The organism is Streptomyces sp. NPDC060049, assembly GCF_042736715.1.
GTDB lineage: Bacteria > Actinomycetota > Actinomycetes > Streptomycetales > Streptomycetaceae > Streptomyces.
In genome coordinates this window covers 336,290-393,960 of record NZ_JBHWVV010000007.1, presented here as the reverse complement: position 1 = coordinate 393,960, position 57,671 = coordinate 336,290, and the positions used below count along the sequence as shown (strand labels likewise).

General features: G+C 70.3%; 46 protein-coding genes and 4 pseudogenes (1 of these 50 cut by a window edge). 33 read left to right on the top strand and 17 right to left on the bottom strand.

Going from position 1 to position 57,671, the window contains the following annotated elements:
* Both ACFWBY_RS16290 and ACFWBY_RS16285 read right to left on the bottom strand, forming a co-directional pair.
* Positions 1-620 carry the 5' end (the start) of a helix-turn-helix domain-containing protein gene (locus ACFWBY_RS16290; RefSeq protein WP_385335220.1) on the bottom strand. Its footprint begins 1,321 nt before the window's first position, so the window shows 620 of its 1,941 coding nt (coding positions 1-620); it begins with the start codon at positions 618-620; its stop codon lies beyond the left edge, outside the window.
* Between the two features lie 129 nt (positions 621-749).
* Positions 750-2,138, bottom strand: a complete 1,389-nt coding sequence (locus ACFWBY_RS16285; protein WP_385335221.1) for an MFS transporter — start codon at positions 2,136-2,138, stop codon at positions 750-752.
* A gap of 644 nt (positions 2,139-2,782) precedes the next feature.
* Between ACFWBY_RS16285 and ACFWBY_RS16280 the strand changes: the two are divergent.
* Positions 2,783-2,985, top strand: a pseudogene (locus tag ACFWBY_RS16280) (response regulator transcription factor); the annotation flags it as partial.
* A 57-nt stretch (positions 2,986-3,042) separates the two neighbouring features.
* Here the strand turns inward: ACFWBY_RS16280 and ACFWBY_RS16275 are convergent.
* Positions 3,043-4,062 (bottom strand): LacI family DNA-binding transcriptional regulator, encoded by a 1,020-nt coding sequence (locus tag ACFWBY_RS16275; RefSeq protein WP_385335223.1) that lies wholly within the window; start codon positions 4,060-4,062, stop codon positions 3,043-3,045.
* Between the two features lie 152 nt (positions 4,063-4,214).
* Between ACFWBY_RS16275 and rhaI the strand changes: the two genes are divergently transcribed.
* The 5 genes from rhaI (at position 4,215) to ACFWBY_RS16250 (ending at position 12,947) form a co-directional block, all read left to right on the top strand.
* The gene (rhaI, locus tag ACFWBY_RS16270; RefSeq protein WP_385335225.1) at positions 4,215-5,381 is read left to right on the top strand and encodes an L-rhamnose isomerase; all 1,167 of its coding nucleotides are present in this window, start codon (positions 4,215-4,217) and stop codon (positions 5,379-5,381) included.
* Between the two features lie 115 nt (positions 5,382-5,496).
* On the top strand, positions 5,497-7,536 hold the full coding sequence (locus ACFWBY_RS16265; RefSeq protein WP_385335227.1) for a bifunctional aldolase/short-chain dehydrogenase: 2,040 nt from the start codon (positions 5,497-5,499) through the stop codon (positions 7,534-7,536).
* Between the two features lie 7 nt (positions 7,537-7,543).
* Positions 7,544-9,016 (top strand): rhamnulokinase family protein, encoded by a 1,473-nt coding sequence (locus ACFWBY_RS16260; RefSeq protein WP_385335229.1) that lies wholly within the window; start codon positions 7,544-7,546, stop codon positions 9,014-9,016.
* 380 nt (positions 9,017-9,396) lie between these two features.
* Positions 9,397-12,624 carry a discoidin domain-containing protein gene (locus ACFWBY_RS16255; RefSeq protein ID WP_385335231.1) on the top strand — a complete coding sequence of 1,076 codons (3,228 nt, stop codon included), beginning with the start codon at positions 9,397-9,399 and terminating at the stop codon, positions 12,622-12,624.
* Positions 12,621-12,947, top strand: a complete 327-nt coding sequence (locus ACFWBY_RS16250; protein WP_385335233.1) for an L-rhamnose mutarotase — start codon at positions 12,621-12,623, stop codon at positions 12,945-12,947. The genes ACFWBY_RS16255 and ACFWBY_RS16250 overlap by 4 nt, the downstream gene beginning before the upstream one ends.
* A gap of 77 nt (positions 12,948-13,024) precedes the next feature.
* Here the strand turns inward: ACFWBY_RS16250 and ACFWBY_RS16245 are convergent.
* The 3 genes and pseudogenes from ACFWBY_RS16245 to ACFWBY_RS16235 form a co-directional block, all read right to left on the bottom strand.
* A pseudogene (locus ACFWBY_RS16245) lies at positions 13,025-13,129 on the bottom strand (IS481 family transposase); the annotation flags it as partial.
* 106 nt (positions 13,130-13,235) lie between these two features.
* Complete coding sequence (locus tag ACFWBY_RS16240) at positions 13,236-13,367, bottom strand: hypothetical protein (RefSeq protein ID WP_385335235.1); 132 nt, start codon at positions 13,365-13,367, stop codon at positions 13,236-13,238.
* A gap of 520 nt (positions 13,368-13,887) precedes the next feature.
* Positions 13,888-14,766, bottom strand: coding sequence for a helix-turn-helix domain-containing protein (locus ACFWBY_RS16235; RefSeq protein WP_385335237.1), 879 nt, complete (start codon positions 14,764-14,766; stop codon positions 13,888-13,890).
* 359 nt (positions 14,767-15,125) lie between these two features.
* Here ACFWBY_RS16235 and ACFWBY_RS16230 point away from each other — a divergent pair, with 359 nt between their 5' ends.
* Positions 15,126-15,485: a hypothetical protein gene (locus tag ACFWBY_RS16230; protein WP_385335239.1), complete on the top strand. Its 360-nt coding sequence runs from the start codon at positions 15,126-15,128 to the stop codon at positions 15,483-15,485.
* On the opposite strand, the gene ACFWBY_RS16225 is transcribed toward ACFWBY_RS16230, so the two are convergent.
* From ACFWBY_RS16225 to ACFWBY_RS16215, 3 genes are all read right to left on the bottom strand, one after another.
* Positions 15,482-16,702, bottom strand: coding sequence for an HTTM domain-containing protein (locus tag ACFWBY_RS16225; RefSeq protein ID WP_385335241.1), 1,221 nt, complete (start codon positions 16,700-16,702; stop codon positions 15,482-15,484). The two genes, ACFWBY_RS16230 and ACFWBY_RS16225, sit on opposite strands and share 4 nt — an antisense overlap.
* The gene (locus tag ACFWBY_RS16220) at positions 16,692-17,432 is read right to left on the bottom strand and encodes a DUF5819 family protein (protein WP_385335243.1); all 741 of its coding nucleotides are present in this window, start codon (positions 17,430-17,432) and stop codon (positions 16,692-16,694) included. The genes ACFWBY_RS16225 and ACFWBY_RS16220 overlap by 11 nt, the downstream gene beginning before the upstream one ends.
* 112 nt (positions 17,433-17,544) lie before the next feature.
* Complete coding sequence (locus tag ACFWBY_RS16215) at positions 17,545-18,816, bottom strand: ice-binding family protein (RefSeq protein ID WP_385335245.1); 1,272 nt, start codon at positions 18,814-18,816, stop codon at positions 17,545-17,547.
* A 386-nt stretch (positions 18,817-19,202) separates the two neighbouring features.
* Here ACFWBY_RS16215 and ACFWBY_RS16210 point away from each other — a divergent pair, with 386 nt between their 5' ends.
* Both ACFWBY_RS16210 and ACFWBY_RS16205 read left to right on the top strand, forming a co-directional pair.
* Positions 19,203-19,466 (top strand): hypothetical protein, encoded by a 264-nt coding sequence (locus ACFWBY_RS16210; protein WP_385335247.1) that lies wholly within the window; start codon positions 19,203-19,205, stop codon positions 19,464-19,466.
* A gap of 310 nt (positions 19,467-19,776) precedes the next feature.
* Positions 19,777-20,220, top strand: coding sequence for a hypothetical protein (locus ACFWBY_RS16205; protein ID WP_385335249.1), 444 nt, complete (start codon positions 19,777-19,779; stop codon positions 20,218-20,220).
* Between the two features lie 61 nt (positions 20,221-20,281).
* On the opposite strand, the gene ACFWBY_RS16200 is transcribed toward ACFWBY_RS16205, so the two are convergent.
* Positions 20,282-20,674 (bottom strand): ATP-binding protein, encoded by a 393-nt coding sequence (locus ACFWBY_RS16200; RefSeq protein WP_385335251.1) that lies wholly within the window; start codon positions 20,672-20,674, stop codon positions 20,282-20,284.
* Positions 20,675-20,880: 206 nt separating this feature from the next.
* Here ACFWBY_RS16200 and ACFWBY_RS16195 point away from each other — a divergent pair, with 206 nt between their 5' ends.
* From ACFWBY_RS16195 to ACFWBY_RS16140, 12 genes and pseudogenes are all read left to right on the top strand, one after another.
* Entirely contained in the window at positions 20,881-21,195 is a 315-nt protein-coding gene (locus ACFWBY_RS16195) for a MerR family transcriptional regulator (protein ID WP_385335314.1), read from the top strand.
* Positions 21,171-21,636 (top strand): annotated as a pseudogene (locus ACFWBY_RS16190) (HAD-IC family P-type ATPase); the annotation flags it as partial. The gene ACFWBY_RS16195 and the pseudogene ACFWBY_RS16190, both read left to right, overlap by 25 nt.
* 371 nt (positions 21,637-22,007) lie before the next feature.
* Entirely contained in the window at positions 22,008-22,208 is a 201-nt protein-coding gene (locus ACFWBY_RS16185) for a hypothetical protein (RefSeq protein ID WP_385335253.1), read from the top strand.
* An 865-nt stretch (positions 22,209-23,073) separates the two neighbouring features.
* On the top strand, positions 23,074-23,643 hold the full coding sequence (locus tag ACFWBY_RS16180; RefSeq protein ID WP_385335255.1) for a DUF5994 family protein: 570 nt from the start codon (positions 23,074-23,076) through the stop codon (positions 23,641-23,643).
* Between the two features lie 5 nt (positions 23,644-23,648).
* Positions 23,649-23,837: a hypothetical protein gene (locus ACFWBY_RS16175; RefSeq protein ID WP_385335257.1), complete on the top strand. Its 189-nt coding sequence runs from the start codon at positions 23,649-23,651 to the stop codon at positions 23,835-23,837.
* 97 nt (positions 23,838-23,934) lie between these two features.
* A complete protein-coding gene (locus ACFWBY_RS16170; RefSeq protein WP_385335259.1) occupies positions 23,935-24,201 on the top strand; it encodes a hypothetical protein in 267 nt (88 codons plus the stop codon).
* Positions 24,202-24,249: 48 nt separating this feature from the next.
* Positions 24,250-24,522: a hypothetical protein gene (locus ACFWBY_RS16165; RefSeq protein WP_385335261.1), complete on the top strand. Its 273-nt coding sequence runs from the start codon at positions 24,250-24,252 to the stop codon at positions 24,520-24,522.
* 795 nt (positions 24,523-25,317) lie between these two features.
* Positions 25,318-26,127: a serine/threonine protein kinase gene (locus ACFWBY_RS16160; RefSeq protein ID WP_385335263.1), complete on the top strand. Its 810-nt coding sequence runs from the start codon at positions 25,318-25,320 to the stop codon at positions 26,125-26,127.
* The gene (locus ACFWBY_RS16155; RefSeq protein ID WP_385335265.1) at positions 26,124-27,563 is read left to right on the top strand and encodes a serine/threonine-protein kinase; all 1,440 of its coding nucleotides are present in this window, start codon (positions 26,124-26,126) and stop codon (positions 27,561-27,563) included. Before ACFWBY_RS16160 ends, ACFWBY_RS16155 begins: the two co-directional genes overlap by 4 nt.
* 572 nt (positions 27,564-28,135) lie before the next feature.
* On the top strand, positions 28,136-28,606 hold the full coding sequence (locus ACFWBY_RS16150) for an RICIN domain-containing protein (protein ID WP_385335267.1): 471 nt from the start codon (positions 28,136-28,138) through the stop codon (positions 28,604-28,606).
* Positions 28,607-28,672: 66 nt separating this feature from the next.
* Positions 28,673-29,839, top strand: a complete 1,167-nt coding sequence (locus ACFWBY_RS16145; protein WP_385335269.1) for a serine hydrolase domain-containing protein — start codon at positions 28,673-28,675, stop codon at positions 29,837-29,839.
* Between the two features lie 40 nt (positions 29,840-29,879).
* Complete coding sequence (locus ACFWBY_RS16140) at positions 29,880-30,995, top strand: alpha/beta hydrolase (protein ID WP_385335271.1); 1,116 nt, start codon at positions 29,880-29,882, stop codon at positions 30,993-30,995.
* 237 nt (positions 30,996-31,232) lie between these two features.
* On the opposite strand, the gene ACFWBY_RS16135 is transcribed toward ACFWBY_RS16140, so the two are convergent.
* Entirely contained in the window at positions 31,233-32,672 is a 1,440-nt protein-coding gene (locus ACFWBY_RS16135) for a hypothetical protein (protein ID WP_385335273.1), read from the bottom strand.
* A gap of 559 nt (positions 32,673-33,231) precedes the next feature.
* Between ACFWBY_RS16135 and ACFWBY_RS16130 the strand changes: the two genes are divergently transcribed.
* The 6 genes and pseudogenes from ACFWBY_RS16130 to ACFWBY_RS16105 all read left to right on the top strand — a co-directional run bounded on the left by ACFWBY_RS16130 (position 33,232) and on the right by ACFWBY_RS16105 (position 40,675).
* Positions 33,232-34,218, top strand: coding sequence for an alpha/beta hydrolase (locus tag ACFWBY_RS16130; RefSeq protein WP_385335274.1), 987 nt, complete (start codon positions 33,232-33,234; stop codon positions 34,216-34,218).
* Positions 34,219-34,242: 24 nt separating this feature from the next.
* A pseudogene (locus tag ACFWBY_RS16125) lies at positions 34,243-34,674 on the top strand (M23 family peptidase); the annotation flags it as partial.
* A gap of 11 nt (positions 34,675-34,685) precedes the next feature.
* A complete protein-coding gene (locus ACFWBY_RS16120; protein WP_385335276.1) occupies positions 34,686-36,155 on the top strand; it encodes a hypothetical protein in 1,470 nt (489 codons plus the stop codon).
* A gap of 27 nt (positions 36,156-36,182) precedes the next feature.
* Complete coding sequence (locus ACFWBY_RS16115; protein WP_385335278.1) at positions 36,183-38,210, top strand: family 43 glycosylhydrolase; 2,028 nt, start codon at positions 36,183-36,185, stop codon at positions 38,208-38,210.
* A 255-nt stretch (positions 38,211-38,465) separates the two neighbouring features.
* Complete coding sequence (locus ACFWBY_RS16110; protein WP_385335280.1) at positions 38,466-39,299, top strand: PIG-L family deacetylase; 834 nt, start codon at positions 38,466-38,468, stop codon at positions 39,297-39,299.
* Between the two features lie 809 nt (positions 39,300-40,108).
* A complete protein-coding gene (locus ACFWBY_RS16105; protein WP_385335282.1) occupies positions 40,109-40,675 on the top strand; it encodes an NPCBM/NEW2 domain-containing protein in 567 nt (188 codons plus the stop codon).
* Positions 40,676-40,788: 113 nt separating this feature from the next.
* On the opposite strand, the gene ACFWBY_RS16100 is transcribed toward ACFWBY_RS16105, so the two are convergent.
* The 4 genes from ACFWBY_RS16100 to ACFWBY_RS16085 form a co-directional block, all read right to left on the bottom strand.
* On the bottom strand, positions 40,789-41,238 hold the full coding sequence (locus ACFWBY_RS16100; RefSeq protein ID WP_385335284.1) for a hypothetical protein: 450 nt from the start codon (positions 41,236-41,238) through the stop codon (positions 40,789-40,791).
* 259 nt (positions 41,239-41,497) lie between these two features.
* Positions 41,498-42,178 carry a hypothetical protein gene (locus ACFWBY_RS16095; protein WP_385335286.1) on the bottom strand — a complete coding sequence of 227 codons (681 nt, stop codon included), beginning with the start codon at positions 42,176-42,178 and terminating at the stop codon, positions 41,498-41,500.
* Entirely contained in the window at positions 42,178-43,521 is a 1,344-nt protein-coding gene (locus tag ACFWBY_RS16090; RefSeq protein WP_385335288.1) for a hypothetical protein, read from the bottom strand. The genes ACFWBY_RS16095 and ACFWBY_RS16090 overlap by 1 nt, the downstream gene beginning before the upstream one ends.
* 459 nt (positions 43,522-43,980) lie before the next feature.
* On the bottom strand, positions 43,981-46,275 hold the full coding sequence (locus ACFWBY_RS16085) for a helix-turn-helix domain-containing protein (RefSeq protein WP_385335290.1): 2,295 nt from the start codon (positions 46,273-46,275) through the stop codon (positions 43,981-43,983).
* Between the two features lie 489 nt (positions 46,276-46,764).
* On the opposite strand from ACFWBY_RS16085, the gene ACFWBY_RS16080 reads away from it, so the two are divergent.
* The 6 genes from ACFWBY_RS16080 (at position 46,765) to ACFWBY_RS16055 (ending at position 55,676) form a co-directional block, all read left to right on the top strand.
* Complete coding sequence (locus ACFWBY_RS16080; RefSeq protein WP_385335292.1) at positions 46,765-47,526, top strand: MerR family transcriptional regulator; 762 nt, start codon at positions 46,765-46,767, stop codon at positions 47,524-47,526.
* Positions 47,527-47,748: 222 nt separating this feature from the next.
* Positions 47,749-49,218: a SagB family peptide dehydrogenase gene (locus ACFWBY_RS16075; protein ID WP_385335294.1), complete on the top strand. Its 1,470-nt coding sequence runs from the start codon at positions 47,749-47,751 to the stop codon at positions 49,216-49,218.
* Positions 49,215-50,024 carry an HlyD family efflux transporter periplasmic adaptor subunit gene (locus ACFWBY_RS16070; RefSeq protein WP_385335296.1) on the top strand — a complete coding sequence of 270 codons (810 nt, stop codon included), beginning with the start codon at positions 49,215-49,217 and terminating at the stop codon, positions 50,022-50,024. Before ACFWBY_RS16075 ends, ACFWBY_RS16070 begins: the two co-directional genes overlap by 4 nt.
* A complete protein-coding gene (locus tag ACFWBY_RS16065) occupies positions 50,021-52,213 on the top strand; it encodes an NHLP family bacteriocin export ABC transporter peptidase/permease/ATPase subunit (protein ID WP_385335298.1) in 2,193 nt (730 codons plus the stop codon). The genes ACFWBY_RS16070 and ACFWBY_RS16065 overlap by 4 nt, the downstream gene beginning before the upstream one ends.
* On the top strand, positions 52,210-55,302 hold the full coding sequence (locus ACFWBY_RS16060; protein WP_385335300.1) for an ATP-binding cassette domain-containing protein: 3,093 nt from the start codon (positions 52,210-52,212) through the stop codon (positions 55,300-55,302). The genes ACFWBY_RS16065 and ACFWBY_RS16060 overlap by 4 nt, the downstream gene beginning before the upstream one ends.
* Positions 55,303-55,322: 20 nt before the next feature.
* Positions 55,323-55,676: a hypothetical protein gene (locus ACFWBY_RS16055; RefSeq protein WP_385335302.1), complete on the top strand. Its 354-nt coding sequence runs from the start codon at positions 55,323-55,325 to the stop codon at positions 55,674-55,676.
* Between the two features lie 318 nt (positions 55,677-55,994).
* On the opposite strand, the gene ACFWBY_RS16050 is transcribed toward ACFWBY_RS16055, so the two are convergent.
* Together ACFWBY_RS16050 and ACFWBY_RS16045 are read right to left on the bottom strand one after the other, a co-directional pair.
* A complete protein-coding gene (locus ACFWBY_RS16050; RefSeq protein WP_385345244.1) occupies positions 55,995-56,912 on the bottom strand; it encodes a cupin domain-containing protein in 918 nt (305 codons plus the stop codon).
* Positions 56,913-56,929: 17 nt separating this feature from the next.
* A complete protein-coding gene (locus tag ACFWBY_RS16045) occupies positions 56,930-57,460 on the bottom strand; it encodes a nucleoside 2-deoxyribosyltransferase domain-containing protein (protein WP_385409667.1) in 531 nt (176 codons plus the stop codon).
* Between the last annotated feature and the right edge of the window lie 211 nt (positions 57,461-57,671).

The window sequence follows — 57,671 nt, the reverse complement described above, 5'->3', positions numbered from 1 at the left end:
AGCACCCCGATGACCCGTGAGGCGACCCGCAGCGGGACGCCGAGGATGCCCCGCAGCCCCTCCTCGCGCACCCCGGAGTCGATGGTGCTGGTGTGGCGGAACCGGTCGTCGGCGCGGTAGTCGGCGCTGGCGTACGGGCGGGCCGTCTGGGCGACCAGGCCGCCGAGCCCTTCGCCCATGCCCAGGCGCAGCTGCTGGAAGGCGGCCGACACGGAGCCGTCCGTGACCCGCATGAAGGTGTCGCCCACGACGGGGTCGTTGAGCGTGAGGTAGGCGACGTCCGTGCCCAGCAGTGTCCTGGCCCGCCGCACGATGGCCCGTAGCACCGCGTCGAGGTCGCGCAGCGCCGCGAGGTCGCCGGCCGTGTCGAAGAGGGCGGTCAGCTCCGCCTCGCGGCGCCGGTGCTGGTCGAGGGTGCGGCGGATGCCGAGGGCCACCCCGGTCGCCTCCTCCACGAGGGCCTGCTCGTCCGCCCCGGCCCCGCCGGTACGGGCCAGCGCGCCGGGCCGGGAGAATTCCTCGACGGGCGCGCCCTGGGCGAGCAGGTCCAGGAGCCGGCGCAGCGCGGCCGCCGCCCGGTGCCCGGACACGGGCTCGGTGGATTCGTTCACGGGGGCCATGCTGGCAGCCCTTCGGTGCGGGGGTGGTGAGCGGGTCCGCCCGCCGTACCCGGAACGGACGCGGCGGGCGGACCCGAGGGTGGAATCGAGGGGGTACGGGGCTGAGGGGCCGGTTCTGAGGGTCCGGGGTCAGGTGGTGCGGGCCGGGTCGGAGGCCGGGGCCGCGGACCGGACCGGGTACGCGCTGCCCGCGTCCGCCGTCGCCTTCGGGACCGACAGGTCCCGGCCGCGGGTCTCGCGGGCCAGGGCAACGGTGATGGTGGTGACGACGGCGGCCGCGCAGAGGTAGACCGAGACCGGCACCGAGGAGCCGTAGTCCTTCAGCAGCTCGACGGCGATGATCGGTGCCAGGGCTCCCGCGAAGATCGAGGCGAGCTGGGAACCCATCGAGGCCCCCGAATAGCGGACCTTGGTGTCGAACATCTCGGAGATGAAGGCGGCCTGCGGCCCGTACATGGCGCCGTGCAGGAGCAGCCCGGCGGTGACGGCCGCCGTGATGACGACGAAGGACTTGGAGTCCACCAGCGCGAAGAACGCGAAGGCCCACACGGCCATGCCCGCCGAACCGATCAGCGTCACCGGCCGGCGCCCGATCCGGTCCGACAGCGCGCCCCAGGCGGGAATGGTGACGAAGTGGACGGCCGAACCGATCAGGAGCGCGTTCAGCGCGGTGGTCTTGGCGAGGCCGAGGTGGGTGGTGACGTAGACGAGGAGGAAGGAGGTGAGGACGTAGTACGAGATGTTCTCGCCGAACCGGGTGCCGATGGCGGTCAGGACCTGCCGCCAGTCCTTGCGGAACACCTGGACGACGGGGGCCCGCTCCTCCTCGGCGGAGTTCGCCGCTTCGGCCCGCGCGGCGAGGAAGACGGGCGACTCGGAGACGGACAGGCGGATCCACAGCCCGACCACCACGAGGAGGCCGGAGAGCAGGAAGGGGACGCGCCAGCCCCAGGCCAGGAACGTGGCGTCCGACTGCACGGCGGCGAGCAGCGCGAGCACCCCGGTGGCGAGCAGGTTCCCCCCGGGAGCCCCGGACTGCGGCCAGGAAGCCCAGAACCCGCGGTGCTCGGGCCCGCCGTGCTCGGAGACGATCAGCACGGCCCCGCCCCACTCGCCGCCCAGCGCGAACCCCTGCACCAGGCGCAGCAAGGTCAGCAGGATGGGGGCGCCGATGCCGATGCTCGCGTGGGTGGGCAGGAGCCCCATCGCGAAGGTGGCCCCGCCCATCATGACCAGGCTGAGCACCAGGAGCTTCTTGCGTCCGACCTTGTCCCCGAAGTGCCCGAAGACCACCCCGCCCAGCGGCCGGGCCAGGAACCCGATGGCGTAGGTGAGGAAGGCGATCAGGGTGCCGGTGAGCGGATCGGCGGTGGGGAAGAACAGCTTGTTGAACACCAGGGCCGCGGCGGTCCCGTAGAGGAAGAAGTCGTACCACTCGATGGTGGTTCCGATGAGGCTCGCGGCGACGATGCGTCTGATGCCGGACGAAGCCTTCGGGGCCGTTGCGGTGGAGGCCATGTGCACCACTTCCAGGGTGTCTGCGGGGACGTCGGGTGTGGGCACAACGTAGAAGTCCCCAGGTCAACGGCATATGTGGCCGGTCATCACAATCAACCCCGCATGAGTGTGCCAGACCACCACACGGCCCGAGCCGATCCCCTCGGACCACTCCGGAAGCGGAAGGGAAACCCCTGTCGGAATTGCAGAGTGGGCATGTTTTGGGGGTGCGGTGCTGGTTCCCGTGCTGTTTGGTGCTGGTTCGATGACACCTGAAACCCCACGTCACCACCCCTCGCAACCCGCGCCGTGCTGATTCGGCGCTGGTCACGCAGTGTTGAGCACTACGCGATATCGGCGCTCGCCGGGGGAGCGCTGTGCCCAAGAAGTGCGGTTGCTGTCGCGAGGGGATCTACGGGCCGCACCCTTGTGTGCGGCCGACAAAGCGGTCCTGTCGGCCCTTGGGGAGTGCGAGATTCGTGCGGTCCGGCGGCGAGGTGAACCGCCGCGTCGCCAGACGCGTTCCCGATCGGTGCTTCAAGAGCTCGAAGAGTTCGGCGAAGTGGTGGAGACTCTCACTGCCGACCTGCGTGGGCCAGGTCGTGGCGTCCTGCGTGAGCTGGTGGGCCAGCCCGACGGAACGGATCGATTGGGCCTGTCGGCACAGCGCCCTCGGTACCCTCACCGCCTGCGAACGCGAGGTGCTCGAACTCCTCGCCCGCGGCATGGCAACGCCGAACTCGCCACCCACCTCACCCTCTCCGAAGCCACCGTCAAGACCCACGTCGTCCGCATCCTCGCCGAACTCGGCCTGCGCGAACGCGCCCAAGCCGTCGTCCTCGCCTACGAGACCGGCCTGGTCGCCCCGGCCCCGCCGTCGAGGTGCCGCACTGACGGCAGTCGCGCGGGCACAGCAACGCCACGCTCAGCCGGGCGGCGGCACGACCAGCGTCGAACGCCGCACCACCAGCTCCGGCTCGAACACGACTTGTCGGTGCCGGTGGGCCGCGCCGCCCAGGCCGGTCTCCTCGGCGAGCATCTCGGCCGCCGTCCGCCCCATCGCCTCCGCGGGCTGGCGCACCGAGGTCAGCGGCACCGCGGCCGCCGCGGCGAACTCGATGTCGTCGTAGCCGACGATCGCGAGGTCCTCGGGTACCCGCAGGCCCGCGGCGAACGCGGCCTGCAGCATCCCGAGGGCCAGCAGATCGTTCGCGCAGAACACCGCGGTCGGTCTCGGCAGCATCCCCAGCAGGCGGGCGCCGGCGTCGCGGCCCGCCGCCACGTCCAGCCCGTCCACCTCCAGGTCCAGCAGGACGGCGTCGCGGCCGGCCAGCGCCTGCAGCGCGCCGCTGCGACGGTCGGCGACCTGCTGCAGCCGGTGGCGGCCGCCCGCGAACGCGATCCGTCGGTGGCCGTTCGCCAGCAGGTGCCCGGCCGCCAGGGCGCCGCCCCCGACGTCGTCCACCGACACCGAGCAGGCCTCCAGCCCCGGGGCGAGCCGGTCCACCAGCACGAAGGGCACGCCGCCGCGACGGAGCGCCGCCGCTCCCGACCCCTCCGCGTCGGCCGGGGTCAGCAGCACCCCGCGCACCCGCTGCTCCGCGAAGAGGGCGAGGTAGTCCGCCTCGTCGGCGAGCCGCTGAGCGCTGTTGCAGACCATCACGACCAGGCCCGCCGCGCGCGCCGCCTGCTCGGCCCCGCGCGCCACGGAGACGAAGAACGGGTTGCCCAGGTCGAGGACCAGCAGACCGATGATCCGGCTGCTGCCGGAGCGCAGCTGGCGCGCCGACTCGCTGCGTACGTAGCCGAGCTGGTCGATCGCGGCACGGACCCTGGCCCTGGTCTCCTCGCCGACCGTCTCCGGCCGGTTGATCACGTTGGAGACCGTGCCGACCGACACACCGGCCGCCCGTGCCACGTCCTTGATGCTCGCCGCGCCGCCCATGTCCCACCATTGAAAAGTTTCACCGGCTCCGACGGCCGACCCGGAGATCAGGTTACGACGTCACACCAACAGCTCCCCGCCGGTGCCTTGACGCTTCCCGCGGTCCCACCTACCGTCTGGCTGAAACGATTCAGATCGTGGGAGGTGCTCCGGTGGCCGACCGATCCGCCGTGAAGGACGCCCTTCGGGCCCAGCGCATCGAGACGCCCTCGTGGGGCTACGGGAACTCGGGAACCCGCTTCAAAGTCTTCGCCCAACCCGGCGTGCCGCGCGACCCGTTCGAGAAGCTCGCCGACGCGGCCCAGGTGCACGCCGCCACCGGCGTCGCCCCGAAGGTCTCGCTGCACATTCCCTGGGACCGGGTCGAGGACTACGGCGCGCTGTCCGCCCACGCCCGCGAGCTCGGGCTGGAGATCGGCGCGATCAACGCGAACGTCTTCCAGGACGAGGACTACAAGCTCGGCTCCGTCACCCATCCGGACCCGCGGGTGCGCCGCAAGGCTCTCGACCACCTGCTGGAATGCGTCGACATCATGGACGCCACCGGCTCGCACGACCTCAAACTATGGTTCTCCGACGGCACCAACTACCCCGGCCAGGACGACATTTCGGCCCGCCAACAACGCCTCTCCGACGCCCTGTCAGAGGTGTACGGGCGGCTCGGCGACGACCAGCGGATCCTGCTGGAGTACAAGCTGTTCGAGCCCGCGTTCTACACCACGGACGTCCCGGACTGGGGCACCGCGTACGCGCACTGCCTGCGGCTCGGGCCCAGGGCCGCGGTCGTCGTCGACACCGGCCACCACGCCCCCGGCACCAACATCGAGTTCATCGTCGCGTTCCTGCTGCGCGAGGGGAAGCTCGGCGGTTTCGACTTCAACTCCCGCTTCTACGCGGACGACGACTTGATGGTCGGCGCCGCCGATCCGTTCCAGCTGTTCCGGATCCTGCACGAGGTCACCGGGAACGGCGGCTTCGCCCCCGAGGCCGGCGTCGCGTTCATGCTCGACCAGTGTCACAACATCGAGGCGAAGATCCCTGCGATCATCCGCTCGGTGATGAACGTCCAGGAAGCCACGGCCAAGGCCCTGTTGGTCGACCGCTCGGCCCTGGCGGCCGCTCAGAACGCGGGCGATGTACTCGGCGCCAACGAGGTGCTGATGGACGCCTACGCCACCGACGTCCGTCCGCTGCTGGCCGAGGTCCGCGCCGAGGCCGGGCGGGACCCGAACCCGGTCGCGGCCTACCGGGCCGGCGGCTGGGCCGAGAAGATCGTCGCCGAGCGGGTCGGCGGCGCCCAGGCCGGATGGGGGGCTTGACCCGTCTGCCACGCGGGCCGGCCCGCACCACCTCGTACCCACGGGCCGGCCCGCACCCTCCTCGCGCACCCCCACGAGAGCGCCACCGCCACCAGACAAGGAAGCTGCTCCCGCCATGGCCCAGCACCCCGTCGTCGCCGCCCTCCTCGCCCGCTCCCACCGGCTCGGATCGGATCCGCGCAACACCAACTACGCCGGCGGCAACACCTCTGCCAAGGGCGCAGCCACCGACCCCGTCACCGGGCAGCCCGTCGACCTGATGTGGGTGAAGGGCTCCGGCGGCGACCTCGGCACCCTTGCCGAGGCGGGCCTGGCCGTGCTGCGACTGGACCGCCTGCGGGCCCTCGCCGACACCTACCCGGGCGTGGAACAGGAGGACGAGATGGTCGCCGCGTTCGAGTACTGCCTGCACGGCAATGGCGGCGCGGCTCCGTCCATCGACACCGCCATGCACGGTCTGGTCGACGCCGCGCACGTCGACCACCTGCACCCCGACTCCGGCATCGCGCTCGCCACCGCAGCCGACGGCGAAAGGCTCACCGCCGCCTGCTTCGGCGACGCCGTGCCGTGGCTGCCCTGGCGCCGTCCCGGCTTCCAACTCGGCCTGGACATCGCCGAGATCAATCGGACCCACCCGCAGGCCGTCGGCTGCGTCCTCGGCGGTCACGGCATCACCGCCTGGGGCGCCACCAGCGAGGAGTGCGAGGCCAACGCCCTGCACATCATCCGCACCGCCGAGGCCTTCCTGGCCCGCCACGGCAAGGCCGAGCCGTTCGGCCCGCAGCTTGACGGCTACCAAGCCCTGCCAGAGGCCGAACGCCGCCGGCGCGCGGCCTCGCTCGCCCCCGTCATCCGCGGTCTGGCCTCCACCGACCTCCCGCAGGTCGGCCACTTCACCGACGCCGCGCCCGTGTTGGACTTTCTCGCCCGCGCCGAGCATCCCCGCCTGGCCGCCCTCGGCACCTCCTGCCCCGACCACTTCCTGCGCACCAAGGTCGCCCCGCTGGTCCTCGACCTGCCCGCCACCGCGCCCCTGGACGAGACGATCGCCCGCCTGCGGGAGCTGCACACCGACTATCGGGCCGGCTACCGGGCCTACTACGAGCGGTACGCCACCGCGGACTCGCCCCCCATGCGCGGCGCCGACCCGGCGATCGTCCTGGTCCCGGGCGTCGGCATGTTCTCCTTTGGCAGGGCCAAGCAGACCGCCCGCGTGGCCGGCGAGTTCTACCTCAATGCGATCAACGTGATGCGCGGCGCGGAGGCGGTCTCCGGCTACGCCCCGATCGAGGAGCGCGAGAAGTTCGCCATCGAGTACTGGGCACTGGAAGAGGCGAAGCTGCGGCGGATGTCCGCGCCCAAACCGCTGGACACCCGCGTCGCCCTGGTCACCGGCGCCGGCTCCGGCATCGGCAAGGCCATCGCGCACCGCCTGGCCGCCGAGGGCGCCTGCGTCGTCGTCGCCGACGTCAACACCGCCACCGCCCGGGCCGTCGCCGACGAACTCGGCGGCCCGGACCGGGCCGTGGCCGTCACCGTCGACGTCACCTCCGAGGAGCAGATCGCCGAGGCGTTCCGCACCGCGGTCCTCGCCTTCGGCGGTGTCGACCTGGTGGTCAACAACGCGGGCATCTCCATCTCCAAGCCGCTGCTGGAGACCACCGCCGATGACTGGGACCGGCAGCACGCCATCATGGCCCGCGGCTCCTTCCTCGTCTCCCGGGAGGCCGCCCGCACCATGATCCGGCAGGGCCTGGGCGGCGACCTCGTCTACATCGCCTCGAAGAACGCGGTCTTCGCCGGCCCCAACAACATCGCGTACTCCGCCACCAAGGCCGACCAGGCCCACCAAGTTCGGTTACTCGCCGCCGAGTTGGGCGAACACGGAATCCGCGTCAACGGCGTCAACCCGGACGGCGTGGTCCGCGGCTCGGGCATCTTCGCCAGCGGCTGGGGCGCCCAGCGCGCCGCCACCTACGGCATCGCGGAGGAGCAGCTCGGCGCGTTCTACGCCCAGCGCACCCTCCTCAAGCGCGAGGTGCTGCCCGAGCACGTCGCCGCCGCCGTCTTCGCCCTCACCGGCGGCGACCTCACCCACACCACCGGCCTGCACATCCCCGTCGACGCCGGCGTCGCCGCGGCCTTCCTGCGCTGAGGCGGCCGTGACGCCCCGCACCCCACCCACCCCGGCCGCCTTCGCCGCGGCGGACCTCGGCGCCACCAGCGGACGGGTGCTCGTCGGCCGGGTCGGCCGTGACCGCCTCGACCTGACCGAGACCCACCGCTTCGACAACACTCCCGTCCAACTCCCGGACGGGTTGCACTGGAACGCCCTCGGCCTGTACCAAGGCGTCCTGGAAGGCTTCCGCGAGGCCGCCGCGCGCTGGGACCTCGCCTCCGTCGGCATCGACAGCTGGGCCGTCGACTACGGGCTCCTCGACGCCGACGGCGCGCTCCTCGGCAACCCGTTCCACTACCGCGACCCGCGCGGCGCCGCCGCCGTCCAGGCCGTCTGGTGCCGCCTCCCGGCCCGTGAGCTGTACCGGATCACCGGCCTTCAGCACCTGCCGTTCAACACGATCTTCCAGCTCGCCGCCGAGAAGCACCTCGACCGCGCCCGCACCCTGCTCCTGCTGCCCGACCTGATCACCCACTGGCTCACCGGCACCGTCGGCGCAGAGGTCACCAATGCCTCCACCACGGGCCTGTACGACGCCCGCACCGGCGCCTGGTCCGCCCCGGTCCTCGCCGCGCTCAACCTGGACCCGGCCCTCCTGCCCGCACTGCGCCGCCCCGGCGACCACGCCGGCACCGTCCTTTCGCACGTCGCCGCCGCCACCGGCCTGCGCCCCGACACCCCCGTAGTCGCGGTCGCCTCCCACGACACCGCCTCCGCGGTCGCCGCCGTCCCCGCCGGCACCGAGGACTTCGCCTACATCTCCTGCGGCACCTGGTCGCTCGCCGGCCTCGAACTCGACGCGCCCGTCCTCACCGACGCCTCCCGCGCCGCCAACTTCACCAACGAACTCGGTATCGACGGCACCGTCCGCTACCTGCGCAACGTCATGGGCCTGTGGCTACTCAGCGAGAGCCAGCGCACCTGGCGCGCCCGTGGCGAGGGGCACCACCTGCCCGAGCTGCTCGAACGCGCCGCCGCCGCCCGCCCGTTCGCGGCGCTCGTCGACCCCGGCGCCCCCGAGTTCCTCGCCCCCGGCGACCTGCCGGCCCGCCTCGCCGAGCACTGCGCCCGCACTGGCCAGCACCTGCCCGAGGACCAGGGCGCCGTCGTCCGCTGCATCCTGGAGAGCCTGGCCTTGGCGCACCGTCACACCCTGTTCCAGGCCGTTCATTTGACCGGTCGCGCGATCCGCGCCGTGCATCTCGTCGGCGGCGGCAGCCGCAACGCCCTGCTGTGCCGGCTCACCGCCGACGCCACCGGCCTGCCCGTCATCGCCGGCCCCGCCGAGGCCACCGCCATCGGCAACATCCTCGTCCAGGCCCGCACCCACGGCCTGGTCGAGGACCGCGGCGCCATGCGTCGCCTGGTCGCCCGCACTCAGCGCCTGCGGCGCTACGAGCCCGCCGGAGACATCCGCGCGTGGGACGTCGCCGCCGCCCGTGTGGGGCTCGCCTGACCTGAGCTGCACGGCATGGACGCGGTGTCACCTCCCGTCGTCCAGACTGTGACGGTCGGTCAAATATTGCTCAAGTTCGAATGGTTGTGGATCCTCATTCTGGAAATACTCCATTTACCGAAGGGCAACGTGCTGGCCGTCAGGTGGCCGGGTGCGCATACTCCCGATGCGATCGCGCGACCAGCGGCTGCCCTTCGTGTCATCCCCGACCTCGCTGTCATTGCTGTGAGCTGCCCGTACGCCGTCACCAGGACTCCGAACAGCGAGGCCCTGCGTCGACCGAAAGTCGCGCCGCAAAACAATTGCGGGCGGCCCGAACAGGTTGAGAAAAAAAGCCTGTTCGGCTCTCGAAGCCATTTCTCAGAGTTCGGAGGGTTTCCATGCGCACGCGTCGCCGCAGATCCCTGCGTCTCCTGGTGTGCCTGGCACTGTCACTGTCCGCAGTGCCGCTGGCCGTCCTCGCCGCGCCTCAGGCCGGCGCTGCCGACGGGCCGACCGTGTGGATCCTGGACGCCACCGACCGGCCCTTCACCTCGACCACCCCGCCGGGCTGGGCGCCGACCGGGATCGAGCTGTACGCGGCCCGCAACGCCTACGAGGGGGCGCAGATCCTGGTGCGGTCCGGTTCGGCGCAGACCGGGGTGTCCGTCACCTCCGGGGCGCTGACCGGCCCCGGCGGCGCGTTCATTCCCGCCGCGAACATCACCACGCGCTACGAGTACAACCACCCGAACATCCAGAAGGTCGGCAACGTCCAGAACCCGCCCGACGGTGGGATCGCCTACTACGACGCGCTGATGAACAACAGTCCGCAGTCGGTGGCGGCGAACACCACGTACGCCGCCTACTACCAGGTCTACGTGCCGGCCGGTCAGGCGCCGGGCGTCTACATCGGCAGCGCCAGGGTGAACAGCAGCCTGGGCGCCGTCACGGTGCCGGTGTCGGTGACCGTGTACAGCGCCACGATCCCGCCGACCTCGCAGTCCACGTTCAAGATGAACAACTGGTTCTCCTCGGCGGGCTGGGACTACGCGGGCACTGAGGCGTCGATCCCGAACGAGTACGGCGTGCAGATGTACGACGCCAACTGGTGGACCGTCGAGGCCAACATCGCGGCGAACATGGCGCGGCACCGGAACAACGTGATCTACGCCGACGCGGTGGCCCTGCTGATCCCGGACACCACCGTCGACGCCGCGGGCCACTTCACCTTCGGCTGGTCCACCTTCGACCGGTTCGTCAACCTCTTCGTCAGCGCCGGGGCCATGCAATACCTCTACACCCCGACCCTGCTGGAGCCGCCCGCCTTGGATCCGTACCTCGACACCCTGGTGCCGGCCAACGGCGTCAGCGGCGCGGTCAAGCACGCGCTCTGCCGGCCCAACTCCGCTCCGGCCAATGGCTGCCCGGACACCAACAACTGGTTGAACCAGTTCTTCCCGGCGCTGAAGGCGCACCTGGATGCCAAGGGCTGGACGAACAACTTCTACATGAGCGCCCTGGACGAGCCCACCACCACGCAACAGGCCACGGCTGCCAACTGGCTCTACACCCTCTACGAGCAGTACTTCCCTAACCCGCGTACCAACGAGGCGCAGCTGACCGCCTTCACCGGGGACGCGGCTCACCTGTCGACGCAGACCCCGCTCTCGTCGAACTACGACGCGAACGTCGCGCTCTATCAGAGCTACCGGATCAGCGGGAAGGACCTGTGGCTGTACAGCTGCATCCTCCCGCAGGGCTCGTACATGAACCGCTTCACCAGCAACTACCTCAGCGGGACCAGGCTCCTCCCCTGGCTGACCTGGAAGATCGGCGGCGACGGCTACCTGCACTGGGGCTGGAACTACTGGCACGACGGCTTCAGCGAGCCGTACCCGGCCGCCGACACCTTCAACACCCCGCAGACCGGCGACCACTGGCTGGTCTATCCGAACAAGGCCGCCTACGGCATCTACGACAGCCTCCGCAGCGAAGCTCAGACCGCGGGCCTGCAGGACTTCGAACTCCTGCAGCAGCTGGCCGCGGTCAAGCCGCAGGCGGCACGCACCCTGGCCGAGACGGTGATCACCAACCCGACGGCGTACGACACCTCCGGGTGGAACGTCGAGGGCCGGCACAAGCAGCTCCTCGACGAACTGGCCGCGGCGTCCGGTGACCTGGCGCTGCCGTTCACGGACGACTTCAGCGGCGGCGACCACTTCTGGACCCACACCCGGGGGACCTGGTCGACCAGCGGCGCCCAGTACACGCAGTCCGACGCGTCGGCGAACTGGGGGGACGTCTCCTACCTGCGCGGCCGGGGCTACACCGATGTCTCGGTCGGCGTGGACCTGCAGATCACCGGAGTGAGCTCGTCCGGCGGAAGCACCAACTGGGCTGGTCTGATGGTCCGTTCGGCCAACGGCACGGACCTGGACTCCGGCTACCTGATCGCCCAGCGGGACAACGGCCAGGTGTTCGTCTACCGCAGCGGCACAAGGATCGGCTCGGCGTCCGTGCCCGGCTACGTGTCGGGGCAGCGCACCCGCCTGCGCGTAGTGGCGCGCGGGAACGCACTGACGGTGTACTCCGGGACCGGGCAGGCGCCGGTGCTGACCGTCACCGACGCGGCGTTCACCGCAGGCGACGTGGGTCTGGTCACCGGCGGCGCCAGCGCGAACTTCTGGAACGCCCGTATCATGCCGACCTCTCTCGCCCCGGCCGAGAGTGCCGCCGTCACCGCCTCCAGCTCGTACGAGGCCGACGGCTGGGGTATCCGCTCGGCGGTCGACGGGCAGCGGCCGTCGGCGCCGAACGCTGCGGGGTGGAGCAGTTCCGGCAGTATCGCCACCAACCACACCGAGTGGGTGCGGCTGGACCTGGGCTCGACCCGGCCGGTGAGCCGGGTGGACCTCCACCCGCGCAGCGACGGGGCCAATGCCGGTCAGGGCTTCCCGGTCGACTTCACCATCCAGACCTCCACCGACGGCACGAACTGGACCACGGTCAGCACCCGGACCGGGCACGCGAGGCCCGGCGCCACGGCGCAGACCTTCCCGTTCGCGACGGTCAACGCGCGCTACGTGAAGGTGACGGGGACCAACCTGAGCACAGATCAGTTCGGCAATTTCTACATGCAGTTCGCGGAGATCGAGGCTGTCGGCGGAGATCTGGCACCGGGCCGCACGGCGACCACCTCCAGCTCGGTCGAGTACCCCAACGAGGGCTGGCTGACCGCCAACCTCACCAACGGGACCCATCACACCGACCTGTGGAACTCCTCGGGCTGGAGCAGCGCCGGGGCCGGCTCCCCGAACACCACGCAGTGGGCGCGGGTGGACCTCGGCGGCCCGTCACGGATCAGCCAGGTCACGTTGTACCCCCGCGACGACATCCCGAACACCGGGCGCGGCTTCCCGTCGGCCTTCACCGTCCAGCTCTCGACCGACGGCACGAACTGGACCACCGTGGTGTCGAGGAGCTCGTACCCGCGCCCCGGAGCCGGCGGCCTCTCCTTCGCCTTCGCCGCCACCACCGCCCGGTACGTGAAGGTCACCGGCACCACGCTCACCGCCGACCAGTTCGGCGTGTACTACATGCAGCTGGCGGGGATCGGTGTCTCATGACGAAGCACCGGATCTGCTTCCTGCTCCAGGTGAAGGCCGAACTCGGCGACGAGTACCGCGAGCGCCACGCCCAGGTGTGGCCGGAGATGCTCGATGCCCTCCGGGCCACCGGCTGGACCAACTACTCCTTGTTCCTGCGCCCGGACGGCCTGCTCGTCGGCTACCTGGAGACCGAGGACTTCGATCGCGCCCGCGAGGCGATGTCCGCCACCGAGGTCAACGCCCGCTGGCAGGCCGAGATGTCCCGCTACTTCCAGTACCTGGACGGCACGCCGGCTGACCAGGCGATGGCACCGCTGACGGAGGTGTTCCACCTGGACTGACAGTCCTGAGAGGAGGTATGTGACTCTTTGTCCTGCTCGCCGTGGTGCGGATGAGGCACAGTGAGCAGTTGGTGGGGCTAGGTGTATTGCCCTGTGAGGTTGGGGACGCGGCTGGCGGGTGGTTTGCCTGCGAGTGCGGTGTGTCCGCGGTGGTGATTGTAGGTGTGCAGCCATTGCGGGAAGGCGTCGCGTCGTTCCTGTTCTGGGCCGTGCGCCACCTCCTCGCTCTTGAAGCCGACCTCCACCCCCTCCCGATCGATCAGGAGGGGCGAAGGCGGGACGGACGGGTCAGTCCGTCAGTCGCGCGTCGCGCACCGGGATCCATTCCAGGGCCGACCGGATGCCGTCTTCCAGGGACAGCTTCGGCGTCCACCCCAGAAGCTCGGCCGCCCGGTCGCTCTTGGTGTAGCCGCCGGCCACGTCGCCGGGCCGCGGGTCGGGTAGTTCGTTCCCGTGATCGGGAACGGGCGGCCCTCCTGGTGTGCCTGGATGAGGACTCCGAGCGCGTGGCTGGGCCGCTTGAGCCGGAGACCGGTGCGCAGCTGAGGGTCGGCGCCGACGGGGTTGCCACCGTTCGTGCCGCCGGTGTTGTGCTCGCCACGGGAGCCGCCCACGGCGCCCTGGCCCACGCCCGTGGGGATGTCCGCCGGGAGAGTGGGGAATGTGCCGCGCCGACCTGCTGTCCCGGCGGTCAGCTTGTGGGCATCGCCGGCCATGCCGCTGACCACACCCACGTCGGTGCTGTTGAAGCCCCAGCCGTTCTTCCCGCCCAGTTCCCGCAGGTACCCGCCGCCTGCACCGCCCTTGCCGCCGACTTCGCTCCGATTGTGACGCGGCCATCCGCACCCTGCTGGCTGACCTGGCCGCCGTCGCGGACACCGCAGCCCTGCTGTACCTGCGCGAGCGCATGTACGCGACGCAGTGACCTGCGGCTGCGGTGTCACAGCCGGCCGGGCAGCGACCCGGCGGCCGACAGCTCCCGGGCGGCGCGGGTGATGAAGTGGCGGGTTTGCTCCAGGTTCAGGGCCTGGGCCTGGAGGTGGTCGTACATGATCCTGTACTGCTGCACGTCGGATCGTTTCTCCAGGTAGAGGTCGCTGGTGAACCGCTCCAGATACACCGTCCCCGTGGCGGCGTCTGGGAAGTCGAGGATGGAGAACTGTCCCGTGACGCCCGGATGGGCTCCCGCGCTGTGTGGGAGGACCTGCACGGTGATGTGCGGCTGCGCGCCAAGACGGTGCAGGTACTCGAGCTGTTCGCGCATGATCTGCGGGCTGCCGACCACGCGGCGCAGTGCCGATTCGTCCAGTACCACCCATAAGCGGAAAGGGCGGGCCGGGTGGTGGGCCCGGGACTGGCGGCGCAGCCGGACCTCGTGGCGCACGGTGATCTGTTCAGGGGTCGCCTGAGGGATCGTTTCCTCGATGACGGCTCGGGCGTAGGCGGGTGTTTGCAGCAGGCCGGGGATCACCAGGGGCTCGTAGGTGCGGAGCGAGGAGGCTTCGGTCTCCAGGCCGATGTAGACGGCGTAGGGGACCTCGCCGCAGGCGACCCACCAGCCCTGTTGGTCCGATTCCGTGGCCATCCGCATCAGCGAGTCGACGGCGCGCGGGTCTGTGACTCCGTAGAGGGCGCACAGGTCCCGCACATCGCGGGGCTTGATGGCGCGGCGTCCGTTCTCCAAATGGCTGATTTTGGGCTGGGAGATCAACAGGCGTTCAGCCACCTGCGTACTGGTCAGGCCACAGGCCAGGCGGAGCCGGCGCAGCTCCGCGCCCAGCCGGCGTCGTCTGACGGTCGGGTTTCCGTTCACCGCCACGGGCGGTCTACCTCCGGCTTGGGACTGACTGCCAGCCACGGGAATTGCCGCGGCCGGGCCCCGGGCGAACGTATTCGCCGCGCAGTGATGATCAACGGAGCCCTGTCGGCGAGTGTCGCGTCGCGCGAGTGCAGCCGCGAGCACTGCCCGAGGAGGTTTCACCCAGATGCCATGACCTTTCACCTATCTGGAAGCGAAGGGCTGCGCTGGTCGGGTGCGCTGCGTGGGGCCATGGTGGGGGTAGCGCGTGGCCGACAGCCGCGTCATGCAGGTTGCGTCCCGAGTCGGGCTCTGCGCGCGGGGAGTGATCTACGTTCTGGTCGGTCTCCTCGCCGTGCGGACCGGTTTCGGCGGCGGCAGTGGCCGAGGCCGACCGCGACCGGTCCGGGGCGGTGCGGACCATCGGCGAGCAGCCCTACGGCCGGGTGCTGCTGCGGGGCGGCGGGGCGGCGGGGCGGCGGCGATGGGGCTGTGGCGCCGCTCCGCCTTCCGTCGCCCTCGGGCAGGCGACGGAAGGCGGTGCCAAGCGGACTCGGCGCCTGGGCTCCCTGGGGCCGGCCGCCTTCTACCTGGTGATCTGTATCGGCGTGATGCAGACCGCGCTGGTCGGCGGGTCCGGCGGCACCCGCGCCGGTGACCATGGACGACATCTTTGCGGGTTGTCCGATGCCACGGCAGGCACCGCCCGTGACTGCGCTGCGGTCCGCGCGGCTGCTTAGCTCTGCTCGGATGCGAGTCCCGTGGCCGGCGTGGTGTCATTCCGGGCAGGAACGGCTCGATGCGTGGAGCTGGGTACGCCTGCCCTGCCCTGTGGAGGTACGGTTCCGGATCCCGCTGCTCGGCCGGGTGCCGGTCGCCGCATCCCTGTGCGCTGTGCTGCGCGTCGGTACAGGTGAGGCAGGAAGGCGTAGAAGCGGTCGGGAAGGAACACGGCGTCCGCGACGATCATCGCGCCGGAGAAGAGGGGCAGTCCCAAGAGCACTGCGATACCGATGTGCATGCCCAACAGCACGGTCAGAACGGGATACTTGAGCCTGCCGAAGAGCACGAACGGGAAGGCCACCTGCAAGAGCACCGTGACGTAACTGGCGATCGCGATCACCACCGGGTACTCGTCCACGAGGTGGGAGAGCGCGGGCCAGGGCTGGAAGAGTTCGAGGTTCAGCGCGTAGTGGAGAGCGGTGCCGCCGCCCCAGGTCGGGCCCTGGATCTTGTACAGGCCGGCCGATCCGTAGAGGAAGCAGACCTGTGCCGCGATGACGAGGATGCCGCAGTTGTGCACCACCGTGGTCAAGGTGATGCGAGCGTCCCGGAGTTGCCTTGCGTAGAAGCTCCTCACGGGCTCCGGTGCGTTGCCCGCACGGGCTGCCTTGAGCCGCTCTCGGCGTGCGTCAAGGGACCAGCGCCGACCGCACGCGGTGAGGACGAGGTAGAGGGCCATCAGCAGGATCAGGTTGTCGCCCCCGTCCGTCATGAAGATCGATCTGGCATGGAACGAGGTCACCACGACGGCGAAGAGGACGGACATGGCGCGGGTCCGCCAACCCAGCATGAACAGAACGGACGTGACGAGGGCCATCACGTAGCAGAGTTCGAAGTAGGCATGGCTGTCGGACAGGATCAGGATGCTGTTCCAGCCCGTCTGATCGAAGAGCTGTTCTGCGAGCGCCGGTGTCCAGGGGGAGCCGGGGCCCCAGATCTCGTCACGGTACGGGAACTCACGCAGCAGGAAGATCAGGTAGAGGAGCCCGTAGCCGATACGCAGGACCGACGCGGCGTACAGGGAGATCGGCCGGTCGGTGAGAAGCGCCCACAGATCGCCGATACGGTCGAGCATCCACCGGTGGGCCGTACCGGCGATCGAAGTCTCCTGTGCTGCCGGTCGGTGCGGCGTGGCTGTCGTGGAGGGGAGCTGGGGGATCTGCTCAGTTCCCATGGGAGGTCACCTTCCACCAGGGCAGGAGCCGGTCCTCGGTGGGTGCCGGCTGGTGGTTTCCGGCGGGTGCGCCGGGCGCGGCGACGGGCAGTGTGACGACCCGAAGCTGAATGAAGCCGAAAGTGCCGCCGTCGTTGTGGGCGGCGACGCGGTCCGCGGCGATGTTGCGCAGGTACGTCTGCAACATCACGGCCCGTTCCGAGCGTGCCGTGTCGCTTCCTCCGTGCGTCTCGACGTAAGAGGTCCAGGCGCGGCGCAGCAGGTTCTGGGACGTATGGCTCGGAAATGCATTGTGGTCGACTGCGGAATGGTCCAGGGCGGCCAGGTCGAACCAGGGGGTCACCTGCACCGATCCTTTGGAGTCGGTGTGCGCGGTTCTCGCCAGGACTTTTCGGTTGAAGGAGTCGGGGTCCGGAGCAAAGAGCCGCCAATTCTGTTCGAAGAGCGGGAACACCCATCCGTTGACCTGTGGGCTGTACCGCTTCGATACAGGGTTGGAGGGGGCCACATGAAGGAATACCAGGACCACATGGACCAGAGCCGTCACCAGGCAGAGGGCTACGGCGGTGTGCAGCCCTGCTTTCAGCGCACGAACGCCCATGGTCGATTTACTCGGACTGGCCGATTCGTCGTGGCACTCCTGGGGGACCGGACCGGAATCGGACCGATGAAGTTCCTGAACGTCCGCAGATTCAATTCCGCTCGACACCGCCCACCCGGTCTTTCTCATGTCTGCTGTTCGCCTGAGGTCTCTGCGACTCGCACCGACGGCGCGCGGCGGATTCGATGAGGATTCCGCCGCGCGCCGTCATCCGATGAACGGGCTCCGTGCGGCCTGCTGCCTAGCCCTCGTGGCCTTCGTGACCCTCGTGGCCCCCGGGCTTGTTGCCGTAGCCGTAGTGGTCGCCGGGCTTCCCGTCGTGGCCGTGGTCGTGGTCGTGGCCCGGCTTGCCGGGACCCTCGTCGTGGCCGTTGCCCGGTCCGCCGTGGTCCGGTCCGCCGTTGCCCGGTCCGCCGTGGTCCGGTCCGCCATTGCCCGGTCCGCCGTTGCCCGGTCCGCCGTGGTCCGGTCCGCCGGGCTGACCGCCGTGCCCGCCGGTGACGTTCCCCCCGGTCGTGTTCCCGGCTGTGTTGCCCGCGGTGTTTCCGGAGGTGTTTCCGGCGATGTTCCCCGAGGTGCCGCCGGACACGAGGTCGACGATCGGTCCGCCCAGGAGGCCACCGCCGATCAGACCCACGGTCGTACCGGTCGTCGTGCCAGCGGTCGGCGTTCCGGCGGTCGTACCAGTGGTCGTGCCAGTGGTCGTTCCTGTGGTCGTGCCAGTGGTCGTGCCTGAGGTCGTGCCTGTCGTTGTTCCGCCGGTAGCGCACCCGCCGAGGAAGATCCTGTTGTTGTTGAGCGTCACCTCGCCGTTACGGGCCAGCGCCCGGCCCTCGATGTTCGCCCCCTGATTCACGAAGATGGAGGTCAGAGCCATGATGGTGCCCACGAAGGTGGAGGTGGTGCCGAGGGTCGCCGAACTCCCGATCTGCCAGTACACGTTGCACGGCGAAGCGCCGTTCGTGAGGAGGATCCGGCTGCTGGGTGCGGTGGTCAGGGCTTCAGGAATCTGGAACACCCAGACCGAGTTGGGGTTCCCCCCGGCGTTCAGAACCAGGTCGCCGGTGAGTCCGACACCGGATGTGGCCCTGTGGACGCCAGGAAGCAGTTCCTGGCCCCCGCCGATCCCTGCCGCTAGCGGGAAGTCCGGTGCCTGGCCGCCCAATTGGCCGGCCGCCTGGTTGTACGCCACGATCAGATCGCTCTTGGCCTGAGCGGCCGCAGCGTCCGCAGGATGCACTGCGCCGAGCACCAGTCCGGGCGGAAACCCGGTGATGGCCGGGTTCGGGTGCGTCCCGAGGTCGTGGTCGAGGACCGAGGGGCCGGTGTTCGTGACTCCCTCACCTGCCAGAACGGAGTAGCTGGCAGTGGTGCCCAGCGGTACGGGTGTCGCGATGGCCATTGCCTGCGTCGGCAATCCGGCGACCATGACCGCGGCAACCGTAACGGTGACGGCCGAGGACAGCCAGCCGGAAAGAGTGCGGCGCTGAGCCGCTTGGGTTTTCAGCTTCATCAAGAGGCCATTTCCTGTGGGGGCGTGGCGTACCGGGACGTACCGTTCGCCCGGGAAGCCCGTGTGTCGCTGTCGCATATTACGCAGGAAATTTCACGCACCAACAACGGGTAAGGCGCGGAGGGGGATTAATACAAACACATTCCATGGATGAAATGGCGCTGAAAATAATCAGACTCACATTGTTGATCATCCGACATAACCCCCGAATGGGCAGGCCTCGATTAACTCACAAGGGGCAGGACCGCACACCTGCCCAGATAAATGCAACCGCCGCACACGGAGCTGTACCGCCAGTCAGGCGATCTCGCGAATCCACGGGAACGGGCGTGGCGGCACTTCGACCGGTTCCCCGACCTGGTCGCGGTCGCCCGGCAATTGCTCAAGTGCCTGGTTCTCGACGGCGAGCTCGTGGTCTGGGAGACCGCAGTCGGTCGGCTGTCCTTCGAGCCCTCCAGTGCCGCACCGCCGCCCGCGGCCGCACCATCACCGCGCTCGCCGCGAAGAGCCCGGCGTTCTTCATCGCCTTCGACGCCCTGCAGGTCGACGGCGTAGAGCTGCTGGCCCTGCCCTACGTCGAGCGCCGCCGACGGCTGGAGGTCATGTTCGCGGCCCGCACCCTGACGGCCCTTGGACGCTGTGCCCCATGACCACCGACCCGGCCAAGGCCCGGGAGTGGCCGGAGGTTTGGACGGACGTCTCCGGCGCCGAGGCCTGGTCGTAAAAGCCGTGAACCCGCGCTACCGGCCGGGATCCCGCGATCGCGCCTGGACCAAGATCCGACGCAGAGGCACCCGGTTGATCGGACCCGCGCTCATCGCCGTAGGCCCTCGGCTGGGGCGCGCGGTGGGCCGGGATTGCTTGGCCCGGCTGCCTTCGGGTAGACGCGTCTGGGCCGGCGGGCTTCCGCCGACCGCAGCTCATTCGCACGCGGCAGTGCGGAGCAGGGAGCGCTCCACCATGATCCTCATCCTCATCCTCGGCCTCGTCATCCTGATCGCCGCCCTGATCCTCGCCGTGGCTGGGGTCATGGCGAATCTCGGCAGTGCCCACGAGCTCACCAACGACTTTTCTCTCTTCGGCTACCACGTCACCAGCTCGACCGGCGCCCTGTTCCTCTACGGCATTGCTATCGGCGCGGCCGCCGTCCTGGGTCTGGCCCTCATCCTGACGGCGGCCCGCCGGGCCTCTCGACACAGCCGCCTCGCCCGCCAGGGAGATCCCCTCACCTCGAAGCGGGAGAGCGCCGTCATGGACCGCGAACGTGAGGAGCTCGTCGAGCAGCGCGCCGCCGCCCGCGCGCAAACCACCCAAGCCCTCGGCGACGATCATCCCACCACCGCGGCCCCGACCACGGGTCACCGGCGCGCCAAATGGCTCGGCGGGCACAGCGATCCGCGCTAGTCACCAGAGCACCCGGTGGTTGGGGGAGAAGTGACTTTTCGAGCGCCGGCCACCCGCCGCCCTAGCGGGGGAGGAGGGCGCGTACGGTCTTGCCGCCTTCGGGCCTGGGCGTGACGACGGTGGCAAGGGACAGGTCGTTGACCATGTGCCAGCCGAATCCGCCGGTCCCATCCCGCAGGTCGGGGATGCGCATGCGCGGCGGGTCGGGGCTGAGATCGTCGACGGCGACCTCGATCGTGCCGGGGTGGGCGGCCAGGCGCAGGGCATAGATGCCGCCGCCGTGGTGCAGCGCATTGGTCACGAGCTCGGAGACCACCAGGACCACGCTGTCGGCGACTTCCGGGGCGATCGCCGGGTGCCCGAGGATTTCCAGGAACGCCCGCGCGGTCTCGCGTGCTCCGGCAACGGCGGTCAGGGAGTGGAGGGCTGTGCGGTCGGGGCTCATCGTGGTCATCGCGCGCTCCGGGTCCGTCGTTGTGCCCCAGCAGTACTCGCGGTACCCGTAGGTGCAGTACGCAGTACCAGTAGTGCAGGCAGTACCCAGCAGTGAAGTGAGTAGAGCAGTACCTCGGTGAAGGCGTCGGCTGCGGGCGCGCGCACCGGGAGGTTCGGCAGTGGGGTTCTAAGCCAGAGCAGACGCAGGATGGGCGACGGGGCTGGCTGCCGAAAGCGTGGCGCTTGGGTGAGGTCACGAGCAGTACCGCAGACATGCTCGACACCACCCAGGGTTTCCTCCGCGCCATCGGAGACGCCGGCCTCATCGCCCCGCCCCGCTCCGCGGGCGGACACCGCCGCTACTCCCGCTACCGGCTGCGGCTCGCCGCCCGAGCCCGGGAGCTCGTCGACGGCGGCACGCCCATCGATGCGGCCTGCCGGACCGTGACGCTCGAAGTCCGGCTTGCGCAAGCGCAGCGCGTCAACGCCGAGCACGGTTGCACAGGGTGGCCCGTGGCGGGACCGTGCCGGCGGAGGTGACCGACTGGTCGGCCGCGGTGTCCCAATCCAGCGGGACCCCGCTGCTGGTGGCGGTCCACGACTGGGACGGCCCGCATGTCAGCGGGATCATCCACCTCAAGGACGTCGTCGAGGAGGGCATCCGAGAGCGGTTCGCGGAGCTGCGCGCCATGGGAATCCGTACGGTCATGGTGACCGGTGACAACGAGCTGACGGCCTGTGCCATCGCCTCCGAGGCCGGCGTCGACGAGTACCTCGCGGAAGCCACCCCCGAGGACAAGCTCGCCCTCATCAAACGGGAGTAGGAGGGCGGCAAGCTCGTCGCGATGACCGGCGACACAACGAACGACGCGCCCGCTCTCGCCCAGGGCCGACGTAGGCGTGGCCATGAACACCGGCACCTCGGCTGCCAAGGAAGCCGGGAACATGGTTGACCTCGACTCCAACCCCACCAAGCTTATAGCGCGGGTTCGATTCCCGTCATCCGCTCCATAGTAAAGCCCCAGGTCAGCGACCTGAGGCTTCATCGTTGTCTAGACCTCCCCGACCCGGCTGTGCCCTCCGCGTGCCCCAACTCGCAGGAACGCCCTGCTCGGAGGCTCTTGGTGCACCACTTGCCCCACGGCGGAGCACAATCGCCTCCTTGCGCGGCCGCAGGGGAATCGCGCCCATTCTCGGCACTGAACGGCCGGCCCGCCTTCCGACGCCGCCACATCGGGGACGGCGTCACCCGCGCGCCTCGCTTCGCAGTCCAAATGATGCAGACCGTAACGGTGCGTGTCAGCGTCATACGAGAGGAATCCGTACCCCACGCATCAAGAGGAGTCGCCGTCATGGGCGGTACGCAGGACAAGCCCAAGGAGCCGGGCAAGGGCAGCGAGGCGCAGGAGCACCATCGCTCCGGGGACCCCGCTCACCCCCAGCCCGGCAAGTCATCCCGCGAGCAGGGACAGAAGCAGGGCCAGAAGGAGAGCTCGCGCCGCCGTGAGGACGACCTGCTGCGCGAAGAGGACCTGCACGACGAGAACCTCTGACGAGAACTTCTGACGAGAACTTCTGACGAGAACAACGCTCGCGCACTCCCAGGGCCCGGCCGCCGGTTCGCAATCACCCAGGCCGGGCTTTGGCGCATACCGCCCGGCAAGGGTCTGCCCATGACAGGCAGGGGCTGAAGCTCGATCAACGACACAGGTCGTCCGCTCCGGCGTTCGGCGGCTGAGCCCCTGAACACATCGTCCGAAGGCTCAGTGGCGTCCGCGCGTGGTCACAGACCCACTCGTCGGCGGGTCCGGCTTGCATCGGGGCAGCCGACTCGGCACCCGAACGGCTCGTATCGCGACGGTGCTCACGGCCTCGGCAGGTCAGCGCGTGGTCATTTGGCGACGGTTCTGGGCCGACGTACACCTTGATGACTTCCTCGACGAAACTCCGGGTACCGTCCGGGCTCGTGCGCGGCCACCACGCACCGGCCACCACGCACCGTCCAGGAGCCCCTCCCGGGACCACGTCGTCTCCAGCCGCAGCAGCGCCGTGCCCGGTTTGATCGCCCGGTGGATCGCATCCGGCAGGAGCAGCGGGTGTGTGTGGGGCGTGTCGGAGCCAGTCATGTGGGTCCGCCCGTCTACGGGGTGCGGCCGTGCCTCAACGAAGGTCGGCACCGGTGCCGACCTTCGACGTACGCGAGCCCGCCGTCGCTTCACGGTACTCCCGGCGTCCGCACCACCGCTCTCCACGGCGTCTGCGCGGGAAAATGCCTGGTCAAATCGGCTATAAGTCATCGAACGGGCGTACAGTGAAGGCACCGGAAGTACTTCGCACGCCGGCTTTCACGCGGGTGTCGTTTCCGGCGATCGCCTAAATCCGGACTGCCGATCGGCAGTCCGGGGGCAGGTCCGCATCATGACCACCACCCTTGACCGGACCGCGCCCCGCGACCTCGCCGCAAAGCTCCCGGCCCGCTTGTCCCTCACCCCGAAGACCGCGCTCGCCGGTCTGCTGGACGGCGCCTGGTGGCCCCGCTCCCGCGACCTGGAAGTCGAGCTCCCCGCCCTCGCCGCCGCGCTGGAGGAACCCTGGGGGCGCGTCACCCGCGTCACCGTGAACCCCACCCGCTGGCCCGTCGTACCGCACACCGTGCCCACGCACGGGCACGTGGTGCACGTGGGCTGGTTCACGGAACAGGACCCCGACAAGCTGATCCTGCTTTCCTACACCGTCGGCCGCTGGGACCTCCTCGTCATCCCGCCCGAGACCGCACCCGCAGCCGCGGCCCGCCTGATGTCCGCCGCCGCGATACCGGGGAGCGCCCTCACCGCAGGCGTCCTGATGGCCAACGAAGCCGCCATCGGGCGAGGCATCCGCGACACCCAGCGCCAGGAAGCCGGCTGGGAGAGCGAAGGAGGGGCAGGCATGTCCCCCTTCGGGGGCCGGATGGACCGACGCACCCTGCCCGGAAACGGCTGGAGGTGAGCGACATGGAGACCATCGTCCTCATCGCGGTGACCATCCTCGTGATCGTCATCGGAATGCGCCTGATCCACCTGCTCAATGCTCAGCACGGCGCACGGATCGAGGCCTACCGCTTCAGCGACCCCCTGCCGAGGCCTCCCGACCTGCCGGACGACACCGGTCGTCGAGCCCACCGCACAGGTGCCGACCGGTAAGGAACAGAGACCTTCCTCCGACGGGGGGCAGCGGGCGGGGCGCCACGGCGCCCCCACCCGTCGGCTTCTCGTCCACTCCGAAAGGGAACACGCCTACGTGAAGTACATCGAGACCCAGACGCTGCCGTCGCCAGGGCACGCCGAGGTACGGATCATCGCGCACACGCCCGAAGCCGCCCGCGCGGTCGCGGAGGCGCTTCGCCACTGCTTCGCGGGCACGGAACAGCGCAGCTACCCCGCCCTCGACGGCAACACCCGCCTGCACCTGACCGTGGACACGGCCACACCCGCCGGCCCCGCCCGCTCGTGGCTGGCCGCCAGTAGGACCCCCGCCGGCACCGGCGCACACTCCGACGAGATCTGAGAGCCCCAACGTTCCCGCAGCCCACCCCACACACGAAAGGACGCGGTCATGGCCACACTGCGCGAACGCAAGACCTACCGCGATCAGGTGCTCCGGGTCCTGTACGAAGCCGTCGAAGGCAACCGCCTCCTCGGCATCACCGGAGCACAGCTGCGGCGCGACCTCCACGTACCGGAACAGGACCTCGCCGCCGCCTGCACCTACCTGGCGGGCGAAGGACTGATCACCGTCGACTGGGAACCCGGCAACACCCCGGCGATGGTCACCCTCACCCACCAGGGAATCCGGCGCATGGAGTCCGAGGAGGAGGAGCACGGCTGAAGGCCCTTGCAATGGTGGTGTGCGCGTACGGCTGCTCGGAGGCGGCCAGGAGCAGCGCGGGGGCGGTGGTGGAAAGCCCCTGGGCGGTGGCGTACCAGGAAGCGGGTTCCGGCATTGCCGGAGTGCCAGCGAAGGGATGTGCGCTGCCGAGAGCCGCACGGAGCGTGCCGTAATCGGGGACGCACGCACGTCTTCGCCGTCACCATCGAAGGCCGGATGCGCACCCGCGTCCAGGCCCAGCCGAGCGGCGGCCGGCGGCCGTGGACTGCCTTCGGCGACCGGAGGGTCGCACCCGTCGCATCGGGCAGGCCCGCACTCTGAGTCCGGAGTGCGGATCGCGCCAAGTGAAAGGGGTGAAAGGGCCGTTTCTCGGTGCCGCGACCCCCGGGGGCACGGTGACCTTCCCCACCCCGGCAGGTCCCGGACCGGACGTCCCCGACCGGGGCTTGAGGGCGGATCCCGCGCGGGCGCCCACGGCGCCGATACGCCGTCCTCGCCCGCCGCGGCACGAAACCTTCCCCCGATCAGCTCGGCAGAGAGTCGAAAACAACCCCAAACCGCTACCTCCGCCGCAGAGTCGGGGTGACCCGGGACACAGCGGCGCCGGCCGCGCGGAGGAGGCCGGCGAGCCTCCCGCCCAGGGGCCCCGGGAGCCTCCCGGGGCAGCCGGTGTGGGCCGTCCGACCTCGGCGGGCCGCTCCGCCCGAAGTGGCTGAAGTGCGCCGATGAACTTCTCCGAGAGATGAGTATTGTTCCACTCGTCGGTCCGACACGACGCGTGGAACGGGGGGATCGGTGAGCGGCGTAGTCGTCCATCTGCCGCAAGGGTGTAGTGGCGCCGACGGCGGCGAGCCGTACGGCGACGCCGTGACGTTACGCCTCGGACCGGGCGAGGTCGCCCGCTTCGGACGCGGCTCCGCGACGAGCCCCGTAGAGCTCCGCCTCGCCGACGCGGCGATCTCCCGGCTCGCCGGAGAGATCCGTGTGGCCGATGACCACTGGCAGTTGACGAATCACAGCACCACCCACAGCTACCTCGTCGAGAACCCGGAGGGCGCCGGGGAGTACCTGCGGGTTCCGCCCCGCCGGGTAGGGGCGCCGGTCCCGTTCGAGTTCTCACGCGTCGTGCTGCCCACGCGCAGCGACGTCCCCGTCTCCTTCCAGGTGTTCGCACCCGACCACATCTACCTGGACCCGGAAGCCATGGGCGCCCCCTGGGGCCGCCTCACGGTCACCGCGTACTCGCTGGACGAAACGGCCACGTACTTCCTCGTCCTCGTCGCACTCTGCGAACCGCGCCTGCGCGACCAGTCCCGCGTCGCGGTTCCCACGACCCCCCAGATCGTCGAACGGCTCAAGGGCCACGCCGCCTGCGCCACCCTGACCGCGCGTGCGGTCAGCTCGCACATCGACTACCTCGCCGAGGAGAAACTGCGCATCGGCGCCTCGGACCCGCGCGAACCCGGCAAGGGCGACCGCCGCAACGGCAAGCGGGAGGAGATCGTCGGGCTCGCGCTGCGGTTCGGGCTCGTGCGAGAGGAGCACCTGACGCTGCTGCCGCCCCTGACGGGGGCCGGCGGGCGGGAGCGGCAGACCGCGCGATGACGACGCCCCACGCCCTGCGCGACATCACGGAATGCGACGGCACGGATCTGCTCCTGCCCGGCCACCGGGTGCAGGGCTGGATGATCACCGACCTGATCGGGGCCGGAGGCTGGTCCACGGTCTACGCCGCACGGCCCGCCAACAGGTCCCCGGACAAGACCGGCCGGCCCCCCGCGCACCGGGCCGCGGCACCAGCAGACGTCGCGCTCAAAATAATGCCGACCGCCGGGTATGCTCCGCGCCAGACGCGCAGGATCGTGGAGTCCGCCCGCCGGGAGGTCGAACTGGGCCGCAGGGGCGGGCACGCACGGCTGATCCGCCTCCTGGACTCCTTCGTCCTCGAGGCACCGGACCGCCCTGCCCTGGACGGCGCGATCGTGCTGGTCATGGAGCGGGCCGCGGGCAGCCTGCGGGAACTCCTCGACGCGGGGGTGGCCGAGGCCGACCGCGCCCGGCTGATCGCGGGGATCTGCGAGGGACTCGCCCACCTCCACCGGTCGGGCTGGGTCCACGCCGATCTCAAGCCGGAGAACGTTCTGCTGGACGGCGACCGCTCCGTGAAGCTCTCGGACTTCGGGCTTGCCACCCAGATGACGGGAACGTACGGGTACGCGCCCCCCATGGGCACCTTGGACTACCTTCCGCCCGAGCGCTGGCGCGCACCCCTCGGGGAACTGGGCGTGAAGGTCCGGCCCAGTGCCGACATCTGGGCCCTGGGCATCATCATCCACGAGGTGTTCGGTTCCGGCGCCTCCCCGTTCTCCGGCGCCACGCCCATGGCACGGGGCGCCGCCGTCCAGGAGTACGGAGAAGGGCGTGCGCCACTGCGCATGGACCAGGCCGTGCCGCCGTTCTGGCGCGCACTGGCCGCCGACTGCCTCGCCCCGACCCACGCGGCGCGTGCCCAGCACACTGCGGAGAGCCTGCTCGCCCGCATCACGGCCGAACTGGAGGCGCGCGGGAGGGGCACGGGACGGCTGTGGGGCCGGGCCCGCGCCGCGATCCTCACCACCGCGCTCTGCGGGATCGCCGGTACGACCCTGTGGTCGGACGCGGCGCGGGCGCGCTCCTCCGCACCGGACGGCCTGGAGGGCGCGACGGCCGGCACGATCCGGGTGTTCAACGCGGAGAAGGGGTGCCAGGAGCGGGCCGACCGGGACCCGCAGTGCAGTCTGGGCCTGGCGATCGACCCGATGCAGCAGTACACCGCGGACAACGTCGTACCGTCCCGGGTGTGGCACGGCGACGTCCTCGCCGTCGACTGCCAGGTGTCCGACGGCCGGGCCATCATCGACGAGGCGGACCTGCAGTCCACCCGCTGGTTCCACGTCCGCCTCCCTCCCGGCTCCACACCCCCCACCGCGTGGCTCCCCGCCGTCCGCACGAAGGACCGCCCGGCGCTGAAGGAGTGCCCGCACCCCGCGACCGGGCGCTGACGCCCCCGGCCGGGACCGTCGCGCAAGCCTGACCGAGTGCACTCCGGACTTACCTTCCCTCCCGGGCCGTGGCGCACGAGCGCCGGAGCCGGTCGAACGCATACGAAGAGACTGCCCGAGGACGCTCGTGCTTCCAATCAGCGGTCTGCCAATGCCTCCGGCACCGGCGGCACCACCTTTTCGATCATCTCGACCGGGGCGAAGAGTCATACCGGGGCCGAAGGCCGGGAGCCTCATTGCAAGGCCACGAAAACGGTAACGGGCGGACCGGAGGAACAGAACGGACAGGCAGAGCGCCGGCGCAGACGCGAACTCCGCCTGAAGCAAGCCCTGCTCGGCACGTCCCGGGGCGGCCTGACCAGCAAGATTCACCTCGCCTCGGACCGCAGGTGCCGTCCGTTCGCTGGTTCGAGGAACCTGTATTCCTCAGCTACCCCGATACCGGTGAAAGTCACACCCCGCAACCGCTGAACGCAGCTGTCACTCCGGATAGTTCCGGGTGCCCTGCACCCTCCCTCGACTCCTAGTTTGTGGCCCAACCAGCCCACGGACACGAGGAGACGACGGATCACATGCGCGTCACGCGAACGCTTCTGCTCGGCGGGGCCCTCGCCCTCGCCTCCCTCGCCCCGGCGACCAGCGCCATGGCCGCCACCTCCGGCTCCGCCGGCCAGGCGAGGACGAACGACGCCGTCCAGTCCTTCCAGAACCAGGCCACGGGCCGGTGCATGGACGACACCGACAACGGCTTCCGCACCTGGGACTGCAACGGCTCGAATCCGCAGCAGTGGAGCGTGCACGTGTGGGGTGACAAGACGCGCCAGTTGATGAACGTGCACACCCGCCGCTGCATCGAGGACACCAACAGCGGCTTCCGCACCGCGGTCTGCAACTCCAGCCCGGAGCAGAGCTGGTGGGTCACGGTCTGGGGCGACGGCACCGTCCGCTTCCAGAACCAGCACACCTCGCGCTGCATCGACGACAGCTCCCAGGGTTTCCGTACCTGGGCGTGCAACAGCCTTCCGTTCCAGAGCTGGTCCTGAGCCCGATGGCGCACGGCGAAGCAACTCCCTTCCGGTAGACGTCTCCACCCACGAGGAGCAGGTTCGATGAAGATGAAGCTGAAGCTGACCCCGCTACGGTTCTCGCTGGTGCTCGGTGTGGCCGGTGCACTCCTGGTGGTGCCCACGGCCGCACAGGCGCAGGCACAGACGCAGACCCCAGCCCAGGCGACCGCGGACCACGCCGCCACCCTGGCGGCCCTGAACGAACTCAAGGCGGGCGGCGGTCCCGGGGCGGGCGTGTACGCGGGGACCCGCGACGCCTCGTGGAACCTCTCCACCGGCACAGCCACCATCAACACCAACGATCCGATCGGCCCCGACGAGTACTACCGCGTCGGGAGCCAGTCGAAGACTTTCACCGCCGTCGCCGTACTGAAGCTCGCGGAGGCGAAGGGGATCGGCCTCGACGACCCCATCGAGCGGCACCTGCCCGGCGTGGTCTCCGTGAACGGCTACGACGGGAACCGGATCACCGTCCGGCACCTCCTCCAGCACACCACCGGCATCCCGGAGAACGGCCTCCCGCTCGCGCAGGCCAGCCCGGACGGCTCGTACACGCTCGCGGCCCTGGTGAAGGACGGACTGCGCTTCGCCCCGGCCTCCCAGCCGGGCACCGCCTTCCGCTACTCGAACACCAACTACGAGATCCTCGGCATGCTGATCGAGAAGATCACCGGCCTGCCCGTGCACCAGGCCGTCACCCAGCAGGTGATCCAGCCGCTCGGCCTGACCCACACCCGCTTCCCCGCCCCCAGGGACCGCGCCGTGCCGAACCCGGCTATCCACGGCTACCGGGGGACCAGGGTCGGCACGTTCTTCTTCTGGCTGGACGGGACGGCGTTCGAACCGTCCACCTTCTACGCCTCCGGCGCCGTCATCTCCACGCTTGGGGACATGACTGCCTTCTACCAGGCGATCGTCGACGGCACGGCGCTCTCGCCCGCGAACCTCGCCGAGATGGAGAAGACCTTCGAGCTCGGGCAGCCCGGCTCGGGGAACGGCTACGGCCTCGGGATGCTGAAGATCCCCCTGCCCTGCGGCGGCTCGGCCTGGGGACACGACGGAGCCGTCCCCGGCTACTACTCGCAGACGCTCGTCACCAAGGACGGCCGGCACGCCTCCGTCATGACCAACGCGCATCTCGCCACGAACATCCCGGGCGCTCAGATGCACAAGACCCTGACCAGCGCCCTGTGCGAGACGCCGTCCTGACCCTGGTCCTGACCCGCACAAGACCGGCCTCACAGAGGAGATGACCACCGTGCGATCCCTGCTCACCGGCGGGGCCGGCTTCCGCGCCGCGATACGGGCCACCGCGCTGACCGCCGCCGCCGCGGCGACGGTCGCGGCGACCGCCCTCACCGGCTCCGCGGCGGCTGACGCCGACGCCACCGCCCCCTCGATCCCGGCCTTCGCCGACGGGCAGGGTTTGACCCAGGTCGCCGGGGCCACCGAGGTGCGTTCCGAGACCGATTTCACCCTCACCGTCACCACGCCGCAGCTCTCCGGCCGACACAAGGTACGCGTCTTCCTGCCGAGCGGCTACTACACCGAGCCGGGCAAGCGCTGGCCGGTGACGTACTTCCTGCACGGCGGCGGCGGCACCGTGAACGACGCCGCCGCGGCCCCGGCTCTGCGGGACGACCGGATGATCACCGTCGTACCGGACGGCGGTCTGAAGGGCTGGTACGCGAACTGGCGCATGCAGAACACCGCCGAGGGCGCCGCCAACTGGGAGACCTTCCACCTCCAGCAGGTGGTCCCCTTCATCGACGCCAATCTGCGGACCGTGCCCGACCGCGGCCACCGCGCGATCGTCGGCCTGTCCATGGGCGGCTTCGGGGCCCTGCACTACGCCCAGGCCCGCCCCGACCTGTTCGGGCGCGTCGCCTCCCTGTCCGGGGGCATCGACTTCGGCCTGTGGGAGGTCCGGGCCGCCGTACTGGCCACGGAGCTCAACCTGACCGGCGCCTGGTGCGCCTCGACCACCTCGGGTACCGGTGACTGCACCGGCTACGGGCCCGTGGTGGACAGCGACGCGATCTTCGGATCGCCCTACGCGATCTTCAACGACCGGACCTGGAACGAGGTCAACCCCGCCTCGCTCGCCAACCTGGGTAAGCTCGCCCACACCGGGGTCACCCTCTACACCGGCAACCAGGGCCTGATCGACGGCAAGACGGCGGTCGCTTCCACCAACGTCGCGAACCGCCTGCACCAACTGGGCATCCCGAACCGCCTCGTCAACTACGGCAACGGCTCCGGCCTGTCGCCCACCTGCAACGGTGACCACACCTACGGCTGCTGGGCCCCGGCCCTCGCCGACTACATCCCCCGCCTAGCGAACGAGTTCGTCGAGGCCGGCTGAAGCACCCCACGCATCCCCACCCCAAGCGTCCCCTCCTCACCGGGCCCGCACCAGCGGGTTCCGGTGAGGAGGCTCGAGGTCGCGCCCGCCCCGAAACCTGCTCCCCCTCAAACCCCCCCCCGTCCACGACGAATCAGCGGTCTGCCAACGCCTCCGGCACCGGCGACACCACCTTGTGAAGCGAAGTGTGCGGGGCCGGAGCTCCAGGCGATGCCCCGGCCCCGCCGCCCACCACTGTCAGTTGATCGCGGGGCCGGAGCCGTTGAGCCACGCCCACTGGGCCCAGTCGGAGAAGCCGGTCTGCCAGGTGTGGTAGACGCCCGCATGGCTGGTCCCGAAGACCTCGATGCGGCCGTCGGCGTTGGTGGCGGCGGTGATGTCCGTGCCGCCGGTGCCGATGGTGGCCCAGTCGCTGAAGGGGGCGTTGATCCCGGTCTGCCAGGCGTGGACGGCGATCTCATTGCTGATCGCGAAGACCTCCACCCGGCCGTCGGCGGCGCGCTCGCTGGTGAGCTTCGAGTTGGCCGGGCCGCCGGTTCTTACCCAGCCTGACCAGGAGGCTGGGCTTTCCTGGTATCGGTGGAAGATTCCCTCCGGTCCGGAGGCGAACACCTCAAGTCGCCCGTCGGCATTGTGGTCCACCGTCAGATCGTGGCCGCCCCCTCCGAAATGTTCCCATGGGGACCAACCACCGTTGGGGGCGAGCTGGTACTGGTGCTCGAAAACCGTGCCGTTGAGAGCGAATACCTCAAGGCGCCCGTCGGGGGACTTCTCCATTTCCAGACGGGTGTCGACGGGACCACCACCGGTGAATTCCCAGTCCGCCCAGCCGGCGTTCGGTGCGGTCTGGTATCTGTGGTACACGCCCTTCGGGCCGGAAGCAAAGACCTCGATACGGCCGTCGGCATTCGTTCCGGCGGCGATATACCGACCACCGGTGCCGAATCCCTGCCAGCCGGACCAGTCCCTGGACGGGTTGGTCTGGTAGATGTGCTGGGCCGTATCGCCGTTGATCGCCAGCAGCTCCAGCCGGCCGTCGGTGTTGGGCACGATCGTCATCTGCGCGTTTCGCGGACCGCCGAGCGGCCGCCAGGCCGACCAGCCGCCGTTCGCCTCGGTCTGCCAGGCGTGGTACACCCCGTCAGCTCCGGCCGCGAAGGTCTCCAGCCGGCCGTCGGCCGACCGTGCCGACACCACACGGCCCGTCTCAGCCGGGTGGACGGCGCGGTGAGAAGGAGCCTCGGCAACCCTCTTGTAGCGGTACGGACTGGCGGTGAACAGGCCTCCGCTCGTCGTGTAGTTGATCGGCCGCTCATATCTGACGGACCCCGCCCCGCCCATCTCCTCCATGGTGAAGAAGCGCGTGTGCTCGTGGTTGGCCCAGCCGGCGAACAGCACGACATGCCCCGCGTCGCCGCCGGTTCCCGGCCCGAGAGTGCCGACGGCGTCACCGGGCTTCAGATCCTCCCAGGCGATCAGGTCCAGGAACTCGTGCAGGGTGACCGTACTGGGCGACCAGGACAAGTGCATTGCCATGGAGACGAAGCCCGAGCAGTCGGTGCGGTAGTGCCTGCCTTCCAGGTCCGGGTGGGAGTCGTCCTGGTTGTAGTAGACGTTCAGATCCACCCAGTGCTGGGCACGGAGAAGGATCTCGTCGCGGGTGATCGGGCCACCCACGTCCGACTGGATGCGCTGGGCGGAGCGAAGGCCGATGCCGTTTCCGGCGGCACTGGCCCCGGATCCCGTCGCGAGGACGTTTGCGCCTGCGAGGGATATCGCAGCCGAAAGTCCACCGGCGGCTCTGAGAAGCGCTCTGCGGGAGGGATGGTGTGCGCTCACAAGGGGCTCCTGGTCGGTAGCGGTACGAGGCACTTACGGGAAGGGGGCGACCCGCCGTGGTCGCGTCGGGTCACAGTGTGATCGCGCCGAAAGGTAACCGAGAGGGACGCGGCCCGGGGATCCGGAGAGCTACGGATGGACGCCCGCGGCCCCTCCCGCTAAGGCTCCGCGACGCTTTGCCCGTCAGCCCGTCAGCCCGTCAGCCCGTCAGCCCGTCAGCCCGTCAGCCCGTCAGCCCGTCAGCCCGTCAGCCCGTCGACCTAGAGGACGCGAGCCGGTTTTGTCAGCCCGTAAGGTTCCGGATACTCCTCCCGGGCGGGGATCGCTAGCTTCCAAACCGCCGGTGCCGCTGGGACGGCAGCCGGGTCACCAGCCAGCTCGCCCACAGGAGGTCACCTTGACCGCGCAGAACCCCACCCGCAGGAGCATCCTCAAGTCCGCCGGCGGGCTCACCGCCGCGGTGGCCCTGGGAGCCGGCGGCGTTCTCGCGTCGGCGTCGGCGGCCTCGGCGGTCGGCGACGGCTTCGGCCTGCGCATCACGGAACGCGGCGAGCAGGATCACCGGATGTGGTACTACCGGTTCCAGACCTCCGCCATCGGCGGCTGGACCCCGGCCGTCAACGTGCTGCTCCCCGACGGCTACCACACCAGCGGGCGCCGCTACCCCGTCCTCTACCTGTTCCACGGTGGCCTGGAGGACTTCATCACCTTCGACGCGCATCACGACATCCGGGGCCTGACCGCCTGGAAGGACCTCATCGTCGTGATGCCCGACGGCGGGCGCGCCGGCTGGTACTCCAACCCGGTGAGCTCCAATGTCGGCGCCCGGAACTGGGAGCACTTCCACATAGCGCAGCTGATCCCGTGGATCGACGCCAACTTCCGCACCTACGCCGAGTACGACGGCCGCGCCGTCTCCGGGTTCTCCATGGGCGGCTTCGGCGCCCTGAAGTACGCGGCCAAGTACTACGGCCACTTCGCCTCGGTCAGCGCCCACTCCGGCCCGGCCAACCTGCGCGGGGGCAATGGCGACCTTGTGACCCATTGGGCCAACGCCTCCTCCGCCGCGGTGGAACTGGGCGGCGGCAGCATCTATGGCGTGCCCTTCTGGGACCAGGCTCGGGTCAGCGCGGACAACCCGTGCGAGCGCGTCGAGAGCTACCGGAACAAGCGGGTCTTCCTGGTCGCCGGCACCAGCCCCCAGGACATCCAGGGTTACGCCAACGAGACCATGGTGCTCGCCACCCAGCGGGAGTTCAAGTGGCACCTCGACCGCGCGGGCATCCCCTACGAGCAACATGAGGTGGACGGCGGCCACTGGGTCCGCCGGAATCTGCTGCAGGACGACATAAACGGCGTCATCGACCGCCTGCGCAAGGCGTGACGGGGGAACCTCGCGTGATGTCCCGGTGGCGGTGGTCATGACCTGACCGTCGACCACAACTTGGACGGCCGGCTCGAAGTGTTCGCCTCCGGGCCCGTCGGCGTCTTCCACCGGTACCAGACCGGCCCGACCAGCTGGTCCGGCTGGCAGGAGACCGGTGGCCTGGCGAACTCGCAGCTGACGAGTCAGCGCGCTGTGGACGGGCGGGTCGAGGTGTTCGCTCTCAACGGCAGTGATGCCCAGCACATGTGGCAGACCGGGGTGAACGCCCCTTACGGCCAGTGGGAGTCCTTCGGTACGGGTGGCACGGAGATCACCGCCGTGGCCAACGCCGACGGCCGGATCGAGGTCTTCGGGACCAATGCCACCGGGGTCTACCACCGCTGGCAGACCGGCTTCTCCAGCTGGTCCCAGTGGGGCTGGCTCAAGGACACCGCCGGACCGGCAATCGACTGAGGAGAAAGCAGATGAGAGCCACGCAGCGCGCTCGAAGAGCGCCCCACCGCGTCATTCTGTCCGCGTTCGTCTCCCTGTGCGTGGCGGCGGGAATCACGGTCGGCGCCACACAGCCGGCCTCCGCCGCCGCGAGCGACCTGTGTGCGGAGGTCGGGTACAACGCGGGCTTCCGGGGCGAGAGCCTGGTAACCGCCGTCGCCGTCGCCCTGGCGGAGTCCAGCTGCAATCCGCAGGCGTACAACGTCACGAACAACACGCCCCCGTCCACCGACCGTGGTCTGTGGCAGATCAACGACTACTGGCACGCCGAAGTCAGCGACGCCTGTGCCTACGACGCGCAGTGCAATGCGAACGAGGCCTTCCGGATATCCTCCCGGGGCACGGACTGGAGCCCTTGGTCCACCTACAACCAGGGCCACCATCAGCGGCACATGGACACGGCGCGCGCCGCCGCGGACCGTCTTGGCCACCCCGGGCCTGGTCCCGCGCCGCTGGTGTATCCGGCGGAGTCGGGTCGTGTGGTGTCGGCGCGGACCGCGGACGGGCGTCTCGAGGTGTTCGCGGCCGGGGCCGACGGTGTGCACCATGCCTGGCAGGAGAACATCAACGGTGCCTGGTCCGCGTGGGAGTTCATCGCCGGGCCCAAGGGAGCGGAGCTGGCGATCGGGCCGAACGCCGACGGCCGGCTCGAGGTGTTCGCTATCAACGGCCAGGTCCTCCAGCACCGTTACCAGAACCAGCCCTCCGGTGGCTGGTCGGGCTGGGAGGACTTCGGCGAGGGTGGCCGTGACATTGCCGTGGGCTCCGGTGCCGATGGACGCCTCGAGGTCTTCGCCTCCGGCCCCGAGGACGTGTTCCACCGGTTCCAGACGGCCCCCAACAGTGGCTGGTCGGGCTGGGAAGGGACCGGTGGCGGCCCGGGGAAGAGCCGTATCGAGCTGGCGAAGGCGCCGGACGGCCGGCTTGAGGTGTTCGCCCTCAACGGTGAGGTCTTCCAGCATCTGTACCAGACGTCCGTGAACGGTGGCTGGTCCTCCTGGGAGGACTTCGGTGGCGGTGGTCATGACCTGACCGTCGACCACAACTTGGACGGCCGGCTCGAAGTGTTCGCCTCCGGGCCCGTCGGCGTCTTCCACCGGTACCAGACCGGCCCGACCAGCTGGTCCGGCTGGCAGGAGACCGGTGGCCTGGCGAACTCGCAGCTGACGAGTCAGCGCGCTGTGGACGGGCGGGTCGAGGTGTTCGCTCTCAACGGCAGTGATGCCCAGCACATGTGGCAGACCGGGGTGAACGCCCCTTACGGCCAGTGGGAGTCCTTCGGTACGGGTGGCACGGAGATCACCGCCGTGGCCAACGCCGACGGCCGGATCGAGGTCTTCGGGACCAATCCCACCGGGGTCTACCACCGCTGGCAGACCGGCTTCTCCAGCTGGTCCCAGTGGGGCTGGCTCAAGGACACCGCCGGACCGGCGATCAACTGACAGCAAACGTTCCTCTGGAGCCTTCTCGTGCATCCGTTCAGCAGGCGCCACCTGCTGCGCGCGGCCGGAGCGGGAGCCCTCGCGCTCCCGCTCACGGGCCGTGCCGCAGCCGCGGCCTCCGTCCCAGGCCCGGCGTCCCAGTGGGTGCGTGCCGGTTCCTTCACCCACGTCTACGACCCCTCCACGCCAGGCCGGCGCCGCTACCTCAACGACCACACCCTGATCCGGGCGAACGGCCGGTGGCACCTGTTCAGCATCGTCGGTGACAGCGCGGCGCCCGGCGAGGCACCGGACAGTGCCGCGGAGGTCTCCTTCGCGCACGCCTCCGCGCCCGCCCCGTACGGCCCCTGGACCACCCACGCCGACGCGCTGACCGTCGACCCGGGCTACCACGGCGAGGAGCACCTGTGGGCCCCGCATGTCATCGAGGCCGGCGGCAGGTACTGGATGTTCTACGCCGCGGGAGGCAGCGCCGGCGCCGCCATCAATCTCGCCACCTCCACCGACCTGTTCAGCTGGACCCGCGTGCCCTCCGGCCCCCTCTTCCGGGGGCGCGCCGCGCGTGACCCCATGGTCGTGCGGATCGGCGCCGAGTGGGTCATGTACTACACCGAGCTCTCCGCCTCCGATGGCCGCCACCTGGTCTGCTACCGACGCTCCGGAGATCTGCTGCACTGGAGCGAGCCCGGCATCGCGTACACCGACCAGAGCACCGGAGCCACCGGCGTCTCGGTCACCGAGTCGCCCTTCGTGGTCGAACGGGACGGCTGGTACTACTTGTTCATCGGGCCGCGTGGAGGGTACGAGGGCACCGACGTCCTCGCCTCCCGGGACCCCTTCCACTTCGCTCCCGACGGATACGCCGGCCATGTGCCCGGTCATGCCGTGGAACCGGTCACCGACGGGGACCAGTGGTACGCGAGCGCCGCGGGATGGTTCCGCCACGGCCTGTACCTGGCCCCGCTGCACTGGCGGGCCACGCCCCCCTCGTGGCAGAGCCCGGACAACCCGGTCGCCGCCCTGGACGTCCAGGGCCGCCTGACCGTGTTCGCCCTCGATGCCGGTGATCGATCGATGTTGCGGCGCATCCAGCTCGACCCGAACGCCGGCACCTGGTCGGAGTGGGAGCGGTTCGGTGGGCCGGCCGGCGTGGTCCCCACCCTCGGCCACAACACCAACGGCAGGCTGGAGGTGTTCTCCCTCGCTCCCGGCGGCGCCAACCTGCACCACCGGGCACAGCGACCGGACGGCGGTTGGTACGAGTGGGAAGAGTTCGGCGGGCCGGCCGGCGCCGCCCCCGCCGTCGCCCGCGACGCCAACGGGCGTCTGGAGGTCTTCGCGCCGAGCCCCGACGGCAGCGTCGTCTCCCGGCGGCGGCAGTGGTCGCCCGGGTCCCTGACCTGGGATCCGTGGGAAGCCGGATTCGGTGGGCCGGCGGGCGCCCCGCCGGTCGTCGCGGTCAACGCGGACGGCCGTCTGGAGGTGTTCACCCTCGAACGCGGAGGCGCGGAGATCCGGCACCGGTGGCAGCAGGCGCCGGGCGGCGACTGGTCCCCGTGGAACCGGTTCGGCACCGCGGCCGGAGCGGCTCCACGGGTGATGCGCGACGGCAGCGGCCGGCTCACCGTCGCCGCGATCGGGCCCTCCGGTGTCGGGTCCTTCCATCGCCGCCAGTCGGCGCCGAGCGGGGGGTGGGACGACTGGCTGCCCCTGTTCGGCTGGTCGGCCGCGGCCCCGCTGCTCGTGCCCGGCGCCGACGGCAGGATCGAAGCGTTCGCACTGTCCCCGGGCGGTGACCGGCTCGATCACCGCCGGCAGACCGCGCCCGGCGAGGGCTGGGGCCCCGTCGGCGAGTTCGGCGAACCAGGCATCGTGCTCGCCGCGACGCCCTCTGCTGCCGTGGACACGACCGGGCGGGTCCATGTCTTCGCGGTCACCACCGAGGGCCGGGTGCGTACGCGGGTACAGGCCCGCCCCGGCGCTGGCTGGCAGCCCTGGACCTCCTTCGGCGACCGCGCCGTGGCTCCCCTGCGCTCGGGGACTCGCGCTCTGTGACGGGCCGTTGTTCGGGCACAGGCCGCCGCTTCGGGAGTCTTCGAGGGTCACAACGCGTGCGTCTTGGAAAGCCGAGCGGCCGCGTCGGGAACAGCCGGTCCGGTCGGCGCGGTTGCATCGACCGAGGGACCGGAACCACGGGCGGGGAGCACTGAGACCACAAGGTCGTCCGCCCTGCAGGTTCCGGGCCCCAGGATCGCGGCGCACCCCGCCGCGTCCTCGGACCAAGACGTATCTCTCCAGGAGGACTGTTTCATGGCTGACCGGCCCTTGACGCTCATGGCAGTGCACGCCCACCCCGACGACGAGGCCACCGGTACCGGAGGGGTCCTCGCGCGGTACGCGGCTGAAGGCATCCGCACGGTTCTCGTGACGTGTACCGACGGCGGTTGCGGTGACGGACCGGGGGGTGTCAAGCCGGGCGATCCCGGGCACGATCCGGCGACCGTCGCCCTGATGCGCCGTCAAGAACTGGAGGCGAGCTGCGAGGTCCTGAAGGTCAGTGATGTGGAGCTGCTGGACTATGCCGACTCCGGGATGATGGGCTGGCCGAGCAACGACGCCCCCGGATCCTTCTGGCAGACCCCGGTGGAGGAAGGCGCCGCCCGACTTGCGGAACTCATGCGGCACTACCGACCCGATGTGCTCGTCACTTACGACGAGAATGGTTTCTACGGCCACCCCGACCACATCCAGGCCCACCGCATCACGATGGCGGCGCTGGAGATGACCGAGCTGACACCGAAGGTGTACTGGACGACGATGCCGCGCTCGTTGATGCAGCGGTTCGGTGAGATCATGCGCGAGTACCTTGAGGACATGCCGGAGCCGGATCCTGCCGAGGCCGCCGCGATGGCCGAGATCGGCCTTCCCGACGATGAGATCACCACGTGGGTGGAGACCACCCCGTTCAGCGGTCAGAAGTTCGACGCGCTGGCCGCGCACGCCAGTCAGGGCGAGAACATCTTCTTCCTCAAGATGGGCAAGGAGAGGTTCGGCGAGTTGATGGGCATGGAGACCTTCGTACGTGTCCAGGACGCCACCGGTGCGGCCGTACCCGAGAACGATCTCTTCGCCGGACTGCGTTGATCTACCCGTCCGACCGGGGACCGGGAAAGCCCATCGGCCGCAGGGCGCGATCGAGCGCATCACGCATCCGAATGCTCGTCCACGCGGGTTCCGCTCCGGCAGCCCGCGCCCAGGCAGGGTCGAGGCGGGTGTGGGCGCCGGGTCGGGCAGTGTGCGGCTGCGTGAGCTGGTGGAGCTGGTGGAGCGGTCGGCGTACCGGGCGGTCAGGGCGAGTTGTCCGGCGATCTACTGCTCGTCGCTGAACCGGCCGCCGAGTTCCTGGGCCAGGTCGAGGAGGCCTGGCGGTGCTCGTCGCGATCGAGGACGTCGCGCGCGGTCCAAGACCCGCTCCACGTTCCCGGACTTCGAGACCGGCTGGGGCTGGACGGTGCCAAGATCCCGCCCAAGGCATGGGCGTGGAGCGAGCGCCCGGTGGCGGCGCGTCAATTAGGCGGCTTACTCGCAAACTTGGACCGCCGCTCTCTCTGATGAACAGCTGCCAGTTCGTTGACGATCACCAGCGCCGGTTCGGCGTGAAGCGGCTCTGCGACATTCGCCGGGACGACTGTCGCGGGGGCGTGGATCGGACTGTCCTGGGGACGGAGTCGGCGAGGGGTCGGGCCCGTCGGGCGGTCTTCCGGCCGGGTGCGGGGAGTGGCACGATCAAGCCTTCTATGGAGGGGAAGAAGACAATGAGCGTTGATGAACCGGGTGGACCCGTCGGGCAGGAGCCGTCTTCTATGGGCCGACCGGAAAGCGGTTTAGTGCGGCGTGGGCATGTATGGACTCGGGGGGAAATTGCCGGACTGGTCTCGGCAGGGACGGGGGTCGTGGGACTCTGCCTTGGCTTCTTCGGCCTGCCGACCGTGGTGAGGCCGCCGACTGCGGTCAGCGCCACGGCGACCCAGACCGTTGCCGGTCCGACCGTCGAGGTCACCGTCACCGCTGGCGGCGCCCAGGGTACGCACACGCCGCTGCCTGCCTCGCCAAGCGGGACGCAGAGCTCCTCCCTCACACTGCTGGACCCGATCAACGACGACCCGAACGTGTTCCCGCTCGCGCGTGGAGCGACCTCACTGAAAGGGACGTCCTTTCCGGACGCCTTGTTGAGAAGAACCTGCGACAAGCATTCGACGGGCTACAACCTCGCCAACTCCTGGAAGAAGCTCACCGCAACAGTCGGGATCGCAGACGACTCGAAGACGAGCGTGCCGGTCACCGTGGACGTCATCGGAGACGGGCGGCCGCTTGCGACTGCGCAGGCGGTCCTCGGCGATCCAAGAGCGCTGACTGCCGACGTCACGGGCGTCACCCGACTGACAATCACCTACCAGGCATCGGACTGCAACAACGCCACAGGACCGACCCTCGTGATTGCCCAGCCGACACTCGGCTGACGCGCACGAGCCCCCGACGGACACCCGAAGGTCAGGCGCTCGCCCGCGGTGTGCATGGCCGGCTGCGGGAAGGGGTGCCTGTCATGGGACAGGGCCGGACGGGGAAGCTCTCATCACGAAGGCCGGGCTCGACTTCCAACCGCCGTCAGCTGTTGAAGATCTCTCGTCAGAATGCAGTGGGGATCGTCGTTGTCTTCGTCGCCCACGCGGGTCCAGAGCATCAGAGTCTTTCCATGCCGCAGAGCGCTGAGGACATCTCCCACGTCATCCCCCTTGGGGCCTTTAATGTCGAACGACAACCGGACGGCGGTCCCTGTCTTGCCGGAGTCGTCTTTCCAGGTGCCCGATCCTGACCGGGGTTCTGTCCAGTTCCAGTCCGAGGCGCCCATCCAGTCGCCGCATACGGTGGTGGCGGTGAAAGTTCCATCCGGCTTCAGCGTCAGAGTGCCGCCGTCGGCGTCGGTCCATGTGGTGGCGAGTTCGGCCGGCTTCAGCACGACGGATTCGCCCTCGGGCGGCGGCTGGTTCCAGATCCTGCCGCAGGCCGTGAGTGCGAGAGCCATGACAAGGAGGACCAGCGCGGTCCGGCAGGAACGCAACACACCCCACCTCCAGCGTTTCTACAGGTCGCGTGCGCGACCGGGGAGGTCGAGGACGTGTTCCGCAGCCTGGCATAGAATCTGAACGCGTTCAAGCCTGAGGTGGGTGGCGGAGGCGGAGCCCCGCGGGTCGTCACGGCCGTACCGCAACGAAGTCCCGCCACCACACCGCCCGAGGCGATGCCTTCCGGGCTCTCCCGGAGGGGGCCGGGAGGGCCTGTCCTTATGCGCCGGCAGTTCGTCGATCACCCGGACGATGTCCCTGGCCGATCGACAGAACCCCTGCCGGCTGGGGCGATGGCATCTTAAGGGCAACTCCGTCAGGCAGTTGGTGGCGCGGGTCGGGCCGCCCCTCGCCCAGCAGCTTTTGGAACAGGGTGCCGGGTTGAGCCCACAGGATGGACGTGACGCGCGGGTTCGCCATGAGCGTCGGGCATTCCACCCGCTGCCAGGTGTTTCCCTTCCTGACGGCGTCGCCGAAGATGATCCGCACCTCACCTTGCGCGGCTTCGGAAAATCCCACCGAAGCATTTCGCCAGAAGGCCGCAGCCCTTTCGGAGTAGTCGGCGTAGTACGGGGTGGGCAGGTTGAGGTCTTCGATCAGCATCATCATCGTCTGCCCGCCGTATTTCTCGGCAGTGGCCTTCGCCGCCTCCTCGACCGACTTCCCCTTGTAGGTGCCGCTGTAGTACCACAGTGCGGTGGGATCACCGCGTTCCACGGCGTTCCGCATCTGCCCTCTCGTCACCCACCTGGAAATGTCATTCGTCTGCCCGGGAAGAATGACGCCGCCGCCGTTGGTCGGCCCCTCATCCGCAAAGGGAACCGACTCGCCGACCAGCTCGGCCCTGATGGCCTGATCGGAATGAACCGACTCACCGGCAAGACCATCGCCATGAGTCATTACAGGTATGCCGAGCGTTCAGGGGTGTCCGGCAGCTGCAGTCGCTGAACCACGGGGTTGCGCTTGCCGCGCGCGGTGAGCTGGAAGTCGTGGTGCGGGCGGTGGCGCAGGCGAAATCCCCGCCGGGCGCCGAAGTGTGCGTCGAGACGGGTGTTGATGTCCCGTACGCAGGCTGCGGCGACGTCCGCCGGGCCGACGGTCACGAGGTCGAGCGTGCCCGCTTCGTGCTGTACGACCTGGAAGTCCGGCAGGCCGGCGGCCGCCAGCGCGGCCAGCAGCGCGTAGGGCGAGTAGATCGATCCGTCGAGTCCGACCAGGCTGCTGCGGGCCCGGCCCAGCAGGGCGTCGGTCACGGTGCCGGGCAGGCCGCACCCGCAGTCGATCGGCTGGGGCGCGAGGTCGCCCGTCACGTAGCGGATGATCGGCATGGGCGTGGACAGCAGGGAGGTCAGGACGATGCCGCTCGCCCCGTCGTCTCCGACCGGCTCGATCTCGGGCAGGACGAAGTCGTCCTGGAAGTGCATCCGCCGCTGCTCGCATTCGAAGGCCGCGTATCCGGTCTCCGACGTCGCGTACAGCATGGTCACCGGCCGGCCGAACGCTTCCTCGACGATACGGCGGCCGCTTTCGGGCATGTGTTCGTACGTGGCGACGACGCCGTGGGGGCGCAGGGTGATGCCGCGGTCCAGGCAGTACCGGGCCAGGGCGACGACGCGGCTGGAGGAGCCGGTGATCTCCTCGACCGGGAAGCGGCCGACCACCGCCTCGTAGTCGGCGACGATGTCGGGCGCGTCGGGGTCGTAGCCGCGCAGGTTGCACTTGACGTAGGGGCGGGGCAGCATCACCGGTTCGAAGAGCGGGGTGCCGGGGAAGAGCAGTCCCACATTGAGGACGGTGCCGCTGTCCGGTAGGCCGAGGAAGGCGCTGAACCGCTCGCGGATCACGTTGTTCGACAGCTTGCCGGTCTCCGTGGTGGACAGCAGGGTGACGGGCTGCCCGGTGCTGCCGCTGGTCTGGGTGAGGAAGAACGTGCCGGGGGCCATCCGGCCGGTCGCGTCGCGGCTGATGAGGTCGAGGAGGTGCTCGCGCAGGTCGTTCTTGCGTGTCAGCGGGAAGTCGCCCAGGCTCAGATGCTCGCGGTCGCGCAGGGCGCGGTAGTACGGGACCTGGTTCGCGGCGGTCGCCAGCAGGTGGTCGAGGCGCTCGCGGCCTCGGCCGGGATCGTACGGAGCCAGGCTCTCGATCTCCCTGCGCTTCTCCCGGAACCAGGCGGACGACGCCTTGCGTGTGATGCGCTCGCGCAGCCGCTGGAATTCGAGTGCCGGATCGCTCGGCAGGTTCAAAACACACTCCTCTTCGGACAAGGGCCGGGCGCCGGCGACATGCGCCGGCACCCGGCCGGGGACCGGACGTCAGATGCGCTCGAGACCGCCCGACATGGCCTCGAGGTCCTCGTCGTTGACGTCGGTGTCGAACTCGTCCGACGTGGAAGCCGGGTTGGTCTTCTGGGTGTCGTCGCTCATGATTCCTCCGAACAAAATGCCAGGTGAATTCCGACGGAAAGGTTCGGGGAGTTGCCGCCCGGCCCTGTCGGACTATGCCGTCTCTCGGGTGAGACGATTCGAAGCTAAGGCCCCTGGCGCAAGGGCCGCAAGAATTCTCCGACGCATACTCAGGAGCGTGCAGAGATGGGGCCGGACCGTTTCACCGATTCGTGCCGAGGTCCTGTGCGGACTCCCGCCGCTGCCCTGGACGTCCTTTTCTCGCCACCCGGAAGACGGGCCGGTTCAAGCGGGCGCCGGTCACCCGGTGCAGTCGGGCTGCCGCCCCAGGTGGCCGGCGGCTTCCGTGTGGCGGGGATGGTTCAGTTCCGTGAGGGTGCGGTGGGCCTCGATCAGGGTGGCGCGGGCTTCCTCGTGGCGGCCGAGGTGGTGCAGGGCGATTCCGAGGTCGAGGCGGGCAGGCGAGCTCCAGGCCGGCATGTCTGCCGCTTCGAAGGCGGTGAGCGCTCGGCGCAGGGGGGCTTCGGCCTCGGACCAGCGGGCGAGCACCACGAGGTCGCAACCCAGGTGGTGGAGGGTGGCAGCCTGGTAGAGGGCCATCAGGTCGGGTGACTGGCCGGGGATGCCCGCGCGGCAGATGGCCTCGCTGCTGCGGTGGATGGCGAGGGCCTGGTCGGCCTGGCCGGTCTCGCGCAGCACGATGCCGAGGGTGTTGAGGGTGGTCAGCTCGGCGAGACGGCCCTGCGGGGTGGTGTTGTCGCGGTGGCAGGCGGCGGAGTCGCGGAGCCAGTCGATGGCCTCGCCGGTGCGGCCGAGACGCTTCAGCGCGCCGGCCCCGTAGCCGAGGGCCCAGCCCGTCTGGAGCCGGTCGCCGCTCTCCCGGGCTGCGGTGAGGGCCGCGTCGGCGGTCTCCAGGGCGGCCTGGTGATCGTAGGTGCACATGTTGTAGGCCCAGGCGAGGTAGTTGAGGTGCACGGCCTCGTCCACCCGACTGCCCAGCGCGCGGGCCGCAGCGACGGCGAGTTGGAACACCTCCACCCACTGCTCCCAGTGCTGGGTGCGGTCGGAGAACCAGTGCATGGCCTCGGCGGTGTCGATGACCTGCCGGTGCCATCCGGCGTCCTGGGCGTGGTGGAGTGCCCAGAGCCATTGGGAGCGTTCGGCTTCCAGCCACGCGCGGGCCGCTTCGCGGCCGGTGGGGGCGGTCACGGGATCGGGGTCGCCGCCGGAGGCCGGGCGGTGCTCCGCGTCGAAGTGGAGCGCCGCCGCCCTGGCGCGGGTCAGCATCCAGCGGGCGGTGCGGTCGCGGGCGTCCGCGAGGGCGGCGGGGTCGTCGTCAGCGGCGAGCTGCTCGGTGGCGAACAGTTTCAGCAGATCGTGGAAGCGGTAGCGCTCGGTTTCCGGGTGGGGCTGGAGAAGACCGCGGTCGGCCAGGTCCTGGGCGCACAGCCGGGCCCGGCGCAGCGTGGTGCCGGCCAGCAGGGCGGCGGTCTCCGGGCTGAAGTCGGGGCCGGCCGCCAGGGCGGCGCGCCGCAGCAGGGTACGGGCGGTCGGGGCGAGCCTGCGGTAGGACAGCGCGAACGCGGCCCGCATTTCCAGGCTGCCGGCCCTCAGGGCATCCAAGCGGCTTTCCTCGCGGGCGAGTTGGGCGACCAGCTTGCCCAGGCGCTCCTGCGGCCGGATCGCCAGGCGCTGTCCGGCGATCCGGACGGCCAGCGGCAGGTGGCCGCACAGGTCGGCGAGGTCCCGGGCGGCCTGGGCCTCCTGGACGACGCGCTGTGCGCCGATGATTCGGGTGATCAGTTCGACGGACTCCTCGCGGTGCAGCAGGGCGAGGTCGACTCGGTGCACGCACTCCAGCCCGGCCAGTGCGTGGCGGCTGGTGACGACGGTCAGGGAGGTGCCGCGCCCCGGAAGCAGCGGGCGGATCTGGTCCTCGTCGGCGGCGTTGTCCAGCAGCAGGAGCAGTCGACGGACTGCGGCGATCGAGCGGAACAGGCCTGTGCGGTCCTGGGTGTCGTGAGGGATGGCGCGCTCGGTGACCCCGAGGGCGCGCAGCAGGCGGGCCAGTACCTCGCGCGGGTCGGCGGGCCGTTCGTCCATGCCGCGCAGATCGATGGCGAACTGGCCGTCGGGGTGGTGCGGGGCGAGGGCGTGCGCGGCGTGGACGGCGAAGGCGGTCTTGCCGAGGCCCGGCTGTCCGGTGACGACCGCGACGGGTGCCGGTTCTCCACCAGGGCGTTCGGCGAGAGCACGCAGGCGGGCCAGGGCCTGGGTGCGGGCGGTGAAGTCACTGAGGTCGCGCGGTAGCGGCAGGGTGCCCGAGGGGGCGGCGGCCAGGCGTGGCCGGGGCCGGCCGAGTGCGGCGAACCGTTCCAGGTCTCCGCGGTCCGCGGCGTCCAGGGCGAGTGCGCGGGCCAGGGCCTGCACCGTACGGCGCTGCGGTCCGCGCGTGCGGCCGCGTTCCAGGTCGACGAGGGTGCGGACGCTCACTCCCGCGGCGTTGGCGAGTCGTTCCTGGGTGTGGCCGGTGCGGACACGCAGGCCGCGCAGCAGCTCCCCGAACCCGCCGGGCGGGGATCCGCCGCCGCTCATGGTGCCGCTCCCTCCGGCAGCGCACCACGGCCGCGGTGCCAACCGTCCGGCAGCGGGGTGGGGGGCGTGGTCCCACCTGAGGGGAGGCGGTCCTGCCAGGTGTACGACGGCCCGGTGGTGCGGCGCGGCGCCGGGTCGTTGGACCAGGTGCTGCCGGGACCGGCTACTGGTGGACGCCCGTTGGCAGAGGCTCGGCAGGGCTGCCGCACGTGGAACGCTCCTCGTGGTGCCGCGCTTCCCCGGGTACGGCGCGAGCTGTACGACAGAAGTATGCCGGATGCAGTCCTGCAGGTTGAACTGCCTGGTCAGCGCTGCCGGGCGCGTGCTCGACTGGGTCCGGCCCCGCTGCCGGGGGGCCGTAGAGCCGACCGTTCAACCGCACGCCTTACGGCTGTGCGACCGGGGCCGCAGGGTCGACCGTTCGACCGCACGCCTTGTGGCTGTGCGACCACGACATCGACATCACCCTCCGCCGATCAGCCCCGACCCGTGGAAGGACACACCATGACATCGAGCCCCCTGTCCCGCACGAGTCCGGATCGTCCGGCTGCCCGCTACACCGTGGAGGAACTCTCCAGGATCGTCGGCATGTCGCCGAGGAACGTCAGAGCGCACCAATCCCGCAAGTTGCTGCAGCCGCCGGTCCGCAGAGGGCGGGTCGGCTACTACGACGACACGCATGTGCGCAGACTGGAGCACATCGTTTCACTACAGCGGCAAGGCTTCAATCTGGTGTCCATCGGCGCCGTTCTCGGTGCGGAGAGCCACGACGACGACCGGGAGATGCTCGGCGCCGCCCTGCAGCGCGCGATGCGCGAGCGGCCCGGCGTTTTCCACTCCCTGAACCGGCACGGCTTGCTCGGCTGGGACGAGGACGGCGCCGTGCGCATCGCCCGACCAGGCGTTTTGCGCGCCGCCCTGGACCTCGTCCGGGCGGGAATCCCCGCAGCGGTCGTCCTGAAATGCCTGGCGCGGTTGCTGGACCGGATCGACGGTGCCGCCGAGGAGCTGACCAGGATCGTCGGCGCGGACATCCTCTCGCTCAACCTGCCTTGCCCCGAACGCAACGCAGCCGGGGGAGTGGACGATGACAGCACCGGCGAATTCGCCCAGGGACTCGTGGAACTCATGGCGAGCGCCTTCCGTGCGGCTGCCGAGAACCACGGCCGGGAACTGGCAGCGGACCTGCTGGCGAGCAGCTACGGGGCCGCGCTCTGGGTCGAGGAACCCGTCGTCGTCGAGAACGGCTGAGCAGCCCGGCTCCTGCGAATGTGCCGATGACACCATTTCGTGCAGCGGTCGATCCGCTGTTGGTCACGGGATCGATCCTTTCCCGAGGACCGGCCCCATCCGCATTACGGTCAGTGCCGGCCGGGTTGCCGCAGGCCTTGCAGACGGCCGAATGCCGTACGCCGGTCCCGCCCCCCGCCCATGTGCCGCACGACCGTCCCCGCGTCAGGATCGTGAAATCCATTGAATCGCACGTCCCCGTTGCCGCGCGCCGCCAAGGTCGAGAGCTATCGACTGCGCGTCGACGCACGGTTGACCAACGAGCCGGGCGGGTGCCTGGTGCTGGAGCAGTCCCGCTACCGGCTACGCCTCCCCGATCCGGAAGCAGGCCGGCGTGCGCTGCTGTTGCGCATGGCGGAGGGTTGGCTGAGCGACCTTCAGATAGCCCGACTCGTCACCGGCCTGGAGGGCGAGGCCCGCATCCTTCCCGCCCAACTGCTGGTACGTCGACTGCTGTCGCACTCCTGGCTGGAGCGCCGGGTCGCCGCCGGAGCCCGGGCCCTGCTGGACGTGGTGCCCCGCGGGCTCGGGGCGCAGAGCGCGCCCGCCCGCCGCCTGCACGGCGTCGGGGTGGTCTACCGGCTGTCCCGGTTCACGGTGCTCCGCACCGATCAGGGGCGGATGCTGGCCCATTCCCCGCTGAGCACCGTCTCCATCGCCTGCGCGCACACCCGGCTGGGCGCCGTCCTGGCGGGCGCGGCGGCGGACGGGGTCGGTCGGCTCGACGTGGCCAAGGAGCTGGAGGTGGACGAGTCCACCGCCGGCCACGTGTTGGACGAACTGCTCACCGCCCAGGTCCTGGTGACGTCCGAGGAAGCCGAGGCCGAGCTCGGCACCGCTCCGATGGGTCTGTGGTCGCCGGAGGAGCTGTGGCTGCACGACCGGACGCGGCCGCAACGCCACGCGGCGCCGATCGGCGCCACCCACCGCTTCCGCGGTGTCCTGGAGCCGGAGCCCGCGCGGACGAGCGGCCCCGCCGCGCGTCGCACGATCGCGCTGCCCGCGCCGACCCCGCGCCCCGAGGAGGCGGCGCGGGACTCGCTCGCGGCGGTGATGTCACGTCGCCGCAGCGTGCGCCACCAGGACGACGCCCGGCCGATCTCCGCGGCCCAATTGGCCGAGTTCCTCCACCGGGTCCAGCGCTTCGAACCCGCCGCCGACGGCGGCGTCGACGGCCCGGAGGCCGGCAGACGACCGTACCCGGGAGCGGGCGGGCTCGGCGAACTGGAGATCTACCCGCTGATCTCGCGCTGCGCCGGCCTGGAGAGCGGGCTCTACCACTACGACTCGGTGCGGCACGGCCTGACGGCCGTCGCCGCCACGGGCCCCGAGACCGCGAAGATGCTGTCGTTCGCGCGCGCGACGGCCACCATGCCGAACGCACCCCAGGTGTTGTTCGTGATCACCGCGCGGATCGGGCGCCTGATGTGGAAGTACGAAGGGATTCCGTACGCCCTGGCGCTCAAGGACGCCGGAATCCTGACCGCGTGGATGTACCTGGTCGCCACCGACATGGGCCTGGCCCCGTGCGCGCTGGGAGCGGGGGACGTCGCCTCGTTCGCCGCGCTGTCGGGGCTGGACACGCTGGTCGAACCCGCCATCGCCGAGTTCGCCCTCGGCTCCTGCCCGTCCGACTACGAGGAGCAGCCTTGAGATTTCGCAAACAGGCCCTGCGCAAGCTGGAATCACCCGAGCAACTCGACGAGATCGCCCGACTGGCCTCGATACCCACCTGGTTGACGACGGTGGCGCTCCTGGTCGTGGTGCTCTCCGTCGGCGCTTGGTCGGCGGTCGCCACCGTACCCAAGACCGTCGCCGCCCCCGGGGTGCTCACCCACGCGAGGGGCGCCGTCACCCTGGACGCCACCCGGCAGGGACAGGTGAGCGCGGTCCTGGTGGTCCCGAACCAACGGGTCCCCAAGGAGCAGCCGCTCTACACCCTGATCGGCCAGGACGGCTCGACCCTGACGGTCACCGCGCCGTGGACCGCGCACGTCGTCAGTGTCCGGATCTCCGAAGGAGAGATGCTGCAGCCCGGGAGCGAAGTCGCCGTCCTGGAGCGGCTGGACACGCCCGCCGACCGGCTGCAGGCGATGGTCTACGTGCCGGCGACGCACGCCCCGCTCCTGCGCGTCGGCATGCCGGTGCGGCTTTCGACCACGGCGGCGCCGGTGAGCGTCTTCGGCACACTGTCCGGAACGGTCTCGGCCGTCGGCTCGCTCCCGGAGACCGAGCAGTCCCTGCACGCCTTCCTCGGCGCCGGCCGCGATGTGACGCCGTTCCTCGCCACCGGGTCGGTCGTCGCGGTGACGGTCCTCCTCACCCCGGACGCCGAGGCTCCGAGCGGACTGAAGTGGTCGCGCTCCTCCCCGTCGTTCGCGCTGAACTCGCAGAGCGCGGTGACGGCGACCCTGACCGTGGCCGACGAGCACCCGCTGAGCTGGTTGGTGAAGCGGTGAACCCGACCACGACGAAGCGCGGCGCCAACCGGCCGACCGCCAAGCGGGTGCGCACCCCCACCGTGATCCAGATGGAGGCCACCGAGTGCGGGGCGGCCTCGCTGGGCATCGTGCTGGCGCACTACGGCCGCCACGTCCCGCTCGAAGAGCTCAGGCAGTCCTGCGGGGTGAGCCGGGACGGCTCCACGGCGGCCAGCGTCGCCAAGGCGGCGCGACGGTACGGGCTGACCGCACGCGGCCGGCAGAGTCCCATCGCGGACCTCGCCTCTGCGCGGCTGCCCGCCATTTTGTACTGGAACTTCGAACACTTCCTGGTGCTGGAGGGCATGGGCCGGAAGGTCAGGCTCAACGACCCCGCCACCGGACCCCGTTCGGTGAGCTGGGAGGAGTTCGAGGACGCGTACACCGGCATCCTGATCGCGCTGGAACCGGGTCCCGGGTTCGAGCGCGGAGGGCACCCGTTCAGTCTGGTCCGCACACTGCGCGAACGCTGGCGCAACCTCGGCTCGGTCGTGCCGCAGACCGCGATCCTCGGCCTCCTGGTCGCGCTGGTCGGCATCGCGGTACCGGCCCTCACCCGGGTCTTCGTCGACCGGGTGCTGCTCGGCTCGGACTCGGAGACCTCGGTCGCGCTGGTCGCGGCCATGGCCGTGGCCACCGTGATCACCCTCCTCGCCGGTTGGCTGCAGCAGCGCCTGCTGGTGCGCGCCGAGACCGCGGTGGCGCTCGGCAGCGCGGCCCGCCTGATGCGGCACATGCTGCGGCTTCCGCTGGGCTTCTTCAACCAGCGCATGGCGGCCGATCTCGCGCGCCGGGTACGCACCAACGACGTCGTGGCCGACATCTTCACCCGGCGTCTGGCATCCACCGCGGTGGACATGGCACTGGCCCTGTCCTACGCCGCGCTGCTGTGCCAGTACGACCTCGTACTGGGGCTGTGCGCGCTGGTCTTCTCCGGCCTCAACGTGCTCGTGCTGCGCTGGCTGTCCGCCATCCGCGCGACCGCCGTCGCGGGCCTGCAGGCGGAACGCGGACGGCTCTTCGCCGCCGTGTACACCACCATCTCGATGATCGAGACGGTCAAGGCCAGCGGGCAGGAGGAGCTGAGCTACCAGCAGTTCGCCGCACGCCAGGCGGCGGTCACCACGGGCCAGCAGAAGGCGGGCGTGCCCGCCGCCGTCGTGGCGGCGGTGCCCGCCCTGCTCGCCGCCCTGAACACGGCCGTGCTGATCGCACTCGGCAGTCACCTGGTCCTGACCGGCGCCCTGACCGTGGGAGTGATCGTCGCCATGCAGGGTCTGGCCGTCGCGATGAACCGGCCCGTCACCAGCCTCGCCACGGTCAGCGCCCAGGTCGAGGAGATCGGCGCGGACCTGCAGCGACTCCAGGACGTGGAACGCTATCCGCTGCCACCCGCACCCGTCGTCTCGGGCGCACCGACGCCGTTGGAAGGCCACGTGGTGCTCGACAAGGTCACCTTCGGCTACAACCCGCTCGTCCCACCGCTCCTCCAGGACTTCTCACTCGAGCTGGCTCCCGGCGCGCGCGTGGCACTGGTCGGCGGCTCCGGCAGTGGGAAGTCCACCGTAGGCCGGCTGCTCGCCGGCCTGCACCAGCCCTGGAGCGGGCGGATCACCGTCGACGGCCGGGAGTCGAACGCGCTCGACCCGGGGCTGTGGGCCGCCACCATGGCGATGGTCGACCAAGACAAGATCATGTTCGAGGGCACGGTCCGGGACAACATCACCCTGTGGGACCCGACCATCCCCGACGAGGACGTCGTGCAGGCCCTCAAGGACGCCTGCATCCACCAGGAAGTGGCGGCCCGGCCCGGGGGCCTGGCCAGCCCGGTGCACGAAGGCGGACGCAACTTCTCCGGGGGCCAGCGCCAACGCCTCGAAATAGCCCGCGCCCTGGTCCGCAACCCCCGGCTGCTCATCCTGGACGAGGCCACCAGCGCCCTGGACACCGAGACGGAACGACTCATCGACTCCAACCTGCGCCGCCGCGGCGCCACCTGCCTCATCGTCGCCCACCGCTTGTCCACCATCCGCGACTGCGACCGGATCGTCGTGCTGCAGCACGGCCAAGAGGTCGAACGCGGCACTCACGACGACCTCATGGAACGGGACGGTGCCTACGCGGCGCTCATCCGGCACCACGCGAAGTCTGCGGGGGACACCACATGAACACCGTCGTTCCGCCCCAGGACTGGGGCCTGCTCGCCCGACTGGCGGGCCCCGGCTCCGGCGCCACCCGCCGAATCGACGGGCGGCACACCGTCTACCTGGTCGAAGGCGCGCCGGCCGACATCTTCGCGAGCCGGCTCGCCCCCGACGGCGACACCTCCCGGCAGCACTTCGTCGCACGCTGCCCCGCCCACAGCGCGATCCCCTCCTCGACCGCGACCGGCGAGTGGCAGCTCACCGTGGTGCCACTGCCCGGGGGCAGGCTCCGCGGCGTCGACCACGACCAGCTCTCCAGGCTGTGCCGCGAGGTCCGGCCGGAGGAGCCGGACGGCGCTCGGCCGCCCGGTCTCGACGACCGGATCGCCGACGTGATCAGCGACGCCCTGGATCGTGCTCTGCAGGCCGTCTCCGACGCCGTACGCTCCACCAGCGCCCCTCGGGACGCCCAGGTCCTGCGCTCCCGGCAGATCGTCTCGCTCACCCGGGGCCGCACCGTCGTCGGAAGCGGCCGACCGTGCTGGATCCGGCTGGCAGACGGGCGCATGAGCAAGAACGGCCTGGCCGACCGCATCGTCTCGGCCGGACGCGAGGCGCTCTTCCTCGGTCTCCAGGACTGGACCCGCGCGGAGTCCGACTGTCTCGTCGAGCTCCTGAACACGCCGGACCTGCTGCGCTCCGGAGCCCTGTTCGAGGCCGTCGACCAGCAGATGGCCCATCTGGTGCGTTCGCTAGGTGATCGGGCCCAGGACGCCGACACCGCGTTCCTACACGCTCTCGACGTCCGCAAGCGCGCGGCCGAGCAGATGGTGGCAGCGAGTGCCCGACGAGCCCTCGGCGTACTCGGTGCCAACAGCGCCCGCGGCGGACGGCTCGCCACCGACGGCGCCCAGGACGCCCGTGCCTGGGCGGTCGAGACCCTCCAGGTGGTCACCGAGGGGGCGGACGTCGCGGTGACCGAACCGCCCACCCACACGCCGGGGACCAGCAACCCCGGCGACGAACTCCGAGCGGTCGCCCAGAGCTCGGGGCTCCACCTGCGTCAGGTCCGGCTGTCCACGAAGTGGTGGCGCAACAACGTCGGACCGCTCATCGGCTGGCGTGCGCCGCAGGCCGGCGGATCGGCATCCGCTGATCAGCCGACGGATACGCCGACCGGCGACCCGAAGGCGCCGGACCACACCGCGGGCGATGTCCGGCTGATTCCGGTTCCCCTGCTGTTCGCCCGCGGCAGGTACTGGATGGTCAACCCGCACACCCGGGCGCGCACCCCGGTGGACCGGCGGCGCGCCCAGACCTTCACCGAGAACGCCACCCTGGCCCAGCTGCCGCTGCCCCCGCACAGCAGCCTGCGGCAACTCATACGCCGGGGGGCCTTCGGCACCGCGTCGGAGCTGCGTTCCATGCTGGCCAACGGGGTCGCCGTGGCGTCGCTCAGCCTCGCCACCCCGCTGCTGATCGGCCAGGTGCTCGGTTCCCTGACGTCCGGAGGCCTCCAGGACCTCCCCTGGGCCACCGGCCTGTACCTGGTGAGCGCCGTCGCGGCGGCCCTGTTCACCGCGCTCCTGAACCTGCACGCGCTGCGGCTGGAGGACCGTCTGGAATCGGGGGTCCAACTCGCCCTGTGGGACCGGCTGATCCGGCTCCCGTCCGACTTCTTCACCCAGACCACCAGCGGCGTCCTGGCCAGCAAGATGCTGGGCACCGCCTACGCCCGGCAGGCCTTGAACGGGCTGGCGACCCGGACCTTCCTCGCCCTGCTGACCGCGGCAGCCGGACTGGCACTGACTCTGAAGATCAATCCCGTCGTCGGGCTGTACACCCTCCTGCTGCTGGCCGCCACCAGCGGCCTGGGAGTCCTCTTCGGTGCGGTGGTGATCCGTCGTCAGCGCCAGGCGCTGCCCGCCGAGCACCACGCCGCGGCGGTGACCAACGAGATCTTCGGCGGCATCATGAAGATCAGGCTGGCCGGCGCCGAGAACGCCATGTTCAGCCGATGGGCGCAGGCCACCGTGGTGGCCCGCGCCCGGCTGCAACGCGTACACCGGGTGCAGGGAGCCCTGTCCTCGGTCGCCGTCACGGTGCCCATCGCCGGACAGCTGATCCTCTTCGCCCTGCTGGCCGGCCCTCTGCGGGGCCAGGTACCGGCGAGCAGCTTCTTCACGCTCAACGCGGCGTTCGCCCTGCAACTCCAGTCCATGATCCTCCTGGTCACCAGCGGTGCCGAGTTCGTCGTCGTGCTTCCCCGCCTGCACGGTCTCTCCGAGGTACTGACCGCACGGGCCGAGCGGGAACCCAGCCACGTCCAACCGGTGGACCTCCGGGGGGAGATCGAAATCGTCAACGCGACCTTCGGCTACCCCGGCCAGGAGACCCCGGGCCTCGACAAGGTGACGCTGCACGCCCGCCCCGGCCAGTTCGTCGCGATCGTCGGCCCCAGCGGCTCCGGCAAGTCCACCCTCCTGCGGCTGCTGCTCGGCTTCGAGCGCCCCCGCAGCGGCTCCGTGCTCTACGACGGGCAGGACCTCGCCGAACTCGACGTGCAGGCCGTGCGCCGGCAGTGCGGAGTGGTCCTCCAGGACGGGCGGCTGTTCAGCGGCACCATCCGGGAGAACATCTGCGGCGCCCAGCCCTACTCCATCGAGCAGGTCTGGGAGGCCGCCGCCATGGCAGGCCTCGACGAGGACATCCACCGGATGCCCATGGGCCTCAACAGCCTGCTGTCCTTCGGCGGCGGCGCCCTGTCCGTGGGACAGAGGCAACGTGTCCTGATCGCCAGGGCGTTGATCTCCAAGCCGCGGGTGATCTTCTTCGACGAAGCGACCAGTGCCCTCGACAACCACACCCAAGAGGTCGTCACCGCCAGCACGCAGCAGCTCGCCGCGACCCGGATCGTCATCGCCCACCGGCTCTCCACCGTGATCAACGCGGACGTCATCCTGGTCATGGACCAGGGCCGGATCGTGCAGAGCGGTACCTACCACGAGTTGCTCGCGGACACGGGCGGGCTGTTCCACCGGCTTGCCCAGCGCCAGCTCTGGGCGCAGTCGGCGAACCCGCTCGATGCGGCCGCCACCTCCCCAACTCCTTGAAGGAAGACAAGGTTCTCACCATGGAAGAAGCCGAGCGCACTGATTTCACCGCCCGCTACAACGCGGTGGTCGCGGCCGCCTGGTCGGATCCCGGCAAGGAGCGGATGCTGTCCTGCGACCCCGGGGCCCTGCTCGCCGAACACGGAATCAGCGTACCGACGGGCACCTCCATCGAGGTCGTCCGCGATCAGCCCTCGACGCCAGGCGCTCTGGAATCCCAGATCCGGGCCTGGGAGGAGGTTGCCGTGCACGGCACGCTCAGGCTGCTGGTCCCGTACCCGGAGCCTCTCGAGGCAATCGACCTCACCGAGGAGGAGCTGGACTCCCTCGTCGCCGGTCTCGGCCACCCCGCGCTGTCCGACGTCGCACGCTGACCGTCACTGCCGCACCCCAGGAAATCGAAGCCCCAAGAACGCAGAGGAGAAGGACCGTGAACGAGGAAGACGAGACCTACGCCGCCGATCTCTCGGATGACGACCTCCAGGCCCTCGTGGCTGGTCTCAAAGGGTTGACCGTCACGAACGACGAGTAGACGGCGCCTCCGGCCCCCATGGCGGCCGGCGGGCAGGACGTAGGTCCGCCCGCCGGCCGCCGATCGGCATGTCGGCGACCACACCGGCACACGACGGAACGGCCGTGCCGTCATCGGCACGACCGTTCTTCGAACTCCGCCGGCGCGCCCGGCCGGCGTCTCAGGCGTCCAGCACGTCGGCCAGCGCCGCGAGTGAGGGCGCGTCCACCGTGCCCGTCCCCGGGCCGTCCGGAACACCGGACTCGACCGCCGCGCACAACGCCTCCGGCGTCAGCGCACCCAGCCGCTCCCGGTAGTGGTCGAGCAGCTCGCCCGCGGTCCCGCGCAGTCCCGCCTCGTCCACCGGGCGGGACGGCAGGGACAGTTCGCTGTCGAGGTGCCGGGCCAGCGCGGCCCGGAGGGCTTCGGTGCCGGGCGGGCGAACCGTCAGCGACAGGTGCACGGACAGACCGCCGCTGCGACCGACGGCCGAGTGCGGGGCCCCTCGCGGGATGTAGAGCACCTGTCCCGGCTCCACCGTGGTCTCCAGCACCACTGACCCCGGGTGCGGCGTATATCCGGCATCCCACTCACCGCTCGCCGGGACGCCGTGCACCTTCCACCGCTTGCTGCCGTGCAGTTGGACGACGAATACGTCCGCGTCGTCGCGATGCGGACCCAGCCCCTGTTCGCCCGGCGGCGTGACGAAGAGGAACGCCTCGACCGGCCGGCCCAGTTCGGCGCTGAGCCGATCGCAGAGCGCCGCCGCCCCCGGATGCCAGTGCTCGATGTTCCGCATCAGCAGCGTGGCGCCCGAGGAGATCCTCCTCAGTACCTTGTCCGGGTCGGCGTAACCGGGGAACTCGTGTGCGCCGACCCTCCGCACCGAGGTGAAGTCATCCAATTCCAGGTTCTGTCCGCCGCGTACCAGTTCCAGATAGGGCCTGCGGAGCAGGCCACCGGTCAGCGCTGCGTCCAGGTCGGCCAGCGTGACCAGCTGTGCGGGAAGCGCACCCGGGCGCAGTACACGAGCCTCACGTCGCCACGCGGTCCCGAGGAACGGCTCGGGATCGCCCACCAACGAGCGGAGAGTTTCCATCCAGTGATCACTTTCTCTTACGAAACGCTGCGGAGCGGTTGGACCGTGGCGCTCAGCGCCTCAACCGCGGTACATACGGTGGAGAGGAGATCGCTGTGGACCGGTAGCCCCGGCCGTGCGCAGCGCAGCTGTGCCACCACGTCCGAGCGGCGCCGGTAGCCTTCCTCGACGCCCACCGCGATCGCCCGGCCGGTAGCCGCCGCCGCTCCCAACTCATAGAGGGCGATTGGCTGTTCGGGCCGCGCCGCGTTTCCGCGCGGAAACCAGAAGAGCACCAGGTCCGCCATCGCCAAGTGCCGGTGCTCCCAGGCGACCATGGACTCGTTGAATCCTGACGGCCCGGCGATGACCCGACGCGGGCTGAGGAGGGCCAGAGAGCACCGGTCGGCGCTCCTGCCGGGCCAGACCTGCTGGAAGGCGGCTATCGCGTCGTGGCGCCAGTCGGGGCAGTTGTGCATACCGCCGGCGAGGAAGACCTTCACCTCCTCGGCCCGGGGCTCGTATTCCTGCAGGGACTCGATGACACGCACCTGCGCGGTCTTCATCATGCGCCGCTCTCTGCCGGTGACGGGGCGAGGGGAGCGAAGGAGCGGATGTACCTGGTGCGGCGCCCCCACTTGCTCCCGGAAAAGGAACTGGTCGTGGGGGGGGGGGGGGCCCCCCCCCGCCCCCCCCCCCCCGGGGGGGGCCCCCCCCCCCCCCCCCCCCCCCCCCCCCCCCCCCCCCCCCGCCCGCGGGGTGTCGGGCGGGGCGCACCCC

Bases quoted from the DNA above. Each gene is read 5' to 3' on its own strand.
- ACFWBY_RS16285 (WP_385335221.1), bottom strand. From the start codon at position 2,138: ATGGCCTCCACCGCAACGGCCCCGAAGGCTTCGTCCGGCATCAGACGC.
- ACFWBY_RS16275 (WP_385335223.1), bottom strand. From the start codon at position 4,062: ATGGGCGGCGCGGCGAGCATCAAGGACGTGGCACGGGCGGCCGGTGTG.
- ACFWBY_RS16265 (WP_385335227.1), top strand. From the start codon at position 5,497: ATGGCCCAGCACCCCGTCGTCGCCGCCCTCCTCGCCCGCTCCCACCGG.
- ACFWBY_RS16255 (WP_385335231.1), top strand. From the start codon at position 9,397: ATGCGCACGCGTCGCCGCAGATCCCTGCGTCTCCTGGTGTGCCTGGCA.
- ACFWBY_RS16250 (WP_385335233.1), top strand. From the start codon at position 12,621: ATGACGAAGCACCGGATCTGCTTCCTGCTCCAGGTGAAGGCCGAACTC.
- ACFWBY_RS16225 (WP_385335241.1), bottom strand. From the start codon at position 16,702: ATGGGAACTGAGCAGATCCCCCAGCTCCCCTCCACGACAGCCACGCCG.
- ACFWBY_RS16220 (WP_385335243.1), bottom strand. From the start codon at position 17,432: ATGAGAAAGACCGGGTGGGCGGTGTCGAGCGGAATTGAATCTGCGGAC.
- ACFWBY_RS16215 (WP_385335245.1), bottom strand. From the start codon at position 18,816: ATGAAGCTGAAAACCCAAGCGGCTCAGCGCCGCACTCTTTCCGGCTGG.
- ACFWBY_RS16205 (WP_385335249.1), top strand. From the start codon at position 19,777: ATGATCCTCATCCTCATCCTCGGCCTCGTCATCCTGATCGCCGCCCTG.
- ACFWBY_RS16200 (WP_385335251.1), bottom strand. From the start codon at position 20,674: ATGACCACGATGAGCCCCGACCGCACAGCCCTCCACTCCCTGACCGCC.
- ACFWBY_RS16185 (WP_385335253.1), top strand. From the start codon at position 22,008: ATGGGCGGTACGCAGGACAAGCCCAAGGAGCCGGGCAAGGGCAGCGAG.
- ACFWBY_RS16180 (WP_385335255.1), top strand. From the start codon at position 23,074: ATGACCACCACCCTTGACCGGACCGCGCCCCGCGACCTCGCCGCAAAG.
- ACFWBY_RS16175 (WP_385335257.1), top strand. From the start codon at position 23,649: ATGGAGACCATCGTCCTCATCGCGGTGACCATCCTCGTGATCGTCATC.
- ACFWBY_RS16165 (WP_385335261.1), top strand. From the start codon at position 24,250: ATGGCCACACTGCGCGAACGCAAGACCTACCGCGATCAGGTGCTCCGG.
- ACFWBY_RS16155 (WP_385335265.1), top strand. From the start codon at position 26,124: ATGACGACGCCCCACGCCCTGCGCGACATCACGGAATGCGACGGCACG.
- ACFWBY_RS16150 (WP_385335267.1), top strand. From the start codon at position 28,136: ATGCGCGTCACGCGAACGCTTCTGCTCGGCGGGGCCCTCGCCCTCGCC.
- ACFWBY_RS16145 (WP_385335269.1), top strand. From the start codon at position 28,673: ATGAAGATGAAGCTGAAGCTGACCCCGCTACGGTTCTCGCTGGTGCTC.
- ACFWBY_RS16140 (WP_385335271.1), top strand. From the start codon at position 29,880: ATGACCACCGTGCGATCCCTGCTCACCGGCGGGGCCGGCTTCCGCGCC.
- ACFWBY_RS16120 (WP_385335276.1), top strand. From the start codon at position 34,686: ATGAGAGCCACGCAGCGCGCTCGAAGAGCGCCCCACCGCGTCATTCTG.
- ACFWBY_RS16110 (WP_385335280.1), top strand. From the start codon at position 38,466: ATGGCTGACCGGCCCTTGACGCTCATGGCAGTGCACGCCCACCCCGAC.
- ACFWBY_RS16100 (WP_385335284.1), bottom strand. From the start codon at position 41,238: ATGGCTCTCGCACTCACGGCCTGCGGCAGGATCTGGAACCAGCCGCCG.
- ACFWBY_RS16095 (WP_385335286.1), bottom strand. From the start codon at position 42,178: ATGACTCATGGCGATGGTCTTGCCGGTGAGTCGGTTCATTCCGATCAG.
- ACFWBY_RS16085 (WP_385335290.1), bottom strand. From the start codon at position 46,275: ATGAGCGGCGGCGGATCCCCGCCCGGCGGGTTCGGGGAGCTGCTGCGC.
- ACFWBY_RS16060 (WP_385335300.1), top strand. From the start codon at position 52,210: ATGAACACCGTCGTTCCGCCCCAGGACTGGGGCCTGCTCGCCCGACTG.
- ACFWBY_RS16055 (WP_385335302.1), top strand. From the start codon at position 55,323: ATGGAAGAAGCCGAGCGCACTGATTTCACCGCCCGCTACAACGCGGTG.
- ACFWBY_RS16050 (WP_385345244.1), bottom strand. From the start codon at position 56,912: ATGGAAACTCTCCGCTCGTTGGTGGGCGATCCCGAGCCGTTCCTCGGG.
- ACFWBY_RS16045 (WP_385409667.1), bottom strand. From the start codon at position 57,460: ATGATGAAGACCGCGCAGGTGCGTGTCATCGAGTCCCTGCAGGAATAC.